This window comes from Streptomyces sulphureus DSM 40104 (assembly GCF_000381025.1).
GTDB lineage: Bacteria > Actinomycetota > Actinomycetes > Streptomycetales > Streptomycetaceae > Streptomyces > Streptomyces sulphureus.
This window is the reverse complement of the sequence record NZ_KB905825.1, coordinates 56,480-113,350: the sequence shown is the minus strand read 5'-3', so window position 1 is coordinate 113,350 and position 56,871 is coordinate 56,480. Positions and strand designations below refer to the sequence as shown.

At 72.3% G+C, this 56,871-nt stretch carries 50 protein-coding genes and 1 pseudogene (2 of these 51 only partly in view); 14 read left to right on the top strand and 37 right to left on the bottom strand.

Going from position 1 to position 56,871, the window contains the following annotated elements; translation table 11 throughout:
* The 6 genes from rbfA to rimP all read right to left on the bottom strand — a co-directional run.
* Nucleotides 1–117 carry the 5' portion of a 30S ribosome-binding factor RbfA gene (gene rbfA, locus F603_RS0127645; RefSeq protein WP_019549177.1) on the bottom strand. It extends 393 nt beyond the left edge of the window, so only the first 117 of its 510 coding nucleotides appear in the window; it begins with the start codon at nt 115–117; the stop codon falls past the left edge of the window.
* A gap of 16 nt (nt 118–133) precedes the next feature.
* Nucleotides 134–430, bottom strand: a complete 297-nt coding sequence (locus F603_RS0127640) for a DUF503 domain-containing protein (RefSeq protein ID WP_016909823.1) — start codon at nt 428–430, stop codon at nt 134–136.
* Between the two features lie 204 nt (nt 431–634).
* Entirely contained in the window at nt 635–3,637 is a 3,003-nt protein-coding gene (gene infB, locus F603_RS34415) for a translation initiation factor IF-2 (protein ID WP_078503771.1), read from the bottom strand.
* A gap of 187 nt (nt 3,638–3,824) precedes the next feature.
* Nucleotides 3,825–4,157: a YlxR family protein gene (locus tag F603_RS34410; protein WP_078503770.1), complete on the bottom strand. Its 333-nt coding sequence runs from the start codon at nt 4,155–4,157 to the stop codon at nt 3,825–3,827.
* A gap of 73 nt (nt 4,158–4,230) precedes the next feature.
* A complete protein-coding gene (gene nusA, locus F603_RS0127630) occupies nt 4,231–5,247 on the bottom strand; it encodes a transcription termination factor NusA (RefSeq protein WP_019549175.1) in 1,017 nt (338 codons plus the stop codon).
* A gap of 2 nt (nt 5,248–5,249) precedes the next feature.
* A complete protein-coding gene (rimP, locus tag F603_RS0127625) occupies nt 5,250–5,834 on the bottom strand; it encodes a ribosome maturation factor RimP (RefSeq protein WP_019549174.1) in 585 nt (194 codons plus the stop codon).
* 291 nt (nt 5,835–6,125) lie between these two features.
* Here rimP and F603_RS0127620 point away from each other — a divergent pair, with 291 nt between their 5' ends.
* From F603_RS0127620 to F603_RS0127610, 3 genes are all read left to right on the top strand, one after another.
* Nucleotides 6,126–6,662, top strand: a complete 537-nt coding sequence (locus F603_RS0127620) for a hypothetical protein (RefSeq protein ID WP_051096401.1) — start codon at nt 6,126–6,128, stop codon at nt 6,660–6,662.
* The gene (locus tag F603_RS0127615) at nt 6,659–7,183 is read left to right on the top strand and encodes a ferritin-like domain-containing protein (protein WP_019549172.1); all 525 of its coding nucleotides are present in this window, start codon (nt 6,659–6,661) and stop codon (nt 7,181–7,183) included. The genes F603_RS0127620 and F603_RS0127615 overlap by 4 nt, the downstream gene beginning before the upstream one ends.
* 63 nt (nt 7,184–7,246) lie before the next feature.
* Entirely contained in the window at nt 7,247–8,185 is a 939-nt protein-coding gene (locus F603_RS0127610) for an aminoglycoside phosphotransferase family protein (RefSeq protein ID WP_019549171.1), read from the top strand.
* 51 nt (nt 8,186–8,236) lie between these two features.
* Here F603_RS0127610 and F603_RS0127605 read toward each other — a convergent pair whose 3' ends face one another.
* The 10 genes from F603_RS0127605 to F603_RS0127555 form a co-directional block, all read right to left on the bottom strand.
* A complete protein-coding gene (locus tag F603_RS0127605) occupies nt 8,237–9,952 on the bottom strand; it encodes a proline--tRNA ligase (protein WP_019549170.1) in 1,716 nt (571 codons plus the stop codon).
* Nucleotides 9,953–10,039: 87 nt separating this feature from the next.
* Entirely contained in the window at nt 10,040–10,612 is a 573-nt protein-coding gene (locus tag F603_RS0127600; protein WP_019549169.1) for a GNAT family N-acetyltransferase, read from the bottom strand.
* 65 nt (nt 10,613–10,677) lie between these two features.
* Nucleotides 10,678–11,520, bottom strand: coding sequence for a GNAT family N-acetyltransferase (locus tag F603_RS0127595; protein WP_425427026.1), 843 nt, complete (start codon nt 11,518–11,520; stop codon nt 10,678–10,680).
* A 106-nt stretch (nt 11,521–11,626) separates the two neighbouring features.
* Complete coding sequence (gene ispG / locus F603_RS0127590; protein WP_026328771.1) at nt 11,627–12,784, bottom strand: flavodoxin-dependent (E)-4-hydroxy-3-methylbut-2-enyl-diphosphate synthase; 1,158 nt, start codon at nt 12,782–12,784, stop codon at nt 11,627–11,629.
* A 196-nt stretch (nt 12,785–12,980) separates the two neighbouring features.
* Complete coding sequence (locus F603_RS0127585) at nt 12,981–14,285, bottom strand: M50 family metallopeptidase (protein WP_019549166.1); 1,305 nt, start codon at nt 14,283–14,285, stop codon at nt 12,981–12,983.
* On the bottom strand, nt 14,282–15,553 hold the full coding sequence (dxr, locus tag F603_RS0127580; protein WP_026328770.1) for a 1-deoxy-D-xylulose-5-phosphate reductoisomerase: 1,272 nt from the start codon (nt 15,551–15,553) through the stop codon (nt 14,282–14,284). Before dxr ends, F603_RS0127585 begins: the two co-directional genes overlap by 4 nt.
* Nucleotides 15,554–15,630: 77 nt before the next feature.
* Nucleotides 15,631–17,562: an acyl-CoA dehydrogenase family protein gene (locus F603_RS0127575; protein WP_019549164.1), complete on the bottom strand. Its 1,932-nt coding sequence runs from the start codon at nt 17,560–17,562 to the stop codon at nt 15,631–15,633.
* A 420-nt stretch (nt 17,563–17,982) separates the two neighbouring features.
* Complete coding sequence (locus tag F603_RS0127565) at nt 17,983–19,437, bottom strand: aldehyde dehydrogenase family protein (RefSeq protein WP_019549162.1); 1,455 nt, start codon at nt 19,435–19,437, stop codon at nt 17,983–17,985.
* A 798-nt stretch (nt 19,438–20,235) separates the two neighbouring features.
* Nucleotides 20,236–21,957 carry a PucR family transcriptional regulator gene (locus tag F603_RS0127560; RefSeq protein ID WP_019549161.1) on the bottom strand — a complete coding sequence of 574 codons (1,722 nt, stop codon included), beginning with the start codon at nt 21,955–21,957 and terminating at the stop codon, nt 20,236–20,238.
* Between the two features lie 50 nt (nt 21,958–22,007).
* The gene (locus F603_RS0127555) at nt 22,008–24,212 is read right to left on the bottom strand and encodes a type IV secretory system conjugative DNA transfer family protein (RefSeq protein ID WP_037957218.1); all 2,205 of its coding nucleotides are present in this window, start codon (nt 24,210–24,212) and stop codon (nt 22,008–22,010) included.
* A gap of 214 nt (nt 24,213–24,426) precedes the next feature.
* Between F603_RS0127555 and gabT the strand changes: the two genes are divergently transcribed.
* Nucleotides 24,427–25,785 carry a 4-aminobutyrate--2-oxoglutarate transaminase gene (gabT, locus tag F603_RS0127550; RefSeq protein ID WP_019549159.1) on the top strand — a complete coding sequence of 453 codons (1,359 nt, stop codon included), beginning with the start codon at nt 24,427–24,429 and terminating at the stop codon, nt 25,783–25,785.
* A gap of 346 nt (nt 25,786–26,131) precedes the next feature.
* Nucleotides 26,132–26,770, top strand: coding sequence for a phosphatase PAP2 family protein (locus F603_RS34405; protein ID WP_245600923.1), 639 nt, complete (start codon nt 26,132–26,134; stop codon nt 26,768–26,770).
* Here the strand turns inward: F603_RS34405 and F603_RS0127540 are convergent.
* On the bottom strand, nt 26,664–27,386 hold the full coding sequence (locus F603_RS0127540) for an ABC transporter ATP-binding protein (RefSeq protein ID WP_019549158.1): 723 nt from the start codon (nt 27,384–27,386) through the stop codon (nt 26,664–26,666). The genes F603_RS34405 and F603_RS0127540 overlap by 107 nt on opposite strands.
* The gene (locus F603_RS0127535) at nt 27,383–28,453 is read right to left on the bottom strand and encodes an ABC transporter permease (protein ID WP_019549157.1); all 1,071 of its coding nucleotides are present in this window, start codon (nt 28,451–28,453) and stop codon (nt 27,383–27,385) included. Before F603_RS0127535 ends, F603_RS0127540 begins: the two co-directional genes overlap by 4 nt.
* 190 nt (nt 28,454–28,643) lie before the next feature.
* Between F603_RS0127535 and F603_RS33070 the strand changes: the two genes are divergently transcribed.
* Nucleotides 28,644–29,891, top strand: a complete 1,248-nt coding sequence (locus tag F603_RS33070) for a sensor histidine kinase (RefSeq protein ID WP_051096406.1) — start codon at nt 28,644–28,646, stop codon at nt 29,889–29,891.
* Nucleotides 29,888–30,532 (top strand): response regulator, encoded by a 645-nt coding sequence (locus F603_RS0127525; protein WP_019549155.1) that lies wholly within the window; start codon nt 29,888–29,890, stop codon nt 30,530–30,532. Before F603_RS33070 ends, F603_RS0127525 begins: the two co-directional genes overlap by 4 nt.
* A gap of 3 nt (nt 30,533–30,535) precedes the next feature.
* On the opposite strand, the gene F603_RS0127520 is transcribed toward F603_RS0127525, so the two are convergent.
* Both F603_RS0127520 and F603_RS33065 read right to left on the bottom strand, forming a co-directional pair.
* Nucleotides 30,536–30,976 (bottom strand): hypothetical protein, encoded by a 441-nt coding sequence (locus F603_RS0127520; protein WP_019549154.1) that lies wholly within the window; start codon nt 30,974–30,976, stop codon nt 30,536–30,538.
* Nucleotides 30,977–31,083: 107 nt separating this feature from the next.
* Nucleotides 31,084–31,623 carry a DUF4190 domain-containing protein gene (locus F603_RS33065; RefSeq protein WP_026328768.1) on the bottom strand — a complete coding sequence of 180 codons (540 nt, stop codon included), beginning with the start codon at nt 31,621–31,623 and terminating at the stop codon, nt 31,084–31,086.
* A 127-nt stretch (nt 31,624–31,750) separates the two neighbouring features.
* On the opposite strand from F603_RS33065, the gene F603_RS0127510 reads away from it, so the two are divergent.
* Together F603_RS0127510 and F603_RS0127505 are read left to right on the top strand one after the other, a co-directional pair.
* On the top strand, nt 31,751–32,839 hold the full coding sequence (locus F603_RS0127510; RefSeq protein WP_425427024.1) for an adenosine deaminase: 1,089 nt from the start codon (nt 31,751–31,753) through the stop codon (nt 32,837–32,839).
* Complete coding sequence (locus tag F603_RS0127505; protein WP_019549151.1) at nt 32,836–33,507, top strand: glycerophosphodiester phosphodiesterase; 672 nt, start codon at nt 32,836–32,838, stop codon at nt 33,505–33,507. Before F603_RS0127510 ends, F603_RS0127505 begins: the two co-directional genes overlap by 4 nt.
* 563 nt (nt 33,508–34,070) lie before the next feature.
* On the opposite strand, the gene F603_RS0127500 is transcribed toward F603_RS0127505, so the two are convergent.
* Complete coding sequence (locus F603_RS0127500; protein WP_026328767.1) at nt 34,071–35,504, bottom strand: gamma-aminobutyraldehyde dehydrogenase; 1,434 nt, start codon at nt 35,502–35,504, stop codon at nt 34,071–34,073.
* A 315-nt stretch (nt 35,505–35,819) separates the two neighbouring features.
* Between F603_RS0127500 and F603_RS0127495 the strand changes: the two genes are divergently transcribed.
* Together F603_RS0127495 and F603_RS0127490 are read left to right on the top strand one after the other, a co-directional pair.
* Nucleotides 35,820–36,593, top strand: a complete 774-nt coding sequence (locus F603_RS0127495; RefSeq protein WP_019549149.1) for an ABC transporter ATP-binding protein — start codon at nt 35,820–35,822, stop codon at nt 36,591–36,593.
* Nucleotides 36,575–37,750, top strand: coding sequence for a hypothetical protein (locus tag F603_RS0127490; RefSeq protein ID WP_019549148.1), 1,176 nt, complete (start codon nt 36,575–36,577; stop codon nt 37,748–37,750). Before F603_RS0127495 ends, F603_RS0127490 begins: the two co-directional genes overlap by 19 nt.
* A 7-nt stretch (nt 37,751–37,757) precedes the next feature.
* Here the strand turns inward: F603_RS0127490 and F603_RS0127485 are convergent, their stop codons facing one another.
* The 4 genes from F603_RS0127485 to rlmN form a co-directional block, all read right to left on the bottom strand.
* Nucleotides 37,758–38,792 carry an ABC transporter ATP-binding protein gene (locus F603_RS0127485; protein WP_019549147.1) on the bottom strand — a complete coding sequence of 345 codons (1,035 nt, stop codon included), beginning with the start codon at nt 38,790–38,792 and terminating at the stop codon, nt 37,758–37,760.
* Nucleotides 38,792–40,492: an ABC transporter permease gene (locus F603_RS0127480; protein WP_245600922.1), complete on the bottom strand. Its 1,701-nt coding sequence runs from the start codon at nt 40,490–40,492 to the stop codon at nt 38,792–38,794. The genes F603_RS0127485 and F603_RS0127480 overlap by 1 nt, the downstream gene beginning before the upstream one ends.
* Entirely contained in the window at nt 40,468–41,532 is a 1,065-nt protein-coding gene (locus F603_RS0127475) for a thiamine ABC transporter substrate-binding protein (protein ID WP_019549145.1), read from the bottom strand. The genes F603_RS0127480 and F603_RS0127475 overlap by 25 nt, the downstream gene beginning before the upstream one ends.
* 150 nt (nt 41,533–41,682) lie before the next feature.
* A complete protein-coding gene (gene rlmN / locus F603_RS0127470) occupies nt 41,683–42,789 on the bottom strand; it encodes a dual-specificity RNA methyltransferase RlmN (protein WP_019549144.1) in 1,107 nt (368 codons plus the stop codon).
* 196 nt (nt 42,790–42,985) lie between these two features.
* Between rlmN and F603_RS0127465 the strand changes: the two genes are divergently transcribed.
* Both F603_RS0127465 and F603_RS0127460 read left to right on the top strand, forming a co-directional pair.
* A complete protein-coding gene (locus F603_RS0127465) occupies nt 42,986–43,822 on the top strand; it encodes an alpha/beta fold hydrolase (protein ID WP_019549143.1) in 837 nt (278 codons plus the stop codon).
* A gap of 22 nt (nt 43,823–43,844) precedes the next feature.
* Nucleotides 43,845–44,378 (top strand): TetR/AcrR family transcriptional regulator, encoded by a 534-nt coding sequence (locus F603_RS0127460; protein ID WP_019549142.1) that lies wholly within the window; start codon nt 43,845–43,847, stop codon nt 44,376–44,378.
* Between the two features lie 222 nt (nt 44,379–44,600).
* Here F603_RS0127460 and F603_RS0127455 read toward each other — a convergent pair whose 3' ends face one another.
* From F603_RS0127455 to rpsB, 5 genes are all read right to left on the bottom strand, one after another.
* Nucleotides 44,601–45,839: a phosphatidate cytidylyltransferase gene (locus tag F603_RS0127455; RefSeq protein ID WP_026328766.1), complete on the bottom strand. Its 1,239-nt coding sequence runs from the start codon at nt 45,837–45,839 to the stop codon at nt 44,601–44,603.
* Between the two features lie 31 nt (nt 45,840–45,870).
* Complete coding sequence (gene frr, locus F603_RS0127450; protein ID WP_019549140.1) at nt 45,871–46,428, bottom strand: ribosome recycling factor; 558 nt, start codon at nt 46,426–46,428, stop codon at nt 45,871–45,873.
* 190 nt (nt 46,429–46,618) lie between these two features.
* Nucleotides 46,619–47,371 (bottom strand): UMP kinase, encoded by a 753-nt coding sequence (pyrH, locus tag F603_RS0127445; RefSeq protein ID WP_019549139.1) that lies wholly within the window; start codon nt 47,369–47,371, stop codon nt 46,619–46,621.
* A 157-nt stretch (nt 47,372–47,528) separates the two neighbouring features.
* Complete coding sequence (gene tsf, locus F603_RS0127440; RefSeq protein WP_019549138.1) at nt 47,529–48,365, bottom strand: translation elongation factor Ts; 837 nt, start codon at nt 48,363–48,365, stop codon at nt 47,529–47,531.
* Between the two features lie 165 nt (nt 48,366–48,530).
* Nucleotides 48,531–49,430: a 30S ribosomal protein S2 gene (gene rpsB / locus F603_RS0127435; RefSeq protein WP_019549137.1), complete on the bottom strand. Its 900-nt coding sequence runs from the start codon at nt 49,428–49,430 to the stop codon at nt 48,531–48,533.
* A 445-nt stretch (nt 49,431–49,875) separates the two neighbouring features.
* Here rpsB and F603_RS34395 point away from each other — a divergent pair.
* Nucleotides 49,876–50,748: pseudogene (locus tag F603_RS34395) on the top strand (peptidoglycan DD-metalloendopeptidase family protein); the annotation flags it as partial.
* Nucleotides 50,749–50,882: 134 nt separating this feature from the next.
* Here F603_RS34395 and F603_RS0127425 read toward each other — a convergent pair.
* The 7 genes from F603_RS0127425 to lepB all read right to left on the bottom strand — a co-directional run.
* Complete coding sequence (locus F603_RS0127425) at nt 50,883–51,440, bottom strand: TetR/AcrR family transcriptional regulator (protein ID WP_019549135.1); 558 nt, start codon at nt 51,438–51,440, stop codon at nt 50,883–50,885.
* A gap of 126 nt (nt 51,441–51,566) precedes the next feature.
* Nucleotides 51,567–52,394 (bottom strand): RNA polymerase sigma factor WhiG, encoded by an 828-nt coding sequence (gene whiG, locus F603_RS0127420; protein ID WP_019549134.1) that lies wholly within the window; start codon nt 52,392–52,394, stop codon nt 51,567–51,569.
* A 289-nt stretch (nt 52,395–52,683) separates the two neighbouring features.
* Nucleotides 52,684–53,826: a DNA-processing protein DprA gene (gene dprA, locus F603_RS0127415; protein WP_019549133.1), complete on the bottom strand. Its 1,143-nt coding sequence runs from the start codon at nt 53,824–53,826 to the stop codon at nt 52,684–52,686.
* The gene (locus tag F603_RS0127410; RefSeq protein WP_019549132.1) at nt 53,823–55,448 is read right to left on the bottom strand and encodes a YifB family Mg chelatase-like AAA ATPase; all 1,626 of its coding nucleotides are present in this window, start codon (nt 55,446–55,448) and stop codon (nt 53,823–53,825) included. Before F603_RS0127410 ends, dprA begins: the two co-directional genes overlap by 4 nt.
* Entirely contained in the window at nt 55,449–55,823 is a 375-nt protein-coding gene (locus F603_RS0127405) for a YraN family protein (protein WP_026328765.1), read from the bottom strand.
* Nucleotides 55,824–55,966: 143 nt separating this feature from the next.
* Complete coding sequence (locus tag F603_RS0127400) at nt 55,967–56,287, bottom strand: DUF2469 domain-containing protein (protein WP_019549130.1); 321 nt, start codon at nt 56,285–56,287, stop codon at nt 55,967–55,969.
* Nucleotides 56,288–56,335: 48 nt separating this feature from the next.
* Nucleotides 56,336–56,871, bottom strand: the 3' portion of a protein-coding gene (gene lepB, locus F603_RS0127395) for a signal peptidase I (RefSeq protein WP_026328764.1). The gene runs 193 nt beyond the window's last position; 536 of the gene's 729 nt are visible here — the last part of the coding sequence; its start codon lies off the right edge, out of view — the gene reads right to left on this strand; it ends in the stop codon at nt 56,336–56,338.

The window sequence follows — 56,871 nt, the reverse complement described above, 5'->3', positions numbered from 1 at the left end:
GTCGGTGACGGTCACGTTGGTGCCGAGCCGCGGGTCCTTGACACCCCGGTGCAGCTTCTGCGCGACCACCTCACGGATGAGGTCAGCCAGCCTCTTCGCCCGCGCGTTGTCGGCCACTCGTCCGTCTCCTTGCTCATTCGTCGTCTTCACCGTGGAACCGCCGCCGCACCGACAGCAGCTCCACCTCGGGTCGCGCCGCCACGAGGCGCTCGCACCGGTCCAGCAGGCCGCTCAACTGCCCCGCGTCACCGGAGACCGCGGCCAGGCCGATGTGGGCTCTTCGGTAGAGGTCCTGCTCCCCCGTCTCCGCCACGCTCACCGCGTACTTCCGCTGGAGCTCGGCGACGATGGGGCGGACCACGGAGCGCTTCTCCTTCAGCGACCGCACGTCGCCGAGGAGCAGATCGAAGGACAGCGTCCCTACGTACATAGACAGCGGGTCGTGCCACCCGCGGGGCCTTGAAGGTATGCCGACCGCACTCCGCGGTGGCCGTGCCACCAGAGTGCGGTATCGGCACCGTACACGCGAAGGCCGGGGCCGATCGACGCATTTGCGCCCGGCCGCCCGTACAGCACGACTGCCGTACGGGCGGCCGGGAGCGGGCCGATCAGCCCCGGTCCCGTGCGCTGGGGATCAGCCGCGCGGCTTCTCCCGCATTTCGTACGTCGCGATGACGTCGTCGACCTTGATGTCGTTGTAGGAGCCGAGGTTGATACCGCCCTCGAAGCCTTCGCGGATCTCGGTCACGTCGTCCTTGAAGCGGCGCAGCCCCTCGATGTTGAGGTTCTCCGAGACCACCTTGCCGTCGCGGAGCACCCGGGCCTTGCTGTTCCTCCGCACCTCGCCGGAGCGGATCAGGACACCGGCGATGTTGCCCAGCTTCGACGAGCGGAAGATCTCGCGGATCTCCGCCGTGCCGAGCTCGACCTCCTCGTACTCCGGCTTCAGCATGCCCTTCAGGGCCGCCTCGATCTCCTCGATGACCTGGTAGATCACCGTGTAGTACCGGACGTCCACGCCCTCGCGCTCGGCGAGCTGCGTCGCCCGGCCCTCGGCGCGGACGTTGAAGCCGATGACGATCGCGTCGGAGCCCGTCGCCAGGTTGATGTCGGTCTCGGTGACCGCACCCACCCCGCGGTGCAGGATGCGGAGGTCGACCTCTTCGCCGACGTCGAGCTGGAGCAGCGAGGACTCCAGTGCCTCGACCGAACCGGAGGCGTCGCCCTTGATGATGATGTTGAGCTGCTGCACCTCGCCCGCCTTGAGCACCTTGTCCAGGTCCTCGAGGGAGACCCTGCGGGTGCGCTTGGCGAACGCTGCGTTCCGCTCGCGGGCCGCGCGCTTCTCGGCGATCTGGCGGGCCGTGCGGTCCTCGTCGACGACGAGGAAGTTGTCGCCGGCGCCCGGAACGTTGGTGAGGCCGAGGACCTGCACCGGGGTGGAGGGCCTTGCCTCCTTCACGTTCTCGCCCTTGTCGTCGAGCATCGCGCGGACACGGCCGTAGGCGTCGCCGACGACCATGGTCTCGCCGACCCGCAGCGTGCCGCGCTGGACCAGCACCGTCGCGACGGCACCCCGCCCGCGGTCGAGGTGCGCCTCGATCGCGAGGCCCTGGGCGTCCTGCTCAGGGTTGGCCCGCAGGTCGAGGGCGGCGTCCGAGGTGAGGACGACGGCCTCGAGCAGCTGCTCGATGTTCTCGCCCTGGCGGGCCGAGATGTCGACGAACATGGTGTCGCCGCCGTACTCCTCCGCCACCAGGCCGTACTCGGTGAGCTGACCGCGCACCTTCGTGGGGTCGGCGCCCTCGACGTCGATCTTGTTGACCGCGACGACGATCGGCACCTCCGCGGCCTTGGCGTGGTTGAGCGCCTCCACCGTCTGCGGCATCACGCCGTCGTTCGCCGCGACCACGAGGATCGCGATGTCCGTCGACTTGGCACCGCGGGCACGCATGGCGGTGAACGCCTCGTGACCCGGGGTGTCGATGAAGGTGATGCGCCGGTCCTCGCCGTTGACCTCGGTCGACACCTGGTAGGCACCGATGTGCTGGGTGATACCGCCGGCTTCGCCCTCGGTGACGTTCGACTTGCGGATGGCGTCGAGCAGACGCGTCTTGCCGTGGTCGACGTGGCCCATGACCGTGACGACCGCCGGCCTCGGCTCGAGCTCCCGCTCGCCGCCCTCGTCCTCGCCGAACTCGATGTCGAAGGACTCCAGGAGCTCCCGGTCCTCCTCCTCGGGGCTGACGATCTGGACGACGTAGTTCATCTCCTCACCGAGGAGGTGCAGCGTCTCGTCCGAGACGGACTGCGTCGCCGTGACCATCTCACCGAGGTTGAACATCACCTGCACCAGCGAGGCCGGGTTGGCGTTGATCTTCTCGGCGAAGTCGGTGAGGGAGGCACCGCGCGACAGCCGGACCGTCTCGCCCTTGCCGCGCGGCAGCATCACGCCGCCGACCGACGGCGCCTGCATCTGCTCGTACTCCTGGCGGCGCTGCCTCTTCGACTTGCGCCCCCTGCGCGCCGGACCGCCGGGACGCCCGAAGGCACCCTGCGTACCACCGCGGCCACCCGGACCGCCGGGACGACCGCCGAACCCGGGACGGCCACCGCCACCCGGACGACCGGCGAAACCGCCGCCCCCGGGACGACCGCCGCCGCCCCCACCGGGACGACCGGCGAAGCCGCCGCCACCCGGACGGCCACCGCCGCCCGGACGACCGCCGCCGCCACCCGGACCGCCACGCCCCGGGCCGGGACGCGGGCCTGTGGCAGGACGCTGCGGCATCATGCCCGGGTTGGGACGGTTGCCACCGCCCCCGCCCCCGCCTCCGGGACGCGGGCCGCCGCCCTGCGGTGCCTGCGGACGCGGCATGTTGCCCGGGCTCGGACGCCCGCCGCCCGGTGCCTGCGGACGCGGACCGCCGCCGGGACCCGGCTTCGGACCCTGACCGGGCTTCGGCGCCTGCCCCGGCTTCGGACCCTGGCCCGGCTTCGGCGCGCCACCGGAGCGGGGCGCCTGCGGGCGGGCCATACCGGTCGAACCACCGGACGTGAAGGGGTTGTTGCCCGGACGCGGCCCGGACGGGCGGCCGCCCGGCTTCGGACCCTGGCCCGGCTTCGGCGCCTGGCCACCGCGGCCCTGGCCGCCCGGACCCGGCTTCGGGCCCTGGCCCGGCTTGGGTGCCTGGCCCGGCTTCGGGGCCGGAGCTTCCGGCTTCGCGGGCGGAGCGGTGAACTCCGGGTTCGACGGGGCCTGGCCGCCCGGTGCCGGCTTGGGTGCCTCGGCGGGCGTCGGCGCGGCGCTCGTGTCGGCGGCCGGCGCGGGCTCCTCGGCAGGCTTCGGGCCGGGCTTGGGGCCCGGCTTGGGCGCACCCGGCTTCGGCGCCTCGGCGCCCGGCTTGGGCGCGGCAGGCTTGGCGGCCGCCTTCTTCGGCGCCGCCGGCTTCGCGGACTTCTTGGCGCCCCCTGCGCCGCCCGCGTCAAGTGCATCTGTCAGCTTGCGGACAACCGGCGCCTCGATCGTCGAGGACGCCGAACGGACGAATTCCCCAAGCTCTTGGAGCTTGGCCATGACGACCTTGCTCTCTACTCCAAGCTCCTTGGCGAGCTCGTATACCCGGACCTTAGCCACTTCGCTCCTTACGGCCCGGGGGATCGTCCGCCGGACCTTCGCTACTTATGCATGGGCGTACTCATCGCGTACTCATCGAGTGCTCATCGCAATCTCGACCTACTTCCCACTCGCGAGGTACCTCGTCCCGCACGGGGCCCGTGCGGGCTGTCTTACGGTGCTGCCCGGTCCTTCCCCACCCGGGAACCTACCGATCCGCCCCCTCCGCGCTCGCCCCGCTCCGGGGTGCCGGCCACCGGCCGGTCTCCTCGAAGTGCTTGAGGTGGTCGCGCAGTTCAGCGGTGTCGAAAGGTCCCGGACCTCGGAAAGCCCGGTTGAACGCCTTACGACGGACGGCCTGCTCAAGGCAGGCCGATGCGGGGTGCAGATAAGCACCCCGCCCGCGCAGCGTATCGCGTCGGTCGGGGACGCATCGCCCCCCTACCAGTGCCACACGCAGGAGTTCGGGTTTGCCGGCGCGCTCCCGGCACCCCACACAGGTACGTACAGGGCACGCACGAGTTCGCGTCCGGCCAGACACTTCCTCAGTCTACCTCTCTGCATCCAGACCGTGGGCGGGGGGTGAGACCACCCTCACACAGGGAAGCGCGCGCTCAGCCCTGCTCGACCGGCTGGCCCGTCGCACCCTCGCCGGCCTCGGCGGTGTCCGGACGGATGTCGATCCGCCAGCCGGTGAGGCGAGCGGCGAGGCGGGCGTTCTGCCCCTCCTTGCCGATGGCGAGGGAGAGTTGGTAATCGGGCACCGTCACGCGCGCCGAGCGCGCGGCGAGGTCCACGACCTCCACCTCGCTGACCCGCGCCGGCGAGAGCGCGTTGGCGACGAGCTCGGCAGGGTCCTCCGACCAGTCGACGATGTCGATCTTCTCGCCGTTGAGCTCCGCCATCACGCTCCGCACCCGGCCGCCCATCGGCCCGATGCAGGCGCCCTTCGCGTTGAGTCCGGTACGGGTCGAGCGGACGGCCATCTTGGTGCGGTGCCCTGCCTCGCGAGCGATCGCCGCCACCTCGACCGAGCCGTCGGCGATCTCGGGGACCTCCAGCTCGAAGAGCTTCTTCACCAGGTTCGGGTGGGTGCGCGAGAGGGTCACGGACGGTCCGCGCACGCCCTTGACGACGCGCACGACGTAGGTACGCATCCGCATCCCGTGCGGGTACGTCTCCCCCGGCACCTGCTCCTGGGGCGGCAGGATCGCCTCGAGCCTGCCGATGTCCACCAGCACGCTCTTCGGGTCCTTGCCCTGTTGCACGACGCCGGTGACGACGTCGCCCTCGCGGCCCGCGTACTCGCCGAAGGTGACCTCTTCCTCCGCGTCGCGCAGCCGCTGCAGGATCACCTGCTTCGCGGTCGTCGCCGCGATGCGTCCGAAGCCGGTGGGGGTGTCGTCGAACTCGCGGGGCTCGGCGCCCTCTTCGAGCTCGTCGGCGCTCTCCTTTGCCCGGACGGTCACATGCCCCGTCTTCCGGTCGAGCTCCACGCGTGCGTCCCTGCGGCTGCCTTCGGTGCGGTGGTACGCGATGAGGAGGGCCGACTCGATCGCCTCGACCAGCAGGTCGAAGGAGACCTCCTTCTCTCTCACCAGCCCGCGCAGGGCACTCATGTCGATGTCCACGGCTACGCCTCCTCGTTCTTCTCGGCGTCCGCGGTCACGTCGTCGGCTTCCACGCGCCTGCGGTCGCGCGCAGCCGCGGACTGGTCCCGCGCGCTCCCGGAGGGCTTGGGGTTGAACTCGATCTCCACCCGCGCCTTGGCGATCTCGTCGAACCGGAGCCGGCGGGCGGTGGGCTTCCTCCCCTTGACGCCGGGGACCTCGAGATCGAGACCCTCCTCGTCGACGGAGACGATCCGCGCCGTCAGCTCGCCGCCGCCCGCCTGCTCGGTGAGGTTGACCTTGACGAGGCGGCCGACGGCGCGACGGAAGTGGCGCTCCTCGGTGAGGGGCCGGTCCGCGCCCGGCGAGGTGACCTCCAGGACGTAGGGGGCTCCCCCCATGACGTCCGAGGCGTCGAGTTCGGCGGAGAACAGGCGGCTGAGCTCGGCGCAGGTGTCGAGCTGCACGCCCTCGTCCGAGTCGACCACGATGCGGAGAACGCGGCGCTTGCCCGCCGGGGTCACCTCGACCTCCTCCAGGTCGAGTCCCTGCTCGGCGACGAGCGGTTCCAACAGTCCGCGCAGCCGCTCGCTCTGGGTGGTACTCATCCGGGTGACTCCTCGGCCGCGTGTGCTGTTGTGGGGCCTACTTACGGGGCGTGTCGCGTCAAGCCTATCGCCTGTCGGGGAGTGCACGGACCAGACCACCGATCTCCCCCGCGGCAGCACGCACGCCACCGGATCTGTGGGACGTACGGGTACGCATCGGGCCCGCCGCGATGGACGGTTCGGCGCTCCGGGAAGGGCACGGGTAGCGTCGCGTGCCGGTCTTCGCAGATGATCACTGTGACGTGATAGTCAGACAGTCGGGCGAGACTCGTTTTCACCAGGGAGAGCACCATGCCGCGCACACCGCCACAGGTCGGTGCCGGGCCCCCTCGCAGGGTGGTGCTCGCCGGCGTGCTGGGAGCCGGCGGTGCACTCGCCGGCTGCTCCGACGGCTCAGGGCCCGGCGACGCGAGCGAGGAGGAAAAGGCCGCGGGCGCGCGGGCGTTGCGGAGGCGGGCCGTGCAGCAGAGCGAGACGCTGCTCGCGCAGTACGACGGCGCGCTCGCCGCGCACACCGCGCTCGGCGAGCGGCTCGGGCCGCTCCGCACGGCCGTCGCCCGGCATGTGCAGGTCCTCGACGACCCGCGCGGCCAACGCGGTCGCTCGACGCCGCAGAGCCCCCCGTCGCCGAGCGGCGAGGCGTCTCCCGGCGCGGACGTCCCCGAGGACGAGGGCGGTGCGCTCGCCGCGCTCGCCCAAGCGGAGCGCCGGCTCGCCGAGAGCCGCACCCGCAGCCTCGTCGATGCGCCGCCCGAACTCGCCCGGGTGCTCGCCTCCGTTGCGGCCGCCGGGGCCGCGCACGCCTACCTGCTGGAGTCCGAGTCGTGAAGGAACTCGCCGCCGCACAGGCCGCGTTGAGCGCGGAGCACGCCACGGTCTACGGCTACGGCGTCGTCGGAGGCCGCATCGCGGGAGAGCGCCGCAAGGAAGCCCGAGAGGCGTACGACGCACACCGTGCGCGCCGGGACGCACTCCGGCGCACCATCCGCGACCTGGGCGGAAAGCCCGAGCCCGCTGCCGCCGCCTACGCGCTCCCGTTCGCGGTGCCCGACGGCACGGCGGCCGAGCGTCTCGCGGCGGAGCTGGAGGACCGGCTCGCGGGGGTGTACGCGGACCTCGTGCGGGCAAGCGAGGGGGCGAGGCGGCGCGAGGCCGCCGGCGCGCTCCGTGAGGCGGCCGTCCGGTCGGTGCGGTGGCGTGGGACGGGCGTACCCTTCCCGGGGCTCACCGAACTCCACGGTTCCGATCAGGCGCCGGCGCCGTCGTCCTCGGCCCTCTCGGACGGGCCGGGCTCCTCGGACACGTCCGGCCGTCCCGACGCCGGGAGCGGTGCGTCCGGCACGCTCTGACCCGCGCCTTTGCAGGGGCGGGGCCTCGTCCGTTCGCCGCCCGCTTCGAAAGGCCGCCAGCAGATGTCCTCCGTACTGCCCCTGGAGATCCCGAGACGGCTCTCGCGCACGCTCGCCGCGCAGCCGGACGCCGCCGCGGCGACGGGCGCCGCCTGGCTCGAGGGGCTCGGCGGACTGCTGGAGCGGTCGTTGGCCCGGTGGGAGCTCGTCCCCGAGCGGGTGGTCTCGCCGGGCGGGCGGAGCAGCCTCGTCGTGCTCGTGCACAGGGCGGACGGGGAGCCGGCCGCGCTGAAGCTCCTCGCCCCCCTCGACGCGACGCCCGCCGAGCGCGGCGCCAGGGAACGGGCAGCACTCGCGCACTGGGACGGGCTGGGCGCGGTGCACGTGCTGGAGGCCGAACCCGAGGACGGCGTCCTGCTGTTGGAGCGGTTGCGGGGCGAGATGTCGCTGCGGTCGCTGCCCGAGGCGAAGGCCGTGCTGGAGGCCGCGTCGACGGTCCGCCGCCTCTGGGTCGGGCCGCCCGCCGAGGCGGCGGCCTTCGAGACGGTCACGGCGCACACGAGTCGGGAGGCGGCGAGGATGCGCGCCTGTGCGCCGCCCCAGGCGCAGGACCTCGTCGAGGAGGCGCTGGAGACGCGCGAGGAACTGCTGCGCGGAGCGGAAGCCCCAGTGCTGCTGCACGGGGACTTCCGGCAGGGCGCCGTGCTGGCCAGTGACTCGGCGCGGGCGCGCTGGCTCGCGGCGGGGCCCGACCCGCTCGTCGGCGAGCCGGCGTTCGACCTTGCCCGGCTGGCGCGGGACCGGCTCCACGATCTGATGGCGACCTCGGGCGCCGCAGCCTCCACCCGCCGCAGAGTCAACCGCCTCGCCGACTCGCTCGACATCGACCGCGAGCGCCTCCGCGGCTGGACGCTCTACCGGGCCGTCGAGTCGGGCGTCCGCCAGTGGGCCGGCAACCGTGCGGACGCCGAACTGCTGCTGGAGTTCGCCACGTGGCTGTGACGGTCCCCCGGACCGACGGCCGTACGGGGTCCGGGAGCCGACCCCGGAGGGTCAGGGGACCAGTGCGCGGAGGCGCGACACCGCCTCGTCGTAGGGCAGCTCCTCGCGCTCGCCCGTGCGCCGGTCCTTCAGCTCGACGAGGCCGTCCTTGACGCCGCGGCCGGCGACGAGGATCGTCGGCACGCCGATCAACTCGGCGTCGGTGAACTTCACTCCGGGCGAGACGCCTGCCCGGTCGTCGACGAGGACCCGGACGCCTGCCTCCCCCAGCCGCTCGGCGATCTCCAACGCGACCTCCGTCTGCTTCGCCTTCCCCGCGGCGACGACGTGGACGTCGGCCGGGGCGATCTCGCGGGGCCAGCAGAGGCCCTGCGCGTCGGCCGTCTGCTCGGCGAGCGCGGCGACGGCGCGGGACACGCCGATGCCGTAGGAACCCATGGTGAGGCGGACCGGCTTGCCGTCCTGGCCGAGGACGTCCAGCTCGAAGGCGTCCGTGTACTTGCGGCCGAGCTGGAAGATGTGGCCGATCTCGATGGCACGGTCGAGCTCGATGCCGTGCCCGCACCTGGGGCAGGGGTCGCCCGGCTCGACCACCACGACGTCGAGGTAGCGGTCGACCTCGAAGTCCCGGCCGGCGACGACGTTGCGGGCGTGCTTGCCCTCCTTGTTGGCGCCCGTCACCCAGGAGGTGCCGACGGCGACGCGCGGGTCGGCGAGGTACGGGAACGCCTTGCCCGCCATGCCGCCCTGCGGGCCGACGTAGCCGCGGACGAGGTCGGGGCGCTCGGCGAAGTCCTCGGCCGTGACGAGTTCGACGACGGCCGGGGCGAGTTGCTCCTCCAGCTTGCCCATGTCGACCTCGCGGTCGCCGGGGACGCCGACGGCGGTGATCTCGCCGTCGACCTTCACGAGGAGGTTCTTCAGCGTGGCCGAGGCGGGGACGCCGAGGTGGGCGGCGAGCGTCTCGATCGTGGGGGTGTCCGGGGTGTCGAGCTCCTCCGGCTGCGGAAGGCCGTCGACGGAGCCGGCCTCGACGGCGGTCGTGACGGCCTCGGTGTTGGCGGCGAAGCCGCAGTGCGGGCACTGGGCGAAGGTGTCCTCGCCGGCGGCGGCGGGCGCGAGGAACTCCTCCGAGGCGGAGCCGCCCATGGCGCCCGAGACGGCGGAGACGATCCGGAAGTCCATGCCGAGCCGCTCGAAGATCCGGATGTACGCCTCGCGGTGGAGCGCGTACGCCTCGGCGAGCCCCTCGTCGGAGGTGTCGAAGGAGTAGGCGTCCTTCATCGTGAACTCGCGGCCGCGCAGGATGCCGGAGCGGGGGCGGGCCTCGTCCCTGTACTTGGTCTGGATCTGGTAGAGGATCACCGGCAGGTCCTTGTAGGACGTGCACTGGTCCTTCACCATCAGCGCGAAGATCTCCTCGTGCGTCGGGCCGAGGAGGTACTCGCCTCCCTTGCGGTCCCGGAGACGGAAGAGGAGGTCGCCGTACTCCTCGTACCTGCCCGTCGTCTCGTAGGGCTCCTTGGGCAGCAGGGCGGGGAGAAGCACCTCCTGGGCGCCGATCGCGTCCATCTCCTCGCGCACGACGCGGGTGACGTTCTCCAGGACCTGCTTGCCGAGCGGCAGCCAGCTCCAGATGCCGGCGGCGGTGCGGCGGACGTAGCCGGCGCGGACGAGCAGCTTGTGGCTCAGCGTCTCGGCGTCCGCCGGGTCGTCCCGGAGCGTCTTCAGCATCGACCGGGACAAACGCTGGACACGGGCTGCCATGGGTACTCCTGCTCGGGCCGTACGGGTAACGGATGCGAGCTTATCGGCAGGGGGTGACCGCACGGAAATGAGATGCGGGGAGTACGGCTACCTCGGCCCGGCGAGCGGCAGTTGGGCGCCCATCACCGCGTACGGGCTCGCGGCGCCCGGGAAGATCACGCGGCGCGCGAGGTCCCGGTAGCCGAGGTGGTGGTAGAGGCGGCGCGCGGGGCTGTCGGTGTCGATGGCGGAGAGGAGCGAGCGCTCCTCTGTCGCGGTGTCGGTGATCCCGGTGATCAGCCGCCGCCCGAGGCCGAGTTGCTGCCACCGCGGGTGGACGTGGAGCTCGGTGATGACGAAGGAGCCGCTGAGCCAGTGGTCGACGCCGTCCTCGCGCAGGTACGGGTGGACCACCGTCGACCACCACTGGGTGCGGTCGTTGGGCATCCCGTAGACGAAGCCGACGAGGCGCCCCTCCGGAGTCGTGACGCCCAGCGCGCGGGTGTGCCGCAGCGCCGCGTGGCGCAGCATGACGTGGCGGCGGATGCCGATCTCGTCCTCGCTGAGGCCGAAGGCGAGCGCCTGCACCGCGAGTGCGTCGTCCACCCGGGCGGCGAGGTCGACGGGTCCGACGGTCGCCTCCGGCGGTTCGGGGAGCCGTCCCTGCGAGGAATGCAGCATGGGCGGAGGCTACTTGCTCGCCGGGCACACCGCGACGATGTGCGCGGAGCAGCCTGCGCAGCCCGTCAGAAGAGCACGCTCATGAAGGCACCGACCTCGCGGAAGCCGACGCGGTGGTAGGAGGCGCGGGCGGCCGTGTTGAAGTCGTTGACGTAGAGGCTGACGACCGGCGAGACCTCGCGGAGCGCGTACCTGAGCACGGCGGCCATGCCCGGCTCCGAGAACCCCTCGCCGCGCCGCTCGGGTGCGACCCACACGCCCTGGATCTGGCAGGCGGCCGGGGTGGCGGCACCGATCTCGGCCTTGAAGACCACCCGCCCGTCCTCGAACCGCGCGAACGACCGTCCGGCGCCGACGAGTTCGGCGACGCGCGCCTGGTAGAGCAGCCCGCCGTCACCTGCGAGCGGCGAGACGCCGACCTCCTCGGTGAACATCGACACGCAGGCCGGGAGGACGCGCTCGACCTCGTCCCTCCGCACGCGGCGTACCTGCGGATCGGGGGGCACGGCGGCGGATTCCCGCTCGGTCGTCATCAGCGGCTGCCACGCGCGCACCTCGCGCGCAGGGCCCCAGTGGGGCTCCAGGTACGACCAGAGCAGGGCTGTCTCCTCCGCCGGACCGACGATCGACGAGCAGCGCCGCCCCTGCCGCAGCGCCCGCTCCGCGAACGCGCGCACCGCTTCGGGCTCCGCGCAGAGCGGGACGAGGTTGGCCCCCGCGTAGCAGAGCGACGCGAGCCGTCCGGCGCTGTACCAGCCCCACATCTCACCGCCGAGCCGCCACGGGTCGAGGCCCGCGGTCTCGACCCGTGCGGTGATGAAGGTGTTGTTGACGGGCTCGCGCCGCAGCACCCGCAGGACGTCGTCGAGTTCGGCGGGGTCGACCGGCCGGACGGACGGGGTGGTCAGCACGGGCCTGTCCCGTCCCGCCGGATGGCGGCGGACACTTTCACGCACCTCCGCGTGGACGGGCGGGGCGCCGGGGCGCGGAACGGCAGCCGGCGGGGAAGCAGGCTCAGCCGCCGACGGCGACCTGCGGCTCGCCGGAGGCGACACCGTCCTTCTCCATCTGCTCCGCGAGCTTCTGGGCCTCGTCGATGAGCGTCTCGACGATCTTCGCCTCGGGGACGGTCCTGATCACCTCGCCCTTGACGAAGATCTGCCCCTTGCCGTTGCCGGAGGCGACGCCGAGGTCAGCCTCGCGGGCTTCGCCCGGGCCGTTGACGACACAGCCCATCACGGCGACGCGGAGCGGGACGTCCATGCCGTCGAGTCCGGCGGTCACCTCGTCGGCGAGCTTGTAGACATCGACCTGGGCGCGACCGCACGAGGGGCAGGAGACGATCTCCAGGCCACGCTGCCGGAGGCCGAGCGACTCCAGGATCTGGGTGCCGACCTTGACCTCCTCCACCGGCGGGGCCGAGAGCGAGACGCGGATGGTGTCGCCGATGCCCTCGCTGAGCAGGGCGCCGAAGGCGACCGAGGACTTGATGGTGCCCTGGAACGCGGGGCCCGCCTCGGTGACGCCGAGGTGGAGCGGGTAGTCGCACTGCTGGGCGAGGAGCCGGTAGGCGTTGACCATCACGACGGGGTCGTTGTGCTTGACCGAGATCTTGAGGTCCTGGAAGCCGTGCTCCTCGAAGAGCGAGCACTCCCAGAGCGCGGACTCGGCGAGCGCCTCGGGGGTCGCCTTGCCGTACTTCTCGAGCAGCCGCTTGTCGAGGGAGCCGGCGTTGACGCCGATGCGGATCGGGGTGCGGGCCGCGTTGGCGGCGTCCGCGATCTCCTTGACCTTGTCGTCGAACTGCTTGATGTTGCCCGGGTTGACCCGGACCGCGGCGCAGCCGGCGTCGATCGCCTGGAAGACGTACTTCGGCTGGAAGTGGATGTCGGCGATCACCGGGATCTGCGACTTGCGCGCGATCGTGGGGAGCGCTTCTGCGTCGTCCTGCGTCGGGCAGGCGACGCGGACGATCTGGCAGCCGGAGGCGGTGAGCTCCGCGATCTGCTGGAGGGTGGCGCCGATGTCCGACGTCTTGGTGGTGGTCATCGACTGCACGGAGACGGGTGCGTCACCGCCGACCGCGACCGGGCCCACGTGGATCTTCCTGCTCCGCCTGCGCTCGGCGAGCTTGACGGGCACATCCGGCATTCCGAGCGAAATCGCTGTCATCTTCGCGTGCAACCCCAACTGTGGATCATGGCCCGGGATCGACGGGCTCCGTTCCCTGAGATTACGGCACCCAACCCTCCGGGAGCACATCGCTCTCCGGGACACCGCCCGATCACCCCTGTGCCGCGGACCGGACCCGCAGGTCGGGGCCGATCCGCGGCAGCGGGGCCCGCTGCCGGCTGATACGCGGACGCCATCAGCCCGTCAGCCGTACCGGATTCACGACGTCGGCGACGAGCACCAACAGCGTGAAGCAGATGAAGACGCCGGCGACGACGTACGCGATCGGCATCAGCTTGGCGACGTCGAAAGGGCCCGGGTCCGGGCGTCGGAACACCTTGGCGAAGCCGCGTCGGAGCGACTCCCAGACGGCGCCCGCCATGTGCCCGCCGTCGAGCGGGAGCAGCGGCAGCAGGTTGAAGAGGAAGAGCGAGAGGTTGAACCCCGCGACGAGGAGCAGCATCGTCGCCACACGCTGGCTCGGCGGGATGTCTAGCGAGAAGACCTCACCGCCGACGCGTGCCGCGCCGACCACGCCCATCGGGGAGTCCTGTTTGCGCTCGGCTCCGTCGAAGGCCGCGTTCCACAGGTCGGGCACCTTGCCCGGAAGCGCGACGAGCGCGTGGACGCCCGACTCGACCATGTCCCCCATGCGGTCGACGGCCTGCGGGAAGGACTGCTGCACCACGCCGCTCGCCGGCGTGAACCCGAGGAAGCCCGCCGTGACGTACTCGTCGGGGACGTAGCCGCCGCGGCCGTCGGACTTGGCGACCTTGTTCTCGATCAGGTCGGCCTGGAGCGTCTTGCGCGCCCCGTCGCGTTCGACGGTGAGGGTGGCGGGGCCCGTGGTCTCCCTGATGCTCTGCTGGAGGTCGTCCCACTCCTCGACCTTGCGCCCGTCGAAGCCGACGATCTTGTCGCCCGGCTGGAGGCCGGCGGCCTTCGCCGGCGAGGCGGGCGCGCCCCCGTGGCACTTGTCGGACTGCGCGGACGCCGGGATCACGCACTCGGAGACCGTCGAGACGCTGGTGGTCTGGGTGTTGATGCCGAAGGTCATCAGCACCGTCACGAAGACGACGACGGCGAGTACGAGGTTCATGAAGGGTCCCGCGAACATCACGATGAACCGCTTCCACGGCCGCCGTGTGTAGAGCATCCGCTTCTCGTCGCCCGGCTGGAGCTCCTCGTACGCGGCGGCGCGCGCGTCCTCGATCATGCCGCGGAAAGGCGACGTCGAGCGCTGCCTGACCTTGCCGTCGTCGCCGGGCGGGAACATGCCGATCATGCGGATGTAGCCGCCGAGCGGGATCGCCTTGATGCCGTACTCGGTCTCGCCCTTCGTCTTCGACCACAGCGTCGGACCGAAGCCGACCATGAACTGCGGCACTCTGACACCGAACATCTTGGCCGTGCTGAAGTGGCCGAACTCGTGCCATGCGATGGAGAAGAGCAGGCCGACGACGAAGACGACTATCCCCAGTACCGTCATGAACGTCGTCATACGCGGGCCTCCACCTGCGACGCGGCCAACTCGCGAGCACGGGCACGCGCCCAGTCCTCGGCGCCGAGGACACCGTCGAGCGTCAGCTCGGTTCCCGTGGCGGCATCCGGTTTCGCTACGTGCTCCTCGACCACTGCCGCGACCGTATCCACAATCCCCGTGAAGGGCAGCCTTCCGCCGAGAAACGCCTCCACGCACTCCTCGTTGGCCGCGTTGTAGACGGCGGGCGCGGTGCCGCCGAGCTCCCCGACGCGGGCCGCGAGCGCGACCGAGGGGAACGCTGCCTCGTCGAGCGGGTGGAAGTCCCAGCTCATCGCCTTGGTCCAGTCGAAGACCGGTCCCGTGTCCGGGACGCGCTCGGGCCAGCCGAGGCCGAGCGCGATCGGGAGGCGCATGTCGGGAGGGCCGCACTGCGCGAGCGTCGAGCCGTCGGTGAACTCCACCATCGAGTGGACGGCCGACTGAGGATGGACGACGACCTGGATGCGGTCGAACGGGATGTCGTACAGGAGGTGCGCCTCGATCACTTCGAGGCCCTTGTTGACGAGTGTCGCCGAGTTGACGGTGATCACCGGGCCCATCTCCCAGGTCGGGTGGGAGAGCGCGTCCTGCGGTGTCACCTCGGCGAGTTCGGCGCGGGTGCGCCCGCGGAACGGGCCGCCCGAGGCGGTGACGAGGAGCTTGCGGACCTCGCGACGCTCGCCGCCGAGGAGCGCCTGGAAGAGAGCGGAGTGCTCCGAGTCGACGGGCACGATCTGCCCGGGTTCGGCGCGGGCCGCCACGAGCGGACCGCCGACGATGAGCGACTCCTTGTTGGCGAGCGCGAGGACCCGGCCGGCCTCGAGCGCGGCGAGCGTCGGGGCGAGGCCGATCGACCCGGTGATGCCGTTGAGGACCGTGTGGCAGGGGGACTTGGCGAGTGCGGTGGCGGCGTCGGGCCCCGCGAGCACCTCGGGGATCGGCTCGCCCGGACCGTACTGGGCGCGCAGCGCCTCCCGCACCTCGGCGGCCTTCTCCTCCCTGGCGACGGCGACGGCCCTGACCTGGAGCCGGTGCGCCTGACCGGCCAGCAGCTCCACCCTGCCGCCCGCGGCCGAGAGGGCGGTCACCCGGAAGCGGTCCGGGTTGGCAAGGACCACGTCGACGGCCTGGGTACCGATGGAGCCGGTGGAGCCGAGGATCACCACGTCGCGGGGGCCCTCGGGGACGGCCGCCGTCGGGTAGCGCTGGTGCGGGTCGGCGAGCGGCGCTGCTGGGCTATGGGTCATGCATCTATTGTGAGGGCTGCCCGCCGGCGGGAGTCGCCCGGTGCCCGCATTCGGCACGGGTCGGCGCGCGTGCCTGGTCAGCTCCCGATCCGCCGGTGCACATCCTCGCGGCGGCTCGGTCCCGGCTCGGCCGGCGCGATCCACGGGCCGGCCGAGGACGGGTCGACGACGCCCTTCTCCAACCAGGTGTAGGCGCCGTCGAGGACGCGGGAGACGACCTCGCCGTCGAGGTCGTCGGTGTTGGTCCAGAGCCGGCCGAAGAGTTCGTCGGTGCGGATGCGTGCCTGGCGGCAGAAGGCGTCGGCGAGTTGGTAGGCGTGGTGGCCCCGCGCCGCGGCGTCCGGGTCGCCGGAGGCCGCGCCGTCCGCGTAGAGCTTCTCCGCGCGGACGCAGGCGGCGCTCATCGCGAAGAGTTCGGCACCGATGTCGACGACGCGGCCGAGGAACCCCTGCTTCGTCTCCATGCGGCCCTGCCAGCGCGACATCGCGTAGAAGGTGGAGCGTGCGAGCTTGCGCGAGGTGCGCTCGACGTACCGCAGGTGCGGAGCGAGGCTGCCGAACTCCGAGAAGCCGCCGGGGCGTTGGCCCGGACCGGCGACGAGTTGCGGGAGCCACTTGGCGTAGAAGGCGCCGGCGCTGAGGGCGGCCTTGCGCTTGTCCGCGAAGGAGCTGTCGGGGGCGATGAGGTCGCCGGCGACGGAGAGGTGGGCGTCGACGGCCTCCCGCGCGATGAGCAGGTGCATGATCTCGGTGGAGCCCTCGAAGATCCGGTTGATCCTCAGGTCGCGGAGCAACTGCTCGGCGGGGACACCGCGTTCGCCGCGCGCCGCGAGCGACGCGGCCGTCTCGTAGCCGCGGCCGCCGCGTACCTGCACCAGCTCGTCCGCGATCCGCCACGCCATCTCGCTGCCGTAGAGCTTCGCCAGGGCCGCCTCGATGCGGATGTCGTTGCGCTCCTCGTCCGCCATCTGCGAGGCGAGATCGACGACGGCCTCCAGCGCGAAGGTCGTCGCGGCGATGAAGGAGATCTTGCTGCCGACCGCCTCGTGCCTGGCAACCTCGCGCCCCCACTGCACCCGCTCTGCCGACCACTCGCGGGCGATCTTCAGGGCCCACTTTCCCGCGCCCACGCAGGTCGCGGGGAGGGAGAGGCGGCCGGTGTTGAGCGTGGTGAGCGCGATCTTCAGGCCCGCGCCCTCCGGGCCGATCCGGTTGGCAGCGGGCACGCGTACGCGGTGGAAGCGCGTGACCCCGTTCTCCAACCCCCGCAAGCCCATGAAGGAGTTGCGGTTCTCCACCGTGACGCCCTCCGCGTCGCCCTCGACGACGAAGGCGCTGATCCCGCCCTCGTGTCCGTCGGAGGCGGGGACGCGCGCCATCACGACGAGGAGGTCGGCGATGACGCCGTTGGTGGTCCACAGCTTCACGCCGTCGAGAAGGTAGTCGTCGCCGTCGGGGACGGCGGTGGCGCCGAGGCGCGCCGGGTCCGAGCCGACGTCCGGCTCGGTGAGGAGGAAGGCGGAGATGTCGGTCGTCGCGCAGCGGGGCAGGAAGGCGTCGCACTGCTGCTGCGTGCCGAAGAGCTTCAACGGCTGCGGGACGCCGATCGACTGGTGCGCCGAGAGCAGCGCGCCGACGGCCGGGCTCACGGAGGCGAGCATGCCGAGCGCCTTGTTGTAGTAGACCTGGGTCAGGCCGAGGCCGCCGTACTCGCGGCCGATCTTCATGCCGAGCGCGCCCATCTCCTTGAGCTTGCGGATCACCTCGTCGGGGATGCGGTCCTCGCGCTCGATGGCCGCGCCGTCGATGCCGGTGCGGCAGAACTCCTCCAGCTCGGCGAGGAACGCCTCGCCGCGCTCCGCGTCCTCGGGGGCCGGCTCGGGGTGCGGGTGGATCAGGTCGAGGCGGAAGCGGCCGAGGAAGAGTTCCTTGGCGAAGCTCGGCTTGCGCCAGTCCTGTTCGCGGGCTGCCTCGGCGACGGCACGGGCTTCGCGCTCGGAGACGGTCATCTCGCTCACCTCGGGAGGACTGGGGGCGTTGACTGCCGGCCGGTGCTACTCGGTCGTGTGTACCCGATCGCGGCCGCCCGTACCAGACTCCGCGCAGCGTGCCGCCCGTCCTCACCTCAGTTCGGCGACGGCGAGCCCCACGGTCACGAGGAGCAGCAGCAGCGCCGCGACGGCGACCGCAAGCGTCGCAAGCCGTCCCCACTGCGGTGGCGGCCTCTTCGATGCCGACATAAGACGCCTCCACTCCCGGGCCGGCAGCGCGCACCGGTGCCGCCCAACTCCGCCTGAAGCAAACCTACTTGGGGAATGCACAGCCGCGGCCCCGCCCGAAACCAGAGGTCGGGCGGGGCCGCGGCGGCGCCCCTCGGAGTAGGACGCAGACAAGGGCGCCGAGGATGCACCGGGAGCGTGCCGGCGTGCCTAGAGCTGGAGGCCGGTGAGGACCATGACGCGCTCGTAGGTGTAGTCCTCCATCGCGAAGCGGACGCCCTCGCGGCCGACGCCGGAGTCCTTCACACCGCCGTACGGCATCTGGTCGGCGCGGTAGGAGGGGACGTCGCCGACAACGACCCCGCCGACGTCGAGGGCGCGGTGCGCGCGGAAGGCCGCTTGCAGGTCGTGGGTGAAGACGCCCGCCTGGAGGCCGTACTTGGAGTCGTTGACCGCAGCGAACGCCGCCTCTTCGCCCTCGACCCGGCTCACGGAGACGACGGGGCCGAAGACCTCCTCGCTGCCGATGTTGGTCTCGGCCGGCACCTCTTCGAGGACGGTCGGCGCGAAACTGGCGCCGTCCCGCTTGCCTCCCGTGAGGAGCCGGGCGCCGGCGGCCAGCGACTCCTCGACCCAGGACTCGACGCGCCTGGCCGCCTCCTCGCTGACGAGCGGGCCGACGTCGGTGGCGTCGTCCTCCGGGTCCCCCGTGGTGAGCGACTCCACCGCGGCGACGATCTTCGGTACGAGCCGGTCGTAGACGGAGGCGTCGGCGAGGACCCGCTGGACGGAGATGCAGGACTGGCCGCCCTGGTAGTTGGAGAAGGTGGCGATCCGCTGCGCCGCGAAGTCGAGGTCGGCCTCCGAGGAGTAGTCGGCGAGGACGACGGCCGCACCGTTGCCGCCGAGCTCCAGCGTGACGCGCTTGCGGGGGACCGAGTCGAGGATCGACCAGCCGACGGGCGCGGAGCCGGTGAAGGAGATGATCGGCAGCCGCTCGTCCTGCACCAGGTCGGGCATGCGGTCGTTGGGGACGGGCAGGACGGACCAGGAGCCGGCGGGCAGGTCGGTCTCGGCGAGGAGTTCGCCGAGGAGGAGGCCGGAGAGCGGGGTGGCGGGGGCCGGTTTCAGGACGATCGGGGCGCCGACCGCGAGCGCCGGCGCGACCTTGTGCGCACAGAGGTTGAGCGGGAAGTTGAACGGCGCGATGCCGAGCACCGGGCCGTAGGGGAAGCGGCGGGTGAAGGCGAGGCGCCCCTCGCCGCCGGCGTCCGAGTCGAGGCGCTGGCCCTCGCCGCCGTTGAACCTCCGCGCCTCGTCCGCCGCCCAGCGGAAGACCGAGAGGCAGCGGCCGACTTCGCCCCTTGCCCACTTCATCGGCTTGCCGTTCTCGGCGGAGATCAGGCGGGCGACCTCCTCGCTGCGCTCGCCGAGGCGACGGACGACGTGGTCGAGCGCTGCGGCGCGGACGTGCGCAGGGGTGGCGGCGAACTCCTCGGCGACCTCGGCCGCCGCCGCCACCGCCTGCTGCGTCTGGGCTTCGTCCGGCAGGCTGACGGTGCCGACGAGCCGGCCGTCCCAGGGCGAGGTGACGTCGAGGGTGTCGTTGCCCGTGGCCGTGCGGCCGGCGAGCCAGAACGGGTACGGGGAAGTCGCTGTGGTCACTGGGGATCGCCCTTCCGGATCGGTTGTGCCCTCCCGCTCGGGTCGCCGTGCCGGTGCGCACCGCCGGGCGGCTGCCGTACGGGGGGCGATCCGAGCTGTGCCCCACCGTAGGGCTTCGAGCGCGCGCTGTTCCTTGTCCGGTGCGGAGGGGTTCCGGGCGGGGTGGCTACGGAATGTCCTGTTGCGCCTGGCGGGGCGGGGTAACGCGCCGGAGAGGGTGGGGAGTTGGGGTGGTGCTTCAGGCGGGTGTGAGGCGGCCCGGGTGCGGGGGTTGGCGGAGGAGGTCGGTCGAGGCGCGGCGACTTGCCCCGGCTTCTCGGATCGGCGTGTGTGGGAGCGCTCGAACCGGGAGCGGCCACCGGTTCGGACTTGGCGGCTCGGCGCGTACGGTGGCCGCCGGCCCGGGGAGCGGTCGTTGGCCCGGGCTCGCCGGCTCGGCGCTTGCGTGAGCGCTCGGCCGGGGCGCGATCAGTGAACCGGGCCGCTGCGGAACGGCCGGAAGGATGGGCGTCAGGCCCGTGGCGTCGTGACTTCCGCATAGTGAGCACGGCTCGGACCGCGCGCCATGGCGCGGTCGTTGGTCGGGGGCACGGCCGCTGATCACGGTGCTGCCGTCGGCGAGGGCGCAGTGGCAAAGCGCACGGCAGGGCGGGCACTTGGGACCGGAGCGCTACAGCCCTTCACCGCGGACGACGGGTTCGTCGGCTCGGCCGTGCGGTGACCGCTCAGGCGTGGCACGGCCGTTGGCCGGAGCGCGGCGGTCGGCCAGCGGGTGGGCGGCCGACCTCGCAACGTCTCTCACCCCGTCGTCTTCAGCGCGAGCCAGAGTTCCATGCGGACGTCCGGGTCATCGAGGGAGCGGCCGAGGATCTCCTCGACGCGGCGCATGCGGTAGCGCAACGTGTGCCGGTGGACGCCGAGTTCGGCCGCTGCCGCGTCCCACTGGCCGTGGCGGGAGAGCCAGGCGCGGAGGGAGGCGACGAGGTCGCCGCGACCATTGGCGTCGTGCTCGTGCAGGGCGCGCAGCAGGCCGTCGGCGAAGGCGCGGACGGCGTCGTCGGCGAGGAGGGGCAGGATCGAGCCGGCGGCTACGTCCTCGTGCTCGACGAGCGCGACACCGCGGCGCCGCGCTACGGAGAGCGCCTGGTCCGCCTGTTTGAACGCGACGGCGACCGCGGGGAGTCCGGCCGGCGCGGAGACTCCGATCGCGAGCCCGTCCTCGCTGCCTCCCCGCGCACCCCGGGCGCTGGGGCCGCGGTGCGGACGCCGTGCGCGCTCCGGCTGCGCCGCCTCCGTCGAGGAGAACTCGACGCAGGCACGCACAGCCGCTCCGCCGTCGGCCGCGAGCATCACCAGGCGCGGGCCGTCGGGCACGACGAGGACCGCCTCGCCGCTGCGCGCCGCCGCCGTCTCGACGGCGTCGGCGAGCTCCTCCAGTGGCCAGGGCGGGTCGACCGGATCGATCTCCTCGGCGGGCAGCCGCCCTTCCGGGCCGTTGACGACGATCCGGGCCTCCTCCCCCGGCGGCAGCGGCCCCGCCGGCCTGTGCGCCCTGCGAGCGGCGGCCGCGGATGCCGGTTCGGCGACGACGACGCGCATCGGGGCGTCGAGGAGATCGCCGTAGAGCTGACCCGCGACGGCGCGCGCGTGATCGCCCTCGCCGACGAGCAGCATGCGCAACACGGCGGCGCCGAGGCGCTGTTCGGCCTCCTGGAGCGCACGGGAGCGCTCCATGGTGAGGGTGAGCAGTGCTATCGCCGAGTGCACCGCGTACCGCTCCGCCGTGCCGAGCGGCTCGCCCGTGCCGACGGCGAGCACGGCGCGGGCCCGGCGGCCGCCGCCGACCGACTGGAGCTCGACACGGTCCCGCCCTTCTGCGGCCTCGCCCACCACGGCGCTCGCGGGCGCCGGGCGGTCCCGAAGGCGCTCGGCGTCGCCGACGTAGCGGGAGGCGCGGCGCACCGCCCAGGCCGGTGCCGTCGCGACGACGGCTCCCGAGACGTCGTACAGCGCGGCCCATCCGTCGACTTGGGAGGCGAGGCGGGCGAGGAGCGCGGTGGGGCCCTCGGGCGAGAGCGCCGCCCGCGTCATCTCTCGCTGCGCCTCGAACCCGGCGGTGACCGAACGGTACTGCTCGGCAGCGATCGCGGCCGAGACGGCCTTGCTCAACGCGATGAACGGGGTTCGCCGCGGCACTTCGAGCAGCGGCATCCCGCCCTCGCGGCAGGCGTCGACGAGGGCGCCCGGGATCTTCTCGTAGTTGACCCCTGCGGCGAAGGCGATCCCGACGACGCCTGCGCCCGCGAGACGGCCCACGTAGGCGCGCATCTCCCCCGGGTCCTCTGCCGGCAGCTTCAGGGCCGTCACCATGAGCAGCTCGCCGCCGTCGAGGTACGGGGTGGGGTCGGCGAGTTCGCTGGCGTGCGCCCAGCGGACGGGGGTGTCCAGGTGCTCGTGCCCCGCGACCACGGAGAGCCGCAGGGAGGAGTGCTGGACCAGCGTGGCAAGAGTCGGTGGCATAACGCCCTTCACGGTACAGGCGGGCGCGAGCGCCCCCGGTGTCGCCGAGCTCACTCTCCGAGCCTGGTCAGAACGGGTGGTGTCCGAGCGCCGCGGACCGTGGTGAGAGAGACGACGGCGTGCTCGGGCTGGAGCTCGTTGGCGAGCTCGGAGGCGGACCAGCGCTCGCGCTGCTCGGTGCGGACCGTCACCGACTCGGCGCTGACGTAGCGGCCCGTCACCAGCTTCCTGAGCGAGTGCATGAGGCGCGTGAACGGTTCGTCGGAGACGAGTTGGCGGTTGGTTACCGTACGTGTCTGCACCCACTCCTTGCCCCACGCCGCGGCGAACCGCTCCGCGTCCCAGGGGCTCACGCCGGCGCAGGCGATGCGGCATCCGACGGCGCCCAGGAGCGGGCCGCGCAGGTGCTCGGGGACGTCGTCGAGCGAGCGGAGGGTGAGGACGGCGCCCGCGTGGGCCGAGCGGAGGCGTTGAAGGGCGCGGAGGGACTGCGGGGTGACCGTCTGCGCGGCGTCGTCGAGGACGAGGCAGGCGAAGAGGGATTCGTCGGTCCGCGCCGCCACCGCCTCGGTGAACTGTGCGAGGACGAGCCGCGCGAGGAGCCTCGACGCCTCGGCGTGACCCCGCTCGGGGAGGTCGATGCGGACGCGGACGGGGTGTTCCAGGGCGCGCAGCGTGAAGGGACGGCGCTCGGGTGCGTCGGCAGGCGGCCTCGCGCCCTCGGGGTGGAAGAAGCCGGCGAAGGCGGGGCGGTCGAGGAGCGCGACACGGTCTGCGAGGAAAGAGGCGGTGTCGCCCGAGCGGCCCGACTGCCGCTCGTAGGCGTCGAGTTCGCGGAGGAGGGTCTGCTTGTCGGCCTCGGTGAGCGCGGCCCTCAGTGCGTCGAGCGCCGCGCGGGAGCCGTCGAGGAGTTCGCGGAGCTCGGCGACGGTCGGATAGCGCCCGTGGACGGCGGCGAACGGGCCGAGGAGCTGCGCGAGGCAGGTGGCAGCGCGCCGGCTGTCGCCGCCGTGCGTCTGCGCCGCGAGGTCTCCGACGAGCGCTTCGGCGAGGACGGCGGCGGCCTCGTCGGGGTCGGAGCTGCCGCCGTAGAGGTCGAGGTCGTAGCGGGACTCGGGGCTGCCGAGGCGTACGACGACGTCGAACGCCTCGTCGGGGGCGAGGCGTTCGCCCGCCGCGCCCACCGCGACGACGGCCGACTGCATCGCCAGCGCCTGGAGGCAGAGCGACTCGGTGATCGGGCGCGCGACGCGGTGGGTCTTCCCCGATCCGGGCGGCCCGACGACGAGCGCCGAGGTGCCGAGCACCGTCGGTTCGAGTGCCATGCCGGCGCCGCGGTACTCGTGGGGGTTGCGCTCGGTGTCGGGGGCAGTGCCGATGCGCACCTGTCGGAGCGAGAGGTCGTGGCGGGCGACGCGGGCCGCGAGGTCGCGGGCGCCCGAGGGGTGCGGGCAGGCGCCGGGGCCGAGCTTGAGCACGCTGTCGTGGAAGGCGCCCATCCGTTCCGGGCGGACCCTCACCGAGTGCCAGGCGCGGGTGATCCGGGCGTGGTCGACGTCGCTCATGGCGTCGGCCTCGATCGCCTCGGCGAGCCGCTCGGCCGCCTGCGGGGCACCGCCCGCGCGGAGTTCGGGCCAGCGCGCCGGGTCGACCTCGGGCGGGGGGACGGGCGGGACCTCGGGAAGCGGCGGACGGTTGCGCGGAGATGTCCGGGTGAGCCGCGCCCGGACGCGCCGGAACAGCTCGGCCCACTTGCCCAACTTCCCGAAGACGACGACGAGTCCGCCGAGGACGAGCGCAAAGTAGAGGTAGGAGGCGAGCTCGTACGCCACCTTGCCGTCGTCTCCCGTGCGCCAGGAATCCGGCGTGAGGGCGAGGAGCGGCCACAGCCAGAAGCTGCCCAGGTAGCCGTTGTACAGCAGCGACCACAGCAGCCAGCCGACGAGGAAGGTGACGACGGCGCCGCTGACGAGCTGGCGCGCCGGGATGCGCTCGGGGTCGTCGGCCTCCCTCGGCTGGTGGTTGCGGCGCCAGATGCCGGGCTCGGCCTCGGGTCGCGGCGCCCGCAACCAGTCGGCGAGCGGCGGCCTTTGGGCCGGGGCGCCGGCAGGCATCGGGGGCGCCGCCGGCGGGTACGGCTCGACGCCCGGCGGCGAGCCGGGCTGCGGCGGGATCGACTTGTCGAGCGGAGGCCCGGCCGGACGCCGCTCGGCCTCCGTCCCGTCGCTCCGCCGGGGAGACGCCCCCATCTCCATCTCCACTGCCTCCGACCGTTGCTGGGGTCTCCCCCTCGTGCGTACCCCACCAATCTAGTGGGCGCGCACGTCAGTTGGGCCGCCTGTGGACAACCTATATCCGCTGCGGCCAACACGCCGCCGAGACTTCACCGGGCCGGTGCATGTCTCGCCCGGGCCCACGGCCCTAGCCTGCGGGGAGGCCGACCGATCCCTTTCTCCTGAGGAGAGCGCAATGAGCACGATGACCGAACTGTCCGGAGGTCCGGAACTTCCGCAGGAGCGCAGGCTCGTCACCGCCGTTCCCGGGCCGCTCTCCCGGGAGTTGACGGCACGCAAGCAGGCGACCGTCGCAGACGGCGTCGGCTCCGTGATGCCCGTCTTCGCCCGCCGCGCCGGCGGCGGCGTGCTGGAGGACGTCGACGGCAACTCCTTCATCGACTTCGGCTCCGGCATCGCCGTGACGACGGTGGGCAACAGCGCCGAGGCCGTCGTCCGCCGCGCGAGCCAGCAACTCGCCGACTTCACGCACACCTGCGCGATGGTGACCCCCTACGAGCCGTACGTCGAGGTCTGCGAGGAGCTCGCACGGCTCACCCCCGGCGACCACGCGAAGAAGAGCGCACTCTTCAACTCCGGTGCCGAGGCGGTGGAGAACGCCGTCAAGATCGCCCGACTCCACACGGGCCGGCAGGCGGTCGTCGTCCTCGACCACGCCTACCACGGCCGCACCAACCTCACCATGGCGCTCACCTCGAAGAACATGCCGTACAAGCAGGGCTTCGGCCCCTTCGCCCCCGAGGTCTACCGCGTCCCCGTCGCCTACCCCTACCGGTGGCTCACCGGCCCCGAGAACTGCGCCGAGGAGGCGGCAGCGCAGGCCATCGACCAGATCACCAAGCAGATCGGCCCGGAGAACGTCGCCGCCGTGCTCGTCGAACCGGTCCTCGGCGAGGGGGGGTTCATCGAACCGGCGAAGGGCTTCCTCCCGCGGCTCGCCGAGTTCGCAGCGGAGCACGGCATCGTCTTCGTCGCCGACGAGATCCAGAGCGGCTTCTGCCGCACCGGCCAGTGGTTCGCCTGCGAGGACGAGGGGCTCGTCCCCGACCTCATCACCACGGCGAAGGGCATCGCCGGCGGCCTGCCCCTCTCCGCCGTCACCGGCCGCGCCGAGATCATGGACTCCGCGCACTCGGGCGGACTCGGCGGCACCTACGGCGGCAACCCGGTCGCCTGCGCCGCCGCGCTCGGCTCCATCGAGACGATGCGCGAGCAGGACCTCCCCGCGAAGGCCCGCAGGATCGAGGAGGTCATGAAGCCCCGGCTGGAGAAGCTCGCCGAGCAGTACGACGTCGTCGGCGACGTACGCGGCAGGGGCGCGATGCTCGCCATCGAGCTGGTCAAGCCGGGCGGCAAGGAGCCGAACCCGGAGGCGACGGCGAAGCTCGCCACCACCTGCCACCAGAACGGCCTGCTCCTCCTCACCACGGGCACCTACGGCAACGTGGCCCGTTTCCTCCCGCCGCTGGTGATCGGCGAGGACCTGCTCGTCGAGGGGATCGGCGTCCTGGAGGACGCGCTCGCCACCCTGTGAGGGCGAGCGGACGGTCCCCGGCACTGCCGGGGACCGTTCTGCCTGCGGCGACCGCCACGTGAAGAACGTGTGCGAGGCCCATGGCCGGTGAGTAAGCGGCCTACCGGGGCGCGGCCTCCTGACGTACGGTTTCTGCCAACGCAGGGCCCCGGTCGCGGTAATCACAGGGGCCCGTCGAGTCGGCAACCGCTTCTCCAGCCGGCCCGGCTGTGCCCTCGCGCACACCGCTCATCGATCGGAAGACCGCTTGTCCTACACCCCCCTGGGCCCGCGGAAGACCGGTCGAGGCCGCTCCGGGAGACTCCCCCACAGCCCGGAGCGGCCTTTCGTCTCTCTGCGAGGAGTCGTGGCACCGGCCGCCGCCCTGCTGCTCCTCGCCGTCGCCTGCTGGCAGGTCCTCGCCGACGGCCCGCTCCTCGGCCCCGACCGCGATCTCGCCACCGAGCTCCGCGCCGCCGACACCGGGGCGCGCGACCTCTACCAACTCCTCGCAGACCTGGGCAACATGACGGTCGCCCTTCCCGTCTTCGCGGTGGCGGCCGGCTGGGTGCTGGTGCGCGCGCGGAGCTGCTGGTGGCCGGTGTGCTGCACCGTGTTGGCGCTGGCGTGCGTGCCGGCGGTGGTGAGCGGACTCAAGGCGTGGGCCGGCCGCGACGGGCCGCTCGGCGGCGAGGGCTACTTTCCCTCGGGGCACGCCGCGACCGCCGCCGTCGCCTTCGGCTGCGCGGCGCTGCTCCTCGCGGCGCACGCCGGTCCCGGCGGAGCGCGGGCGGCACGGCCCGCCGCACGGAGCCTGTGGGCGGCAGCCGCCGCTCTCACCGTCGCCAACGGACTCGGGCTCGTCGTGCGTGGATACCACTGGCCGCTCGACGTCGTCGCTAGCTGGTGCCTTGCCGTCGTCCTGACGGCTGCGGCGAGCGCAGCCGCCCGTCGTGGACCTCCACGACCCGGTCGACGGCGGCGAGTTGCTCCCGATCATGGGTGACGAGCAGCGTCGCGACCGCCCGCCGGTGGGTGAGGCCGGTGAGCAGCTCGACGACGGTGGCCCCGCGCCCCCGGTCGAGGGCGCTCGTGGGCTCGTCGACGAGGAGCAGGTCCGGGTCGTTCATCAGGGCGCGCGCGATGTTGACGCGCTGCCGCTGCCCGCCGGAGAGCTGGTGCGGGCGACGGTGCGCCTCGCCCTCAAGACCCACGGCGGCGAGGAGCTCCTCCGCGCGCCCCTTCGCGGACCTCGGGCTCCGCCCCTCCAGGTCGGCCATGACCTGGAGTTGCTCGCGGGCAGTGAGCGAGGCGAGCAGGTGCGGCTGCTGGAAGACGATGCCGACCCGGGAGCGCCGCAGCCGGGTCAGCGCGGCGGCACCGCGTCCCGCGGTCTCCTCGCCGGCGACCTCCACGCTTCCGGAGTCCGGCGTGACCAGCGTCGCGGCGACCGCGAGGAGACTCGACTTCCCCGAGCCGGAAGGACCGACGACTGCGGTGACGCTCCCCGCCTCGGCCCGGAGGCTCACGCGGTCGAGCGCGGTGAGCCGGCCCCGCCCGTCGGGGTAGGTGAGCGTGACGTCGGTCATCCGCAGGGGAGTCGGGGTGGTTGCGGCGTTCATCGTGCGCTCCCGAGTGCGATCAGCGGGTCTACTGAGGTGATGCGACGGACGGCGAGCACGGCGCCGAGCGCCCCGAGGACGACGAGGACACCGGACGGCGCCAGCAAGGACCCGGCCGTCAGCACGAACGGCACCGTCCCCGCCACGGCGGCGCCCACGGCCGCCGCGATCCCCGTACCGACGGCCGTTCCGGCGACGAGCAGCACGAGCGCCTGCCCCAACGCGTCCTTGAGGAGGTACCGGGTGGAGGCGCCGAGCGCCTTGAGCACGGCGACGTCGGGCCTGCGCTGGATCGTCCAGACGGTGAAGAACGCGCCGACGACCAGCGCCGAGATGGCGAAGAGGAAGCCCCGCATGAGCTGGAGCGACCCGTTCTCCGAGGTGTAGGCGCCGATGGCGGAGAGCGAGTCGTCGCGCTCGACGGTGTCCGTGCCGATCCGCTCGTCGGCTGCCGCGGTGTCCGCACCGTCGGTCGTGAGCGCGACGACGGTGGCGTGCGGTCCTTCACCGGCCCCCTGCGCGAGGCCCTGCCAGTCGTCGAGGGTCGTCCACACGACGGGGGTGTGGCTGAACCAGTCGTCCCCCGTGACGGCGGTGACGGTGAACTCGGCGCCGCCGAGCGTCACGCGCTCCCCTGTCCCGGCGCCGAGCTCCTCGGCCGCCGCTTCGGAGAGCACGACCTCCGAAGCGGCGAGCGCGCTCCCCTCGGGCAGGATGCCGGCGCCCGGCTCGGTGCCGAAGGCCGAGACCGAGGCGGTGCCACCGTCGGCGCGCGCCTTGGCCGCCGCGATGCCGAGCGGCTCGGCCGCCTCCACACCCGGCGCCCGCGCCCACTGCCGCCACTGCTCCGCGCTCACCGTCGAGTCGGTGTACGAGCGGTCCTCGTCGGTGGCGCCGAAGGCGATGCGGTCGGCGCGCAACCCCGTGACGGCTGAGGTGTTCTGGTGCGCGAGCCCGGAGGTGAGTCCCGACAGCAGGCCGACGAGTGCGGCGATGAGCACGGTGACGGTCCCCATGAGGGCGAACCGCCCCTTGGCGAACCTCAGGTCCCTGAGCGCGACGAACATGGGGGCGGCCTCTCGTGCTGACGGTCGGTGGCGCATACGCCGGTCCTCGGCGACGTGCCCCCACGCTGGGCCGCACCGCGACCCCGCGGCATCGCGCCGAGGATCGCTCCTCGGCGGCCGAAGGGCGGTGCACCGGGTCAACCTTTCGATCGATGCCGCCGCACCTCGCGCCGCCTATCCTGTGGACACCGTGAACCCCCTCTCCCCCACGCCCGTGCCCGGCTTCCTCAAGTGGTGCCTGCACCTGCTCGTCGCCGGTCTGCTGACGGTCGCCGCCGGCCGCGCCGTGACGGGGGACGCAGCGCACCCGGCCGCGACCGTCGCGGCCGCCGCTCTCGTCGCCGCGGTGTACGCGCTCGGCCCCGTACTGCCCGCCGTCGGGCGGTCGCTGCCGGCGACTTCCGGGTGGCTCGGCGGCGTCGGCGCCGCCTGGCTCGCGCTCACGGCGCTGACGGCGGACGGCGTGTGGGTGGCGTTCCCGCTCTACTTCCTCCTCCTCCACCTGCTGCCGCGGCGCCCCGCGCTCGGCGCCGTCCTCGCGACGGCGCTCGCTGCCGCCGCCGGGTACGCCTGGCACCACGGCGGTCCGTCGCTCGCCTCGTTCCTCGGTCCGCTCATCGGTGCCGCCGTCGCCGCCGCGACGGTCCTCGGGTACCAGGCGCTCTACCGCGAGAGCGAGCAGCGCCGGCGGCTTATCCAGGAACTCACCGAGGCGCATGCCGAGTTGGAGGAGGCCGGGCGGACGGCGGGCGCGACGGCCGAGCGCGAGCGCCTCGCGCGCGAGATCCACGACACCCTCGCGCAGGGCCTCACCAGCATCCAACTGCTGCTGAGCGCCGCCGAACGCGCACTGCCGGAGGGCGCAGGGGGCGCGCCCGCCGGCCGGTACGTCGCCCAGGCCCGCAAAGCGGCCGTCGACAACCTCGCCGAAGCGCGCCGCTTCGTCCACGCGCTCACACCGCCCGACCTCGCGGGCGAGGACGCCTCGCTCCGGGTCGCGCTGGAGCGGCTCTGCGACACCACGTCCCTCCGCCACGGACTCCCCGTCCGCTTCCACGTCTCCGGGACACCGCGGACGCTGCCCGTCCCCCACGAGGTGGCGCTGCTGCGGATCGCGCAGTCGTCGCTGGCGAACACGGTGGCGCACGCCGGAGCATCAGCCGCCGAAGTCACCCTCAGCTACATGCCGGACCGCGTCGCCCTGGACGTCGTCGACGACGGGCACGGCTTCGCCCCGGGAGCGCTGCCGCCGCCCGAACCGGGACACCGCGGCTTCGGGCTCGCCGCGATGCGCGCCCGCGCGCGGGCGCTCGGAGGCACGCTGACCGTCGAGTCCTCGCAGGGGCGCGGGACCGCCGTCGCCGCCCAACTCCCCGTGTGCGCGGGCACGTCGGAGGCTGCGGCAGCCTGGTACGGCGACGAAGGGAACACGCCGTGAACGCGACCGTGCGACTCCTCCTCGCGGACGACCACCCCGTCGTCCGCGCCGGACTGCGCGCCGTGCTGGAGGGCGAGCCGGACTTCACCGTCGCGGGCGAGGCGGAGACCGCGGAACGTGCCGTGGAGCTCGCCGCGGCGGGCGGCGTCGACGTCGTGCTGATGGACCTCCAGTTCGGCTCCGGCATGACGGGCGCGGAGGCGACGGAGCGGATCACCGCGCTGCCCGCTTCGCCGCGCGTCCTCGTCGTCACCACGTACGGATCGGACGCGGACACGCTCCCCGCCATCGAGGCGGGCGCCACCGGCTACCTGCTCAAGGACGCGCCGCCCGAGGAACTCGCCGCGGCGGTACGGTCGGCGGCCGCGGGCCGCTCCGCGCTCGCCCCTGCCGTCGCCGACCGCCTTCTCGATCGCATGCGCGCGCCGGGCGCCTCGCTCAGCAGCCGCGAGACAGAGGTGCTCGGACTCGTCGCCGACGGCCTCACCAATCTGGAGATCAGCCGCCGCCTCCACCTCAGCCAGGCCACCGTGAAGTCCCATCTGGTGCACATCTACGCCAAGTTGGAGGTCGAGTCGCGGACGGCGGCCGTCGCCGTCGCCTCCCGGGACGGGCTGCTGAGGCGCCGCGGCGGGAGCTGACGCTCACCCCGCCTCGACCGTCCGGTGAACGGCCCACCGCAGCCGCATCGGGTCGGCGAGGGTGCCGAGGCCGTCGGGCAGGACGAGCCAGCGCACACCGCCCGTCGACCTGCCCGGGTAGGGCACGACGACCCAACTCCCCTGCCCTGCGCGGCGAACGGGCCCGTGTCGCGGTCCGGCCGCACCCGGCGGCACGAAGAACCCGACGCGCGCCTCACCGAAGTCGGCGAGGACCGGGCCCGTGGGCACGGGCGCCTCCCTGAGCCGTTCGAGCACACCACGCCCGAGCCCCGCCCCGACGATGAGCACGTCCCACCGGCTTCCCGCAGGCAGCAGCGTCACGCCGAGCGGGTTCCGCTCCCACTCCTCGCGGCACCGCACAGGGTCCGGCGCCGCAGTCGCCAGCCACCGCACAGCGGCCGCCTCTTCGCCCCCGTCTTCCATGGTCACTCCCAGGCGTCGACCTCCCCCGTCGGGAGGTGTCACCGGAGAGAGCGCGAAGTCCCCTTTTTCTTACACGTGTTGGGCCGACGGGAACGCCGACGCACCCCTCACTCGCTGAGGAGGACCGCGGCAGCACGGCCTTCGTAGGTGGGAGCCGAGTCGGACCCCTCGAGGTCGTCCTGCCAGACCGTGAAGGCGAGCACCAGGGCGAGCACGATCAGTGCGGAGAGCACGAGCGCGATGATGTTGAGCACGAAACCGGCCGTCGCCTGCGACTGTCCCCCGAGTTCGCCCCGCGCGATGCCGCGCTTCGCCTTCACCGCGAGCACCAGTCCGATGACGGACGTGATGAGCGCGATCGCGGCGCCCCAGCACGACGCAAGCAGCACGCAGCCGAGGATGCCGAGCACCATCGCCGCCACCGCCTGCCCCGTCGGCGGGGGCGGCCTGAACTGGCCGTGTCCGTAGGCGTACTGGCCCATCGCGGGCCCCTGAGGATACTGCGGTCCCTGCCCGTACGCGCCGGCGTACGGCGAGGAACCCGGCGCCTCCGGGGCCCTGGGTATCGGTGGCGGGCCCTTGCCCGCGCCCGGGGCCGACCAGGGTCCCGGCTGTTGGGGGCCGGGTGCTCCCGGCTGGTGCGACATGGTCTGTTGCCCTCCTGAACTCTCGTCTCCCCATGCTAGGCAGGGCCGCCGACACCGATCGGCGGCGGCTTCCGCCGCGGTCCTACGATGTTCCCGGGGCCGCCCGTGCCCCCGCAGTCCGAAGGCCGTGCGCCGGCCGTACACCCCTGGAGGCTTCTTGCCCGCCGACCCGCGTCCGCCCTCGCCGTCCGCGGAGACCGCGGCCTTCGTCGCCGGGCTTCCCAAGGCCGAACTCCACGTCCACCACGTCGGTTCCGCCTCCCCGCGCATCGTCGCGCAGCTCGCCGCACGGCACCCCGAATCACAGGTTCCCGAGGACCCGGCGGCGCTCGCCGAGTACTTCACCTTCACCGACTTCGGGCACTTCGTCCGCGTCTACCTCTCAGTGGTCGAACTCCTCACCGACGCCGAGGACTTCCGCCTGCTCACGTACGAGATCGCCCGCGACATGGCCCGGCAGCAGATCAGGTACGCCGAACTGACCGTGACGCCGGCGAGTTCGACCTCCCGCGGCATTCCGCTGGGAGCCTTTCTGGAGGCGATCGAGGACGCGCGGAAGGCAGCGGAGGCGGAGTTCGGCGTCGTGCTGCGCTGGATCTTCGACATCCCGGGCCCCGCGGGCGAGGAGGCCGCAGAGGAGACGCTGCGCGCCGCAGTGGAGCACGCGCCCGACGGACTCGTCGGCTTCGGCCTCGGCGGTCCCGAGGCGGGCGTCCCGCGGGCACGGTTCAAGTCGTACTTCGACCGGGCGCGTGCCGCCGGGCTGCGCAGCGTCCCGCACGCGGGCGAGACGGGCGGCCCCGAGGAGGTGCGCGCCGCGGTCGACGAGCTCGGCGCGGAGCGCGTCGGCCACGGCATCGCCGCCGCGCGCGACCCCCTCCTCCTCGCCGAACTCGTCGACCACGGGGTGACGTTGGAGGTCTGCCCGACCTCCAACGTCGCGACGCGCGCGGTCCCCTCGCTCGCCACGCACCCGCTCCCGCGGCTCGCAGCGGCCGGCGTCCCGATCGCGCTCGGCAGCGACGACCCCCCGATGTTCGGCACCGACCTCAACACCGAGTACGGCATCGCAGCCGCGCTCTGCGGCCTCGACGTACCCGGGGTCGCGGCGCTCGCCGAGCAGTCCGTGCGGGCCTCGTTCCTCGACGAGCCCGGCAAACGGCGCCTGCTGGAGGAGATCCGCGCACACCTCGACGCCTGGCACCCTGCACCGTGACCCTCGCAGCCGTGGCACACCGCGGCGCCCCCTGCACGGCACGCGAGAACACCCTCGCCGCCTTCGCCGCGGCCGTCCTCGCCGGCGCCGACGCGGTGGAGTTGGACGTCCGGTGCACCGCGGACGGCGTGCCCGTCGTGGTGCACGACGCGACGCTGGAGCGGCTCTGGGGGTACGCGGCCGAGGTCGCCGCCGTCTCCGCCGACGAGGTGCGCAGACGCACCGGCGGGGGCGTACCGCGCCTCGGCGAGGCGCTCGACACCACGCGCTCCGTACGCACCCTCATCGATCTCGCCGATCCGGCCGCCGCGGCACGCGCAGTCGCCGAGGTCCGCGCGGCCGGCGCCGAGGACCGCGTCTACTACTGCGGCGCACCCGATGCGCTGCGTGCCGTGCGGGAGGCCGCTCCGGACGCCGAACTCGCGCTCACCTGGCAGCGGACGGCGCCCGTACGCGACGCCCTCGTCGAGCGGCTGCGTCCGCGGTGGCTCAACTACCGCTTCGGGCTGGTGACTCCTCGCGTGATCGAGCGGGCGCACGGCGCGGGCCTGCTCGTCTCCGCGTGGACCGTCGACCGCTCGCGCACGATGCGACGCCTCGCCTCGATGGGCGTCGACGCGCTCACCACCAACCGCGTCGAGGCGCTCGTACGGCTGCTGCACGGCTGAGGGCCGGCCTCCCTGCGGCGGCTGCGGGTACTGCCGCCGGAGGGCGGGTCCTTGCTGCCCGGGATGCTGGACGGCAGGACCCCGCCGGCCCTCGCGGCGACCGACGAGGCCGCCGGCTCGGACCTGGCGATGCTCGGGGGACGGCTGCCGGCCCGTGCACGGGTTCCGGGGCTGCTGGCCCTGGACGGGGAGCTGCCCCGCGTTCTCTCCGCTCTCGGCGCCGCAGAAGGTGCACTGCGCGAGGTACGTCGCCGGCGCTGTCGGAGAGAGGGAGAGGAAGAAGAGCGTGAACTTGGCCACCTGCTTGCGCACCGCGTGCGCGGACGGGTTGCCGCAGTGCGCGCAGCGGAGGTTGACCATGGCGAGCCGCACGAGCTTGCTCGACGAGCCGAAGATGAGCATGCGGGTTGTTCGCGGACACGCAGGGACAGTGACGTACGGCCGTAGACAACCACCGGCCCCGCCACGGCACCGTCGCCGCCGTGTCACGACATCGTGCCGACTGCCTTGCGCATGCGGCCCGTTGCCGCCGCCCGGGAACGGGCGACGGCCGGGCCGGCGGCTCAGAGCGACGTCATGACGTGCTTGACCCGCGTGTAGTCCTCCAGGCCGTACATCGAGAGGTCCTTGCCGTACCCGGACTTCTTGAAGCCGCCGTGCGGCATCTCGGCGACGAGCGGGATGTGCGTGTTGATCCACACGCAGCCGAAGTCGAGCGCCTTCGACATCCGCATCGCCCTGCCGTGGTCCGAGGTCCACACCGACGACGCCAGGCCGTACTCCACGCCGTTCGCCCACTCGACCGCCTGCTCCTCGTCGGAGAAGCGCTGCACGGTGATCACGGGGCCGAAGACCTCGTCCTGCACGATCTCGTCGTCCTGCCGCAGCCCGCCGACGACCGTCGGTGCGAAGAAGAAACCGCGCTCGCCCACGCGCTCGCCGCCCGCCACGACCTTCGCGTGCGCAGGCAGCCGCTCGACGAACCCGGCGACGCGCGCCAACTGCTCCGGGTTGTTGAGCGGACCGTAGAAGCAGTCCTCGTCGGCGAGGTCCCCCGTCTTCACCTCGGAGGCGGCCTTCGCCAGCGCCGCGACGAACTCGTCGTACACGCCGCCCTGCACGAGGACGCGCGTCGCCGCGGTGCAGTCCTGGCCCGCGTTGAAGAAGCCGCCGTCCCTGATGCCCTCGACGGCGGCCGGGATGTCCGCGTCGTCGAAGACGACGCACGGCGCCTTGCCGCCCAACTCCAGGTGCACGCGCTTGAGATCGGCTGCCGCGCTCCCCGCGACCTCCTTGCCCGCCCGCACCGAGCCGGTGATCGACGCCATCGCCGGAACCGGGTGCTCCACCATGGCGCGGCCGGTGTCCCTGTCACCGCAGACCACGTTGAAGACGCCGGCCGGGAGGAACTCGCCCATCAGCGCGGCGAGCCAGACGGCCGAAGCCGGCGTCGTGTCCGAGGGCTTCAGCACCACCGCGTTGCCTGCCGCGAGCGCCGGCGCGAACTTCCACACCGCCATCATCGCGGGATAGTTCCACGGCGCGACCTGCGCGCAGACCCCCACCGGCTCCCGGCGCACGAACGAGGTGAGCCCGTCCATGTACTCGCCGGCGGCCTTCCCTTCGAGCACCCGCGCCGCGCCTGCGAAGAAGCGGATCTGGTCGAGCATCATCGGCAGCTCCTCCTGCCGCGTCAGCTCCACCGGCTTTCCGCAGTTCTCGCATTCGATCGCGAGGAACTCGTCGGCCCTCGCCTCCAGGGCGTCCGCGATACGCAGCAGGGCGAGCTGGCGGGTGCCGGGCGTCGCGTCGCGCCAGCCGGGGAAGGCCCGCCGGGCCGCGTCCATCGCGGCGTCCACGTCCTCCTGACCGGACAGCGGTGCCACCGCGTACGGCTCCCCCTTGGCGGGATCGACGACCAGGGTGGTGCGTCCGTCGGCGGCGTCCCGGTACTCGCCGTCGATGTAGTTCCGCAGCCGCCGCAACTCGGTGGTCATGTGGCGCCCCTCCTGCTCGTCTCGGTCGGTGAGGCGCACCACCCTAGCCACCGGCGTGATGTTTCGACATACCCGAACTCCCGCACAGAACAGGCCGGCCGGGCACCGCGGATGCCGCCGCCCGCGGGCACCGTGCGACCCCGTTCGGTGGAACCACACGCGTCCCGGAGCCGATGGTGCACCGCAGCCGCCCTCCGGTCCCTACCGTGCCAGTGACCGATGCCTCCGCCTCTCGTTCACCCGGGCGAGGGAGGGGGCCGCAGGATCGGCGGACCACCGGCAGAGCAGCAGCACACGTGAGTGGAGGTGCCACCGATGGACACCCCGCAGGAGACGGACGCCCCACCGGAGGACGTGCTCCGGGCCTCCGGAGTGCAGTACGCGTACGACGGCTCCCCCGCGCTCCAGGGGGTCTCGCTGAACGTCGCCAGGGGGGAGATCGTCGTCGTCACGGGGCCGCGCGGCAGCGGGAAGACCACGCTGCTCGGCTGCCTCGCCGGCCAGTTGGTACCCACGGCGGGCGAGACCTGGTTCGACGGCGTCGCCGTGCACCTCCTTCCCGCCGCGTCGCGCGAGCGGCTGCGCAGCGACCACTTCGGCTGGATCGGCAGCACCCCGCAGCTCGTCCCGGAACTCACCGCGTGGGAGAACGCGGCCCTCCCCCTGCTCCTCCGCGGCACCGGCCACCGCACCGCCAGGACCAGGGCCCTCGAGTGGCTGGAGCGGCTCGACGTCGGCGGCTGCGCCCACCGGCGGCCGCCCGAACTGCTCCAGGTGCAGCGTCAGCGGGTCGCCATCGTCCGCGCCCTGATCCACACCCCCGCGGTGCTCTTCGCCGACGAGCCGACGGCGCCGCTCCACGACACCGACCGCGCCCAGGTGCTCCGCACCCTCACGGCAGCCGCGCGCTCCGAGCAACTGACGATGGTCCTCGCCACTCACGACGTCTCGGTGGCCACCGCCGCCGACGCGACCGGCGCCACCCTCGCCGACCGCGGCATCACCCTCGCGGACGGCCGCACGCCCGGCGAGGAGGAGCAGGCAGAACCCGAGTGGGAGGGCAGCGAAGCGTGCTCGCTCTTCGCCTAGTCCGCGGCGCCTCCCCCGCGGCGATCCTCCGCAGGCTGCTGCTCGCCTGTGCCACGGCAGGCGTCGGCTTCCTGCTCCTCGCCGAGTTGAGCCACGCGCTCGCGCACCCGAGCAGACGCGGAGAGGCCGCGATCGGGCTGCTCTGGTGCCTCCTGCCGCTCGCCGCCACCGTCCAGCTCGCCGCCGCGGTCGCCCGCACCGAACAGGGCGGGCGCACACGCTCGGGGCTCGCCGCCGCGGGCATCGGGGCCGCCAGGCTGCCCGCGCTCACCGCCTCCTCGACCGCCGTCTCCTGTCTCCTCGGCAGCGCCCTCGCACTCCTCCTCCACCTCCATCTGCGCGGCGGCCTCAGCTCGCTCCCCTACGGCGGCTCCGCCGCCGAACTCCTCGCCGCCGACCGCCCGTTCCCCTCCGCGGCAGCGCTGACGCTTCTGTGCCTGCCGCCCGCCGCGGCCGCGGCAGGGGCCGCCTTCGCGACGCGTCCGCGGCCGTTCGCGCGCCCCGACTCCGGGCCGGCCTTCGGCGCCGGCTCCCTCCCGCGCGGCGCCGCGGGCGCGGAAACCGTCCCGTATCTCGCCGGGCTGCTGTGGGGGGTCGCGGCGCTCGCCGCCGGGCTGTCGGTCGAGGTGTACGCGGGGCGGAGCGCCACCGGTGCGCGGGCGGTGCTCGTCGGCGTCGTCGGGGGGTGGGTGCTGATCGTGCTGGGGCTGGCCGTCGTGGCGCCGGGGCTCGCCCAGCTCTGCGGGCGGCTCCTCGCGTCGTGGCGTCCCGGCGCGCTGCGGCTGCTCGCCGGGCGGGCCCTGCAGGGCGAGGCGCGCAGCGTCGGGCAGCCGCTCGGGCTCGTCTGCGGCGTCGTCGCCGGTGCCGTCGCGGCGGCCGAGGTGCACGGTTCGTTGCCCGCCGCGCTGGGGCGGACCTCGGGTCCGTTGACGGCGCTCGGTGCCGGGCTCGTCGTCTACTGCATCGTCGCCAGCGCCCTCACCGCGCTCGTCGAAGCACGCTCCGGACGGGCGCCCGCCAACGCCGCACTCTTCCGCCTGGGCGTGCCCCGGCGCACGCTCCGACGCGCCTTCGCCGTACGGGCGTTGCTCTTCCTCGGCCTGCTGGCCGCGCTCGCCTGGGGGGTCGGCGTCCTCGCGGCCTTCCCCTTCCGCTGAGCGGTGCTCACGCCCCGCCGAGCAGTACCAGTTCGTCCGGGTCGAGGGTCGCGCCGACGACGTCGCCCTCCTCGGGCGCCTCACCCAGCGGGCACGACGCTTCGAGCGGCGGCCCGCCGCCGGCCGGGCGCAGCAGCAGTGTCACCGTCGAGCCGCTCCCTCCGCGGAACGTCCGCGCCTCCACCGTGCACCGCAGCCCGGTCCCGGCGGGGCCGAGGCGCACCCCCGTGGGGCGGACGAGCAACCGGACCTCACCGTCGGGCCAGTCGGCAGGGGCGGGCGCCTTCCCCCACGGAGTGGCGACGCCGTCGCCGTGCACGGTCGCGGTGACGACGTTTTCGAAGCCGAGGAAGCGCGCGACGAACTCCGACGCGGGCTGCCTCCACACCTCGAGCGGCGTCCCCTGCTGAGCGATACGGCCCTCCTCCATCACGACCACCCGGTCCGCGAGCGCGAACGCCTCCGACTGGTCGTGCGTGACCGCGAGGGCGGTGGTGCCCAACTCGGTGAAGATCCGCCGGAGTTCGCGCGTCAGCCGCTCGCGCAGACCGCGGTCGAGCTGGCCGAGCGGCTCGTCGAGCATGAGCAGCCGCGGCTGCGGAGCGAGCGCCCTGGCGAGCGCGACGCGCTGCTGCTCGCCCCCCGAGAGCGAGGCGACGGCCCGGTGCTCGGCGCCCGGCAGGCCGACGACGCCCAGCAGTTCGGCCACCCTCCGCGCGCGGCGCTCGGCGGGGACGCCGTGCATACGCAACCCGAAGGCCACGTTTCCGCCGACATCCCGCTGCGGGAAGAGCTGCTGGTCCTGGAACATCAAGCCGACGCCCCTGCGGTGCACGGGCACGCGCGCTTGGTCCTGCCCGGCCAGCCGGACGGCGCCGGACTCGGGGTCCTGGAGCCCGGCGACGACGCGCAGCAGCGTCGACTTTCCACTGCCGCTCGGCCCCAGGACGCAGACGATCTCCCGTTCGGCGACGGCGAGTTGCACCTCCTCCAGCGCCGTGCGCGTGCCGAAGCGGACCGTCACCCCGTCGAGCTCGAGCATCAGAACTCCCCTGCACTGTGCGTGCGTACGCGCTCGAGCACCAGCAGAGTGGCTCCGCAGACCACCATGAGGAGGGTGCTGAGCGCCATCGCCTGACCGTAGTTGGCCTCGCCCGCGCGCCCGAGGAACCGGGCGACCGCGACCGGCAGCGTCGGTGCGTCCGGACGCGCGAGGAAGACCGTGGCACCGAACTCGCCGAGGGAGACCGCGAAGGCGAACCCGGCCGCGACCGCCGCGGAGCGGCCCACCATGGGGAGGTCCACCTCCCGCCAGACCCGCAGCGGCGACGCCCCCAGGACGGCGGCGGACTCCCGTAGGCGCACGTCGACCGCGCGCAGCACGGGCAGGAGCGTGCGGACGACGAAGGGCACCCCGACGAGCGCCTGCGCGAGCGGCACGAGCAGCCAGCTCTCCCGCAGGTCGAGCGGCGGTTCGTCGAGCGCGACGAGGAACCCGAACCCGACGGTGACGGCGGAGGTCCCCAGCGGAAGCATGAGCAGCGCGTCGAACCCGCGCACCAGCCGGCCCGGGCCGCCTGCCCCCCTGCGCACCGTGAGTGCCGTGGCCGCGAGGCTGCCGACGACCAGCGCCAGCGCCGTCGCAGCGGCGGCGTACGCAAGGGAGTTGCCGACGGCGGCGATCGGGGGCACGGGGAACGTGGTGTTCCCCGTGTCGGTGAAGAGCTGCCGGTAGAAGGTGAGGCCGTAGCCGTCCGGACCGTTGAACGACCGCTCGACGAGGACCGCGAGGGGGGCGACCACCAGTACGCCCACCACCCCGAGCACCGCCCAGAGCAGCGCCCACTGCCCGCGGCCCCGCGGAGGGTGCGCCGTCTGCTCGGCCGGCACCAGGCTCAGCGTCGACTCGCGCTTCCGTACCGTCCGCGCGTGCCAGGCGAGGAGGAGGACGACGACGAGGAGTTGGAGGAGGGTGAGGACAGCGGCCGTGGGGAGCTGGAAGAGGTCGGCGGTCTGCCGGTAGATCTCTACTTCGAGCGTCGCGTACCGCGGCCCCCCGAGGATCTGCACGATGCCGAAGGAGGTGAACGTGAAGAGGAAGACGATCAGCGAGGCGGCCCCGATCGACGGTGCGAGCGCAGGCAGCACCACACGCCGCCAGGCCGCGGCCCGGCCGGCGCCGAGTACCCTGGCGGCCTCCTCCTGCCGCGGGTCGAGTTGCGCCCACAGGCCGCCCACCGTGCGGACGACCACCGCGAAATTGAAGAAGACGTGGGCGACGAGGATCGCCCAGACACTCGTGTCGAGCCGCACCCCGAAGAGGCCGTCGAGCACACCGCCACGGCCGAGCAGCGCGAGGAAGGCCGAGCCGGCGACGACGGTCGGCAGCACGAACGGAATCACCAGCACCGCGCGCAACAGCCGCTTCCCGGGGAACTCCAGCCGCGCGAAGACGTACGCCGCGGGCACGCCGAGCGCCAGCGTCAGCGCGGTCGAGGCCGCTGCCTGCCAGAGCGTGAACCACAGCACCCGTCCGATCGCCGGGTCTGCGAGCACCTCGCCCAGCACCGAGAACGCCCAGGCGCCTTCGGGCCGCAGCCCGCGGCCGACGATCGCCGCCACCGGGTAGGCGAAGAAGAGCCCGAAGAAGACGAAGGGGACGGCCATCAGACCGAGCCGCACGAGGTTCCCCGACGCGAACCGGCCTTTGGCCCGGACTACTTCACGACGAGTGACGTCCATGCCTTGACCCACTGCTCGTGGTTGTCGGCGATCCGCTCGGGCGCCATCGTCGCCGGGTCCTTCGCCTGCTCCCCGTACCGGGTGAAGAGCTCGGGCAACCGCGCGTCCTCGCGTACGGGGTTGACGAACATCTGGAGCGGCATGTCCTCCTGGAACTCCTTGCCGAGAAGGAAGTCCAGCAGCTTCCGCCCGCCTTCGGCGTTCCCGGCGCCGTCGAGCAGCCCTGCGAACTCGACCTGCTGGAAGCAGGTCTCGCGGGCCACGCCCGTCGGCGCCTGCTTCGGCTTCGGGTCGGCGTCGACCACCTCGACCGGCGGGCTCGACGCGTACGAGACGACGAGCGGCCTGTCGCCCTCGCCTTTGCCGCCGCGCGAGCCGGAGAAGCGGTCGTTGTAGGCCTGCTCCCAACCGTCCACGACCTCGACGCCGTTGGCGCGGAGCTTCTTCCAGTAGCTGTTCCAGCCGTCCTCGCCGTACTCGTCGACGGTGGCGAGGAGGAAGCCGAGGCCCGGCGAGGAGGTGGCGGCGTTCTCGGTGACGAGCAGGTCCCGGTAGGCGGGCTTCGTCAGGTCGTCGAGGGTGCGCGGGGGTTCGAGGTCCTTTTCGGCGAAGTACTTCCGGTCGTAGTTGACGCAGATCTCGCCCGAGTCGACAGGGGTCACCCGGTTCCTGTCGTCGGCTCGGTAGCGCTCGGGGACCTTGTCCAGGCCCTTCGCCCGGTACGGGGTGAAGATCTTCTGGTCCAGAGCCCGGGAGAGGAGAGCGGTGTCGACGCCGAAGAGGACATCCCCCTGCGGGTTGCCCTTGTTGAGCGCCGCCTGGTTGACCATGGCTCCCGCGTCACCGCCGCTGACCACCTCGACCTTGTAACCGGTCCGCTCGGTGAACTTCTTCAGGACGCTCTTGGAGACGTTGAACGAATCATGGGTGACGAGCCGCACGGTCTTCCCGTCGTCCCCGGAACCGGCGCCGCAGGCCGCGAGGAGTGCGAGGGCGAGAGCAGTGGAGGCCGCGGCTGCGCGCCGCACATACCTGTGCATCTGATGTCTTCGACTTCCTACCCGGCATAACCCGGGCGAGGTTCGAGGGTCTGCGGACGCGTGCACGTCCGCACTCTCAGCGCCTGGGGCGCTCCCCTGTCGGATGGAGTGTGTACGTTCGAACCCTAACACCGAGTCCGAACGCCTCACTCAGCGTTGGCTCGCCGCCAACTGCCCGCAGGCGCCGTCGATCTCCTGGCCCCTGGTGTCCCGGACGGTCACGGGCACCCCGTGGGTCTCCAGCGCGCGCACGAACTCCGCCTCGTCCTCGGGACGCGAGGCCGTCCACTTGGAACCGGGCGTCGGGTTGAGCGGGATCAGGTTGACGTGCGCCCGCCTGCCCTTGAGGAGCCGCCCGAGCAGATCGGCGCGCCACCCCTGGTCGTTGATGTCGCGGATCAGCGCGTACTCGATCGAGACGCGCCGCCCCGACACGTCGGCGTACCGCCAGGCCGCGTCGAGCACCTCGCGGACCGTCCAGCGGGTGTTGACGGGGACGAGGGTGTTGCGCAGCTCGTCGTCGGGGGCGTGGAGCGAGACGGCGAGACGGCAGCTCAACCCCTCGTCGGCGAAACGGTGCATCGCCGGCACGAGGCCGACCGTCGAGACGGTGATGCCGCGCTGGGAGATCCCGAGCCCCTCGGGCGCCGGGTCGGTGAGCCGGCGGATCGCGCCGAGCACCCGCTTGTAGTTGGCGAGCGGCTCGCCCATCCCCATGAAGACGATGTTGGAGAGCCGCGCCGGGCCGCCCGCGACCTCCCCGTCGCGCAGCGCCCTGGCGCCGTCGACGATCTGGTGGACGATCTCGGCCGTCGACAGGTTGCGATCGAGGCCGGCCTGACCCGTCGCGCAGAACGGGCAGTTCATGCCGCAACCGGCCTGCGAGCTCACGCACATGGTGACGCGGTCCGGGTAGCGCATCAGGACCGACTCGACGAGGGTGCCGTCGTGCAGGCGCCAGAGCGTCTTGCGCGTCGCGTCGTCGTCGCAACTGATGTGGCGTACCACGCTCATCAGCTCCGGCAGCAGCGCCTCGGAGAGCCTTCCGCGCGCGGCAGCCGGGATGTCCGTCCACTCCTCGGGCCGGTGCGCCAGCCGCCCGAAGTAGTGCTGCGAGAGCTGTTTGGCACGGAACGGCTTCTCACCGATCTCGGCAACCGCCTCGCGACGCTCCTGTGGCGTCAGATCGGCAAGGTGTCGCGGCGGCTTCTTGGCGCCGCGCGGCGCGACGAAGGTGAGTTCTCCGGGTGAAGGCATAACCGTTCCAGTGTGGCAGACGGCGAAGGGTGCCTCCGGCCGGCGTCGTGCGGGGCCGGAGCCGGGAGCACGGCGCAGATCCTCCAACAGCCGTCGGTGCAGCCCGTCTTCGTCCTTGGAGCCGTATCGAGCGGTTGACAGCGCCTGGCTAATCTAATTAGCTTTTGGCTAACGCCATTAACCAAAAGGGGAAGCCATGACCGAGTACCTCGCCGTCGACGGCAGCACCCTCGCTTACGAGGTGACCGGCTCAGGACCGCTCGTCGTCCTCGCCCACGGCATGGGCGACAGCCGCGACGCCTACCGCGCTGTGATCCCGTCGCTGGTGGCGGCGGGGTACCGGGTCGCCGCCCTCGACATGCGGGGCAGCGGTGAGTCCGGCGTCGACTGGCCTGCCTGGAGCCGCACCGCCCTCGCGGGCGACCTCCTCGCCGTCATCCGTCACCTGGGCGGCCCGGCCCTGCTCGTCGGTCACTCGATCTCCGGCGGCGCCGCCACCATCGCAGCGGCGCAGGAACCCGCGCTGGTCACCGCAGTTGTCGAGCTGGCGCCCTTCACCCGCAAGCAGTCGATCGGCTTCGGCGACCTCCGAGTGAAGCGCGTACGGCAGGGCATGATGCGGCTGCTCGGTGCGGGCGTGCTCGGCAGCGTGCGGCTCTGGCGCTCGTACCTCGACGTGGCCTACCCCGACACGAAGCCCGCCGACTGGGACGAGCGGCTCGACCGCATCGACTCCCTGATGCGCGAGCCCGGCCGGAAGAAAGCGTTTCGCGGCATGGCCCGCAGCGCACCGGCCGACGCCGGCGAGCAGCTCGGCAACGTCGAGTGCCCGGTCCTGGTGATCATGGGCACGCTCGACCCCGATTGGGCCGACCCGCAGGCCGAAGGCTCGGCGATCATCGCGTCCCTGCCGTCCGGCCTCGGTCGGCTCGAGATGATCGAGGGCGCCGGGCACTACCCCCACGACCAGTTCCCCGACGAGGTGGCTTCACTCCTGCTCGCCTTCTTCGGATCGGAGGCAGTTCGTGCCTAGGGCCGGCCTGGACCGAGCGACGGTGGTCGCAACCGGTGCCGCCCTCGCCGACGAGGTGGGGCTCGCCAACCTGACGATGGGGTCGCTCGCGGAACGGGTGGGCGTGCGTACCCCTTCCCTCTACAAACACGTCGGCGGCCAGGACGATCTCAACCGGCGTATCGCGACGCTGGCGCTGAGCGAGCTCGCCGACGCCATCGGCACCGCTGTGCAGGGGTACGCGGGCCGGGACGCCCTGGCTGCTGCGGCGCGCGCCTTTCGTACCTTCGTTTTGGAACACCCCGGACGGTACGCCGCGACGCTCGGCGTGGAACCGTCAGGGCCGAACGATCCGATGGCCCTGGGGAGTCGGCGGCTGCTCGACACGTTCACGGCGGTCCTGCGCGGCTACCACCTGGACGTATCCGACGTCGACCACGCGCTGCGCATGCTCCGCAGCCTCTGCCACGGCTTCGCCACCTTGCAGGGGGCCAACGGCTTCCAGTGGAGCGCCGACATCGACGAGAGCTTCGAGTGGCTGATCGCCTTCGCCGATCGGGGCCTGCGCACCCTTTGACTCGGTACGGGCGAGCGGGCGCCCGTCGGGAAGTCCGTGCCGGCGGCAGCGGACCGTACCGGCGTGCTCGACTTCCCTCGCGCAGACGGAAGTCGGCGGCAGTGCCGGCGGGGCCGCCGGCCGCCGGGTGCCGCCGGTGCGCAACGGCCCGTCCGCCCGGGCTCGACGAGGCGCAAGAAAGTCCCCTCCGCCCACAGGGGAGTTCTCGCGCACGGCGCGAGCTCAGCTCGTGCCGACGAACGCCGCGAAGAGGAGCCAGACGACGGGAGCCGTCGGGAGGAGCGAGTCGAGTCGGTCCATGATGCCCCCGTGGCCCGGGAGGAGGCTGCCCATGTCCTTGATGCCGAGGTCCCGCTTGATCATGGACTCGCCCAGGTCGCCGAGGGTCGCCGTCACCGCGACCGCAAGGCCCAACAGCAGCCCCTGCCACCATGTACCGCCGTCGATGAGGAACTGGAGGCAGAGCGCTCCCGCCGCCATGGCGAACGCGATGGCGCCTACGAGCCCCTCACGTGTCTTGCCGGGGCTGATCCTGGGGGCGAGCTTGTGCTTGCCGAACCACCAACCCACCGCGTACGCACCGGTGTCGGCGACCACCGTGAGCAGCAGGAAGACGAGCACCCGCCAGGCACCGTCCTCCGGCACCAGCATCAGGGCCACGAACGAGGCGAGGAAGGGGACGTAGAACGCGGCGAAGACGCCGGCCGTGACGTCCCGCAGGTACTCGGTGGGCGAGTCCGTCATCCGCCAGCCGAGGACCGCGAGGGCAGTGAGCCCCATCGCCACCCAGGATGCCTCGGCGCCCCACACGTACCCGACGACGACCATCGCGGCCCCGCCCACGGCGAGCGGGACCAACGGCGCCCGGATGTCCTTGCGTTCCTTCAGCCGAGAGGTCAACTCCCAGAGGCCGACGACCACGGCGACGACGATCACGCCGACGAAGACCGGCTTGAAGAGCAGGAGTGAGGCGACCACCACCGCACCGAGGGTGACCCCGACCCCTATCGCCGCTCCGAGGTCCCTGCCCGCGCGCTTTTTCGGCGCCGGTGCACTCTCGGACGTCGCGCTCTCCTCCACGGAGCCGGCCCGTCCGCCGGCCGCCGTGCTGCCCGTCGGGGCGGAGGCTCCGGCCGACGGGGCGTCCGCCGGACGCGGGGAGGCGCCCGGCGTATGCGGAGGCGCGTGCGGTGTCGCGGACTCCGGTGCGCCCTCGGACGGCGTCCCGGGAGCGGTGCCGCCGGGCTCCGGACGGTCGTGCCGGGACCCGTCCTCCTCGAGGGAGCCCTGCGGTGACACCGCGGGGGTGGGTCGGGTCTCGGCGAGTTCGTCCCCGCGCACCTCGGGCGCCACAGCGTGCCGAGGCTCGGCCGCACCGCCGCCCACGCCGGGGGCGTACGGCCCCGCGGCTCCGGACGGGCCGGCGTTCGGAGACGGCGCTCCCCAGGATGGTTCGTTCACTGATTGCAGCCTTCGACCTCGGACGTGGAGCTCAGACTTCGAGCAGCTCGGCTTCCTTGTTCTTCAGCAGCTCGTCGATCTGCGCCACATGCTTGGACGTCGTGTCGTCGAGCTCCTTCTCGCCGCGCCTGCCCTCGTCCTCGCCGACCTCGCCGTCCTTGACCGCCTTGTCGAGCGTCTCCTTGGCCTTGCGGCGGATGCTCCGGATCGAGATCTTCGCGTCCTCGCCCTTCGCCTTGGCGACCTTGATGAACTCGCGTCGCCGCTCCTCGGTGAGGTCGGGGAAGACGACGCGGATGAGGTGGCCGTCGTTGGACGGGTTCACGCCGAGGTCGGAGTCCCGGATCGCCTGCTCGATGTTGCGCAGCGCGCTCTTGTCGAACGGGGTGACGACGGCCATACGCGGTTCGGGCACCGAGAAGGACGCGAGCTGGTTGATGGGCGTGAGTGTGCCGTAGTACTCGGCCACGATCTTGTTGAACATCGCCGGGTGCGCACGGCCGGTGCGGATCGCGGCGAAGTCCTCCTTGGCGACCACGACCGCCTTCTCCATCTTCTCCTCGGCCTCGAGGAGGGTCTCTTCGATCACCACGTGCTCCTGGTTCGATGAATGAGCCTGACCGCCGGTCCGGGTCCCCGGGCGCGGCAGTGCCCTGATTCCTGCACGGTGTCCGACCGGCAGGCCGTTGTCCATCCCCGTACCGTGCCGTTCGTACGCCACGGTTTTGCCCGACACCCCGCCGCTGCGCACCACTCTTCGGTACGCATGTGAGGGGGCGTCAGGCCCTGATGCCCTGGTTGCTCACCAGGGTGCCGATCTTCTCACCCTTGACGGCCCGCCCGATGTTGCCTTCCGCCAACAACTCGAAGACCAGAATTGGCAGTTCGTTGTCACGGCAGAGGGTGATCGCCGTCATGTCCGCCACCTTGAGGTCGCGCGTGATCACCTCGGCGTACTCCAGCGAGTCGTACCTCGCCGCGGACGGGTTCTTCGCCGGGTCCGCGTCGTAGACGCCGTCGACGCCGTTCTTGCCCATCAGCATCAGCTCGGCGTTGATCTCCAGCGCGCGCTGCGCCGCGGTGGTGTCCGTCGAGAAGTACGGCATCCCCATGCCGGCCCCGAAGATGACGACCCGCCCCTTCTCCAGGTGGCGGATGGCACGCAGCGGGATGTACGGCTCGGCGACCTGGCCCATGGTGATGGCCGTCTGCACGCGGGAGTCGATGCCCTCCTTCTCCAGGAAGTCCTGGAGGGCCAGGCAGTTCATCACCGTGCCGAGCATGCCCATGTAGTCGGAGCGCGCCCTGTCCATGCCGCGCTGCTGGAGTTCGGCGCCGCGGAAGAAGTTGCCGCCTCCGATCACCACGGCGATCTCGGCCCCGTCCCGGACGACCGAGGCGATCTCCCGGGCCATCTTGTGCACGATGTCGGGGTCGACGCCGAGCCCGCCGCCACCGGCGAACGCCTCCCCGGAGAGCTTCAGCAGGAAGCGCCTTCGGCCCTCGCTGTCGTTGCCGTTGTCCTTGCTCATGGATCTCTCCTCGTGCACATACCGAGGAGGCCACTGCCGAGTGAACCCTCGCGGTTCTCGCTGCGGCAATGGCCTCCTCGTCACAACTGCCTGTGCCGGACCCTACCGGGCCCGAGCCGGGTCACGTTCCTCACCCGGCGTGCGGTGTACGGAGGTGTCAGGCACCGACCCGGAAGCGTGCGAAGTGCTTCACGCCGACTCCGGCCTCGTCCAGCACCTTCTCCACCGACTTCTTGTTGTCCTTGGCGAAGGGCTGGTCGAGGAGGACGTTCTCCTTGAAGAAGCCCGTGACGCGCCCCTCGACGATCTTCGGCAGGGCCTGCTCGGGCTTGCCCTCCTCGCGTGCGGTCTCTTCGGCGATGCGCCGCTCACTGGCGACGGTCTCCTCCGGGACCTCCTCGCGGGAGAGGTACTTCGGCCCGAAGGCAGCGATGTGCTGCGCCACGTCCTTGCCGGTCTCGGCGTCCGCCTTGTCCAGCTCCAGGAGCACGCCGACCTGCGGGGGCAGGTCCGGGTCGGTGCGGTGCAGGTAGTGGGCGACGTAGGCGCCGGAGAACTGCGCGAAGCGGTCGAGGACGATCTTCTCACCGAGGTTGGCGTTGGCCTCGTCGACGTACGCCTGGACGGTCTTGCCCGGCTCGATCTCCGAACCGAGCAGCGCGTCGATGTCGGCGGGGCTCGTCGCGGCGACGTGCTCGGCGAGCGCGTTGGCGGCGGCGAGGAACTTGTCGCCCTTCGCGACGAAGTCCGTCTCGCACTTCAGCTCGACGAGGACGCCGGTGCTCTTGTCGTCAGCGACCAGCGCCACGACGGCGCCGTTCTCCGCGGAGCGGCTCTCGCGCTTGGCCACGCCCTTCTGGCCCTTGACGCGGAGGACCTCGACGGCCTTCTCCACGTCGCCCTCGGCCTCGTCGAGCGCCTTCTTGCAGTCCATCATGCCGGCGCCGGTGAGCTCGCGGAGCTTCTTGACGTCAGCGGCGGAGTAGTTCGCCATGGTCTGTGATTCTCTTCCCGGAAAGTCGATGAGGATGATGCGGCCGGCGGCGACGCACTACCGCGTTCCGCCGTGCCGGCCGCTGCTCCACGCGCGCGGTACGGCGGGGCTACCCCCCGCCGTACCGCGGTGGAACCGGCCCTGAGCGGGCGCCGAGTGCCTTGGTCAGGCCTGTCCGGCCTGCTCTGCCGAGGGCACCTCGGCCTGCTCGGCCTCGGCTGCCTGCTCGGTCTCGGGCGAGGACTGCACCTCGGACTCCGCGGCCTCCTCGGCGTCCTTCGTCTCGGCCTTGTCGCCGTCGAGGAGCTCGCGCTCCCACTCGGCGAGCGGCTCGCCCGCGGCCTTCTCGCCCTTGCCCTCGCTGGAGCCGCCGGAGGAGCGCGCGATCAGGCCCTCCGCCGCGGCGTCCGCGATGACGCGGGTGAGCAGCGTGACGGAGCGGATCGCGTCGTCGTTGCCCGGGATCTTGTAGTCGACCTCGTCCGGGTCGCAGTTGGTGTCGAGGATCGCGACGACCGGGATGTTGAGCTTGCGGGCCTCGCCGACCGCGATGTGCTCCTTCTTGGTGTCCACGATCCAGACGGCGCTCGGCACCTTCTGCATCTCACGGATACCACCGAGGGTCTTCTCCAGCTTCGCCTTCTCGCGCGAGAGGACGAGCAGCTCCTTCTTGGTGAGGCCGGAGGCCGCGACGTCGTCGAAGTCGATCTCCTCCAGCTCCTTGAGACGCTGGAGGCGCTTGTAGACGGTGGAGAAGTTGGTCAGCATGCCGCCGAGCCAGCGCTGGTTGACGTAGGGCATGCCCACGCGGCTGGCCTGCTCGGCGATGGCCTCCTGGGCCTGCTTCTTGGTGCCGACGAACATGATCGAGCCGCCGTGCGCGACGGTCTCCTTGACGAACTCGTAGGCGCGGTCGATGTACGACAGCGACTGGAGCAGGTCGATGATGTAGATGCCGTTGCGCTCGGTGAAGATGAAGCGCTTCATCTTCGGGTTCCAGCGGCGGGTCTGGTGCCCGAAGTGGACGCCGCTCTCCAGCAGCTCCCGCATCGTGACGACGGCCATGGCCGTTCTCCTTGAGGTACTCGGTTGTCTCACCGGGGCCGGTCGGCCTCGGCGTGCCTGACGCCCCTGTCGCGCCGCACCGTCGACGGCCTGAAGAGGCGGTCTCCGGCACCGAGTTGCGCGGCCACCGTGCGAGGGTGGCGGGACGTGCGAAGTCAGCCCGGCAGACCGGGCCGCCCCAGCAGTGTACGGGAACCGTGCAGTCGCCTGCGCCCTCGGCTCCGCTGCTGCCGTCGGGCCGTGCCGGGTACCGGTGGCGGGCGGCCTCGAAAGGCTGCCGTTCGGCGGTGCGTGCGCGGGAGTTCGTGGACGGCACGGGAAGCGGCAGCTCGACCTTGACGCGGCGATCCCCCTCAAAGGTGACGAAGTTATCCCCAACTGTCGGGTTATCCACAGAAACTGAGCATGATCACCGACCTTCCGCGGAAGTCGCGATCCTCTTCACATGCACCGCACTCACCGCACCCGTCGGGCCGGCCATCGCGTCGCCGGCCACGGCTCCGTCCGTCGCCTCGTCGGTTCCGAACTCGGCCACGAGTCACGGGGGCACGCTTCCCGGCGTCCGGTCCCCTCCTGGGCGAAGGCGTCGGCCTTCCGCCGCGCGAGGAGCGCCGGCGTCTCGGTGGATCTCGCTGCTGCTCCGCCGGTTTCCGGTCACCGCCTCCGCCGAAGCAGCAGGTGGCGCCCGTCCGTCATGGCGCTCGCCGTCCTCGTGCTGCTGACGGCGGCGTCCCTCCTGGCGGGTCTCGCGGAAGCTGCTCCCTCGCCGCCAGGAACAGCCGTCACCCCGCCCGCGCCCTCTCACACTCCCGCGCTCGGCACTCTCCCTCCCGCGCAGCCGGGCGCGGGTCCACCTTCCCCGTTCGGGTTCGCGCCGCCGGAAGGCGTCTGCCGGGGAGGGGCCCTGCCCGGACGGGGATGCGGTCCGGCCGGCCGTCGGGCCTGGCCGGTCGCGGGGAGCGAGCCGGGGAGGCGTCCGCTCGTGGCCCGAGGCTGGGAGCGGCCGCCCCGCCCCTGGGCCGCCGGCCACCGAGGCGTGGATCTCACGGTCGGCAGCGGGCGGCCGGTGGTGGCCGCGGCGCCGGGCAAGGTCGTCTTCGTCGGGAAGGTGGCGAACAGGGGTGTGGTCTCGATCGCTCTCCACCAGAGCGGAAGCCCGCCGCTGCGCGTCACCTACCAGTCGGTCCGCCCGAGGGTGCGGAGCGGAGCCGTCGTCCGCGCCGGGGAGACCGTGGCGACGACGACAGCAGCGGCACCCACTCCGCATCACCGCTGCCGCGGAGGATGCCTGCACTGGGGCCTGCTGCGGGGAGACCGGTACCTCGACCCGCTCTCGCTGCTCCCGCCGGGGATGCTCGGCGGCCGGGCCCGGCTCCTACCGATCTACGGAGTCCCGCGCCCTGTCTCGTATTCAGGTCCGGTACGCCGGGCGGACCGCTGCGGAGCGCGCCCTCACCCGGCGACGCCGCGCAGCGCGAAGCCCACCGCCGCCTCCACCACCTGCTCCGGCTCCTCGGCGGCACCGAGTTCGATCCTCCGCACGGCGGCGTCCACCACGCCTTGCAGCATCATCGCCACCAACCGGGGCTGCTCGTGGCCCAGTTGGCCGAGAGCGTCGACGATCATCGCGATGAGCCCGCCATGAGCGGCTCGGATGCGCTCGCGGGCAGCCCCGTCCAGCTCACCGACGGAGATCGCCACCACTGCTCGGTGCCTGCGATCCGCCACCAGCGAGAGCTGGCTGCGCACGTAGGCCGCGAGCTGCGCCTCCGGCGACTCCTCCGCTGCCATCGCGGCCTCGACCTCGGCCGCCCAAACGGGGAAGTCGACCGCGCACAACTCCTCGACCACTGCTGCACGGGATCGGAAATACTCGTAGACCGAAGAGCGGGCGAGGCCCGTGCGCTGCGCGAGGGCGGGGAAGGTCAACGCCTCGGTACCGCCCTCGGAGAGCAGCGAACGTGCGGCGTCCAACAGGGCGGCGCGTTGCATGTTCCGGTGCTCGGCCACTGAGGCCGCTCGAATCCTGGGCACCGTCCCAGCTTACGAAGGAGACATGGGCCAGCGCTCGGGTAGGGCCGAATCGTACGGAGCGAACTGTCGAACGAGCTGCTGTGCGGCGACGGTCGGTACGGTTCAGCGCCCGGCGTCGGCGAGCTTGGCACGCAGGTGCAGCACCGACTTGCTGTGGATCTGACTCACCCTGCTCTCGGTCACCCCGAGGACCTGGCCGATCTCCGCGAGGGTCAGCCCTTCGTAGTAGTAGAGCGTGATCACCGTCTTCTCGCGCTCGGGCAGGCTGTTGATGGCCCGTGCAAGCAGGAGGCGGAGCTCCCGGTCCTCGGCAACCTCGACGGGGTTGTCGGCGGAGGTGTCCTCCAGCGTGTCCATCAGACTGAGTCGATCGCCGCCCTCACCGCCGACGTGGAGCAGCTCTTCGAGGGCGACGACGTTGGCGAGGGACAACTGACTGAAAATACCATGCAGTTCACCCTGGGAGATCCCCATATGGCCGGCCACCTCCGACTCCGACGGACTGCGCCTATGGGACGCCTCCAGCGTCGCGTAGGCACGTTCGACGGCTCTCGCCTTCTGCCGTACCGAGCGGGGAATCCAGTCGAGCGCCCGCAGCTCGTCGATCATGGCGCCCCTGATGCGGGTGATCGCATAGGTCTCGAATTTGTTCGACCTGTCTGGGTCGAACTTCTCGATGGCGTCGATGAGTCCGAAGACGCCGGAGGAGACGAAGTCCCCTTGCTCCACGTTGGAGGGAAGCCCCACGCTCACTCGTCCCGCCACGTACTTCACCAGTGGTGAATAGTGCAGGATGAGCTGCTCTCGGAGCCTGGAATCCCCCGTTCGCTTGTAGGCGCGCCACAGTTCCTCCAGCGTGGCGGGCACGGCTTCGCCGCCTTCTGGGATTGCCATGGCCGTACGGTCAGGCCCGGTGATGTGCTGGGGCATTCGTCGCCTAGCCGTTCTGCTTCGTGAAGAGCCGTCTGCGTGCTGCGGAATGGTGGTCTGCTCAGTGGTACGAGATGAGTGCCGCGGTGGCGAATGGCGTGAGCGTAACGCGACCGCGACACCGCCCAACTCGCTGGAAGCGTCGCTCTGTTGTACGCATTCGAAGCGCACGCAAAAGTACGGGCGGCGCACGGCAAAACACCGGCAACCGCGCGAGCCCGCACAAGGTCCGCGCCGGCGCACATGGAGCAGCCTTCCACTCCATAGACCCAGGTCAAGGAACGGCTCATCACACGATCGAGTGCCGTCTCCCACCGCCCTTCAACTGCCACTCGTCGCCGACCCGTTCGACAAAACCGAGCGCGTGAAGTTCACCCAGCCTGATCCGGAGCACTTCCGGGGGAACGCCTGCCTCACGTGCGAGGCTGCCGAGGCTCGATGTGCCCGACGCCGGCAGCGCCTCCAGTACCGCGGCCGTCTGAGCCGGCAGGAGATCCCTCGGAAGATCCGGTCCACGCCGCTCGGGCGCCAGTTCGCCGACTGCACCCACGAGTTCGACGACCTCGTCGGCGTCCGTGACGACGCTGCCCTCTCCCCTGAGGAGTTCGTGGACGCCCGCGGAGCGACCGGAGGTGACCGGACCAGGGACGCCCATCAGGTGTCTTCCGAGACGGCGTGCATGACGTGCCGTCACGAGAGAGCCGCTCCGCACCGGCGCCTCGATCACGACCGTGCCACGGGTGAGAGCCGCGATGACACGGTTTCTGAGCACGAAGCGACTGCGCGTCGGATGGTCCCCGGGCGCCAACTCGGCGAGCAGCAGACCCTGCTGCGCGAGCCGACCGGCCAGTTCCCGATGCCCTGGCGGGTAAGCGACATCAACCCCGCAGGCCAGCACGCCGGCGGTGGGTCCTGAGACGGAGAGCGCCCCCCGGTGGGCGGCGCCGTCGACCCCGTAGGCAACGCCGGAGACGACCGTCCACCCCCGCTCCGCGAGACCCGCCCCGAGCACCGCAGCCATACGGCTGCCGTAGTCGGTGCAGGCCCGCGCTCCCACGAGGGCGACGGAGCGCAGTGCCCAAAACCGCAGTGAGGGGCGGCCACGCACCCAGAGCCCGACGGGGCGGGCCATGTCCAAGTCGTCGAGCTGGCGGGGCCATTCGGCATCCCCCGGGCAGAGAAACCGCCCTCCGAGCTCGGCGACGGCGGCGAGGTCCGCCTCCGGAGCGACGCGTTCTGCCCTGAGTCTCAGCCCTCGCCAAACGTGCTCGGAGGCACCGGGCAACGGAGGTGGGGCCGGCCGCTCACGCAGGCACTCCCAGACCGCCTGCGGCCCGTGTTCGCTGAGCCAACGCCCCGCACGCACGTCCCCAGGCTCCACCACGCGGGTCAGCGCCGCCCTCGCCAACCGCTCCTCCGCGCCGGCGTTCACACCCCCTCCCCGAGTGAGACGGGCGTGGCCCCGGGTGCCGCACCCCGGCTGATCCCGGTCCGCAGTTCGAGGGCCCAGTCGACGTCCTCGCGGTCGGGTCTGTCGTGCCCTGCCAGGTCGGCTACGGTCCAGGCGACCCGGAGCACCCTGTCGAGTCCGCGCGCAGTGAGCAGGCCACGCTCCATCTCCCGCTCAGCCTGGCTCAGCGCTCCGTCCGCTACCGGGTAGTGGCTGCGCAGAGTATGGCCGGGGACCTGGCTGTTGGTGCTCCAGTGGCTCCCCGCGTAACGAGCCGACGCGCGCTCGCGTGCCGCTCGTACCCTTTCCGCTACGACGGCGGTGGTCTCCGTGGCGCCGGCTGCTGCCATGAGTTCCGCGCGGGCCAACGGCTCGACGGCGACGCGGAGATCCACACGGTCCATCAACGGCCCCGAGAGCCGCGCCCGGTAGCGGCGCACAGTGGACGGCCGGCACTCGCAGACGCCGGCGGCCGTGCCGAACCGCCCGCAGGGGCACGGGTTCGCAGCGAGGACCAACAGAAAGCTCGCCGGCATCCGCACCATTCCCGCTGCCCGCGCGACGACGACGTACCCGGACTCCAGCGGCTGCCGCAGCGCGTCGAGTACGCGGGCACTGCATTCGGCCGCCTCGTCGACAAAAAGAACCCCACGGTGGGCGAGCGAGACCGCCCCGGGCCGCGGGACACCGGAGCCGCCGCCCGCGAGGGCCGCGATCGTCGCGGAGTGGTGCGGCGAGCAGTACGGCGGACGGTCGATGAGGGGCTGGCCGGCCTCGAGTGCGCCCGCGACCGAATGGACGGCCGTCGCCTCCAGCGACTCCTGCCGGCTCAGCGGCGGGAGCAGCCCGGGAAGGCGCTCGGCGAGCATCGTCTTCCCCGCGCCGGGCGGGCCCTTGAGGAAGAGGTGGTGGCCTCCCGCTGCCGAGATCTCCAGCGCAGAGCGTGCACGGCGCTGCCCTGCGACGTCGCTGAGGTCAGGGACTCGGACCGGCCCGGAGCCCGGCAGACTGCTCTGGGACGAGACGAGGCCGAAGGTGTCCGGCACCGTCGGGTCGTGGCCGGGCTCGGCCGGCGGCTCCTCGGGCACTGGCTCGTCCCCGAGCACCGCGATCAACTGCCGCAGGCTGCGCACCCCGAGCACGGAGACGTCGGGGACGAGGGCGGCCTCAGCCGCCGCCGACTCGGGGACGACGACCTGGCGGTACCCGGCTTCGGCCGCGGCGAGCACCGCGGGGAGCACACCGCGGACGGGGCGTACGCGGCCGTCGAGCCCGAGTTCGCCGATCATCATCAGGCCGGCGATCTCCCGCGGGTCGATCCGCTCGGCCGCGCCCAACACGGCGCAGGCGACGGCGAGATCGAATCCGCTCCCCGCCTTCGGGACGGACGCGGGGCTGAGCCCCACCGTGAGCTTGCGCTGGGGCCACTCGACCCCGGAGTTCGCCAGCGCCGCACGGACCCGGTCCTTGCTCTCGCTGAGGCTTTTGTCCGGGAGTCCGACGAGGGTGAAGGTTGCGATGCCGGGTTCGAGATCGGCCTGGACCTCGACCGGGACCCCCTCGACCCCGACGAGCGCCACGGAGCAGGTACGGGCGAAGGTCACTCACCCCACCCCCCGGACGTGCTCAACGAGCGGGGCACCGCGATCGGGGAGGACCACGCCGATGAGATCGATGCGGACGCCCTCCATGGGCGGGCTGCCGTACCTCGGTAGCCAGCGCTCCGTGAGCCACCTGGAGGCGAGCCGCCTCAGCCGGGCGTACTTCGAGGGCGGAACGGAGGCCATGGGCTGGGCGTACAGCCCTGCCCTGCGGGTTTTCACCTCGCAGATCACCAACGCGTGGCGATCACGCGCAATGATGTCGATCTCGCCTTCCCTGCACCGCCAGTTGCGCTCCAGGACCGCCATTCCGCCGTCACGGAGACGCCGTGCGGCGAGATCCTCTCCATACCTGCCGAGCGCGCGTTGTGCGTTCATCTCCACCACCTCCGGCGGAGACTCTGCCGCTAGCGCAGAAGAAAAGTGGATCTTGGTGAATTCCTGTGGATTACCCGGGAGTTGTGGAAAACCCGGTCATTCCGAAGAGTGACACCAGAGCACGAACCCCCGGCCGACAGGGGTCACTTGAACCCCGAGTCCTCCGGCAGGTCGAGCTCGCGCTTGTTGAGCTCCTCGACGTTGACATCCTTGAAGGTGAGGACGCGGACCTGCTTCACGAACCGCGCCGGCCTGTACATGTCCCACACCCAGGCGTCGGCCATCGACACCTCGAAGAAGACCTCTCCCTGGACCGAGTGGACCTGCATCTCGTAGTCGTTGGTGAGGTAGAAGCGCCGGTCCGTCTCGACGACGTACCGGAAGAGACCCACGACGTCCCGGTACTCCCGGTAGAGCTTCAGCTCCATGTCCGTCTCGTACTTTTCGAGGTCCTCGGCACTCATGGCATGTTCCCCTTCAGCCGTGCGTCCTCCCATTGTGCGTCACGGGGGTCAACCCCGTGGAGAGGAGTTCACTCTGCGGGCGATCGGCGCCCAGGCCGCGCCACCGAAGATCAGCACCGCTCCGACCGGAATCGCGACCGCAAGCAACCGTACCGGTCCGGGCTCCGAGGGCTCGCCCGGGAGCTCGTCCGTCCACTCGGCCCGCTCGAGCACACCGAGACCGCTGATCGGCCAGGCGACGGCGTCGACCCGGGCCTGAACGGCCGAGCGCGGGACGGCGCCGTGGTCGCCGTCGTCGAGGTGAGCGGTGGAGTCGAGGGAGGCGAGCCGGTTGTCGCCGAGGAGGAAAAGCTTGCCCTCGGGCACGACCGTCGCTCCGAAGGGGCGCTGTGCGTCCTTGCCGCGCGCTGAGCGCACGTACGGCTCGTCGATCGCCTGGTCCCCGACGGTGAGGCGGCCGCGGCTGTCGCAGCAGGCGACCTTGTCGCCCCCGACGCCGACCACCCGCTTCACCATCGGCACCGAGCCCCATACGGAGTCCTGGAAGACGACGACGTCCCCTCTGCGCACCTCGTCCCCGTCGA

What these genes read in the sequence shown, in the direction of transcription:
- F603_RS0127405 (WP_026328765.1), bottom strand. Translation starts at nt 55,823, where the DNA reads ATGAACGCACAACGCGCGCTCGGCAGGTATGGAGAGGATCTCGCCGCA.
- tsf (WP_019549138.1), bottom strand. Translation starts at nt 48,365, where the DNA reads ATGGCGAACTACTCCGCCGCTGACGTCAAGAAGCTCCGCGAGCTCACC.
- F603_RS0127555 (WP_037957218.1), bottom strand. Translation starts at nt 24,212, where the DNA reads ATGGAGATGGGGGCGTCTCCCCGGCGGAGCGACGGGACGGAGGCCGAG.
- F603_RS0127560 (WP_019549161.1), bottom strand. Translation starts at nt 21,957, where the DNA reads ATGCCACCGACTCTTGCCACGCTGGTCCAGCACTCCTCCCTGCGGCTC.
- F603_RS0127475 (WP_019549145.1), bottom strand. Translation starts at nt 41,532, where the DNA reads ATGCACAGGTATGTGCGGCGCGCAGCCGCGGCCTCCACTGCTCTCGCC.
- F603_RS0127600 (WP_019549169.1), bottom strand. Translation starts at nt 10,612, where the DNA reads ATGCTGCATTCCTCGCAGGGACGGCTCCCCGAACCGCCGGAGGCGACC.
- F603_RS0127500 (WP_026328767.1), bottom strand. Translation starts at nt 35,504, where the DNA reads ATGACCACCGAGTTGCGGCGGCTGCGGAACTACATCGACGGCGAGTAC.
- pyrH (WP_019549139.1), bottom strand. Translation starts at nt 47,371, where the DNA reads ATGAGCAAGGACAACGGCAACGACAGCGAGGGCCGAAGGCGCTTCCTG.
- F603_RS0127400 (WP_019549130.1), bottom strand. Translation starts at nt 56,287, where the DNA reads ATGAGTGCCGAGGACCTCGAAAAGTACGAGACGGACATGGAGCTGAAG.
- F603_RS0127575 (WP_019549164.1), bottom strand. Translation starts at nt 17,562, where the DNA reads ATGACCGTCTCCGAGCGCGAAGCCCGTGCCGTCGCCGAGGCAGCCCGC.
- F603_RS0127495 (WP_019549149.1), top strand. Translation starts at nt 35,820, where the DNA reads ATGGACACCCCGCAGGAGACGGACGCCCCACCGGAGGACGTGCTCCGG.
- F603_RS0127585 (WP_019549166.1), bottom strand. Translation starts at nt 14,285, where the DNA reads ATGACGACGTTCATGACGGTACTGGGGATAGTCGTCTTCGTCGTCGGC.
- gabT (WP_019549159.1), top strand. Translation starts at nt 24,427, where the DNA reads ATGAGCACGATGACCGAACTGTCCGGAGGTCCGGAACTTCCGCAGGAG.
- rpsB (WP_019549137.1), bottom strand. Translation starts at nt 49,430, where the DNA reads ATGGCCGTCGTCACGATGCGGGAGCTGCTGGAGAGCGGCGTCCACTTC.
- F603_RS0127610 (WP_019549171.1), top strand. Translation starts at nt 7,247, where the DNA reads ATGTCCTCCGTACTGCCCCTGGAGATCCCGAGACGGCTCTCGCGCACG.
- F603_RS33065 (WP_026328768.1), bottom strand. Translation starts at nt 31,623, where the DNA reads ATGTCGCACCAGCCGGGAGCACCCGGCCCCCAACAGCCGGGACCCTGG.
- F603_RS0127480 (WP_245600922.1), bottom strand. Translation starts at nt 40,492, where the DNA reads ATGGACGTCACTCGTCGTGAAGTAGTCCGGGCCAAAGGCCGGTTCGCG.
- rlmN (WP_019549144.1), bottom strand. Translation starts at nt 42,789, where the DNA reads ATGCCTTCACCCGGAGAACTCACCTTCGTCGCGCCGCGCGGCGCCAAG.
- F603_RS0127520 (WP_019549154.1), bottom strand. Translation starts at nt 30,976, where the DNA reads ATGGAAGACGGGGGCGAAGAGGCGGCCGCTGTGCGGTGGCTGGCGACT.
- F603_RS0127640 (WP_016909823.1), bottom strand. Translation starts at nt 430, where the DNA reads ATGTACGTAGGGACGCTGTCCTTCGATCTGCTCCTCGGCGACGTGCGG.
- dxr (WP_026328770.1), bottom strand. Translation starts at nt 15,553, where the DNA reads ATGACCCATAGCCCAGCAGCGCCGCTCGCCGACCCGCACCAGCGCTAC.
- F603_RS0127535 (WP_019549157.1), bottom strand. Translation starts at nt 28,453, where the DNA reads ATGTTCGTCGCGCTCAGGGACCTGAGGTTCGCCAAGGGGCGGTTCGCC.
- ispG (WP_026328771.1), bottom strand. Translation starts at nt 12,784, where the DNA reads ATGACAGCGATTTCGCTCGGAATGCCGGATGTGCCCGTCAAGCTCGCC.
- rimP (WP_019549174.1), bottom strand. Translation starts at nt 5,834, where the DNA reads ATGAGTACCACCCAGAGCGAGCGGCTGCGCGGACTGTTGGAACCGCTC.
- F603_RS0127465 (WP_019549143.1), top strand. Translation starts at nt 42,986, where the DNA reads ATGACCGAGTACCTCGCCGTCGACGGCAGCACCCTCGCTTACGAGGTG.
- F603_RS0127485 (WP_019549147.1), bottom strand. Translation starts at nt 38,792, where the DNA reads ATGCTCGAGCTCGACGGGGTGACGGTCCGCTTCGGCACGCGCACGGCG.
- F603_RS0127605 (WP_019549170.1), bottom strand. Translation starts at nt 9,952, where the DNA reads ATGGCAGCCCGTGTCCAGCGTTTGTCCCGGTCGATGCTGAAGACGCTC.
- whiG (WP_019549134.1), bottom strand. Translation starts at nt 52,394, where the DNA reads ATGCCCCAGCACATCACCGGGCCTGACCGTACGGCCATGGCAATCCCA.
- F603_RS0127540 (WP_019549158.1), bottom strand. Translation starts at nt 27,386, where the DNA reads ATGAACGCCGCAACCACCCCGACTCCCCTGCGGATGACCGACGTCACG.
- F603_RS0127620 (WP_051096401.1), top strand. Translation starts at nt 6,126, where the DNA reads ATGCCGCGCACACCGCCACAGGTCGGTGCCGGGCCCCCTCGCAGGGTG.